Raw genomic sequence first — 56,536 nt, 5'->3', positions numbered from 1 at the left:
CGATGGCGATTAAGAAAATTACCCACAAATTTGTAGATGCGATTCCAGAGCGCACCGAGGAGGGCGTTCTTTACCTCGCCATGGACTACGCAACGGCCGTTCACAAATGCGCCTGTGGCTGCGGCCGCGAAGTGGTCACGCCTTTAAGCCCGACCGACTGGAAGATGGGCTATGACGGCGTGTCGGTCTCGCTCTCGCCGTCCATCGGGAACTGGAGCTTTCCCTGTCGGTCGCACTACTGGATCAAGCAAAGCGATATCCGGTGGACGGGAGATATGAGCGATGAACAGATTGCCGCAGGGCGAGCACACGACCGTCGCGCCAAAAGCCGCTACTACGATGTGCCGGAAGTTTCCGCAGCACAGGCGAATGCGGATGCGCCACAAGGCCTTTGGCAACGTTTCCGGCGGTGGCTAGGCGGCAAGTAACGGTTGGTCCCGACGCCGGTACCGTGCCGCGAGAGCGGTCTCGTCCTTATCCCGCACCCCTTCCGTTCGATGATGTATGGCGGCTGCACCTGCGGCGAAAGGCGGCTTATCCAGCTGTGCATTCAGCATATGCCTCTCTACCCGCCGCCAAAACCCGCGACTTTGCAAAGTCAGCTCCACTGCGCACCCCTGCCGTTCGTCCCGGGGGCAGCGAAGGTCAGCTCCCCGCCCTTCCTCCCTCGTGACTTCAGAGGCGCCGCGGAAATCAAGCACATGCGGCGAACGGCCGGAAGGTCCGCGAAGCTAACGAATGCAAGTTTCGCGCGCCTCCTGCTTTTTCTCGTGGATAAGAGGGAAAAAGTATGTCGCCTCCCGGCAATTTCGAAGGCGCCAAATAGCCGTACAATTGTCGACTGCACGGAGCGTCGCCGAAACTGACCAAAGCGAGCGGCGCAACGATCATCAACCAAAAAAATCGACTGAGGCATTTCTCCTGTGACGGGACCGATCCGATGTTCTTTTCGAGCGACGGCTTCCCGCTCTTGAACCACCTCATCTACGGAGAAAATTATGACCATCAACTCTCAGCAGCGCCTGTCGAATTCCCAAACCGCTCGCCCCAATCTGCTCGAAATCGTCATGCAGGCACTCGAGGCGACGGGCCGGGTCCCAGACAAGCAGCCGGCGACGAATTTCCCGCGCCACTTCACTGCGGACCGGATCGACGATTTTTACGTTGAGCCGCTTGGCAACGGCTGGGTCTCCACGATTACCTTCCGAGACGTGCCCGCCGGAGAGCAGAACTGCCTCGGCTCTCCCGATGCGTTCCCCTACGACAATCCCCGAAACGCGTTTCTTCATGGCGCGACTATTCTGTGTGAGATCGTAACCGGCTCTCGCGAGCTGCCATTTACCATAGTCGGCAACAAACTGATCGTTGCCGCTTACCAGCCCTGATACAACTCACCGAGCTTGATGACGATGGCGGTCCATACCGCCATCTCCGCATGTCTCCGAGGATCTTACGCAGCCGCCAAATCATGCGTCGAGTGCTGACCGATATCTTACCGAGCCATCCAGAGAACATTTGGGCTCCAGCTTCGCGTGGAACCAACCGCCGGCTCGACTTCCGACTTCGGCGCAAAGAGTTGTATCGGCCTCACCAATGCTACGCAAAGCGGAGAGAGGCGACCTGATGTCGGCCTCTCAGGTCATCGGGTGCCGGGCACATTCACAATCGCCGATTAACGCAGCAGACCGCGCAATACGGCCCCTTCTTTCTCGGACAAACCCAAAGCTTGAATGAGCCAGTTTTCCGCATCAATCGGCGCGATGCGCACGTTGGAGTAGACGTTCCGGGTCGGCATGCCCTGTAGGAGCCAGCCTTCGACGGTTCGGACGCTGGTATCGAGGTGGCGGGCGAGACCAGACTTGGAAAGAAGCGGCACCTGGTAGGCCCGCCGATTGAGAGCGGTTGGGGTCGGCCCGCGCTCGACCGCCCAGAGCTGATCCCAAGAGGTTTTCCAATCCCCTTTCAGCCGGACACCGGCCAGGCGACCGTCACGAAGATAGCTGCGCACCGTCGCCTCGGTGAGCGCAAAATGCGAGGCGGCGGCGGCCACGTCGAGAGCAAAGTCATGTGCATGATCCATGCGATAGAGATTGTTCCCGAGCCCGCCGCCTCAAAACGATCTCGACAGAAATTGCGGCGCGTCACTCGCCCCGATGCTTACCCTGATCGTTTGTCGCTCTGAGCATGTATCGCGCGGATCTCCATCCATTCCCTTTGTGCAGCTGTCTGCTGGGTGAGCGCCGCGTATTCAGCCCCGGCTTCTGTGCTGGAATGACCCAGCAACGCGGCAACGACTGCCGGCGCTGCCACAGGATCGTGCAGCCGCATATAGTCAGCGGACAATGTCCGGAGGTCGTGAAGCGGGACACCGATCGCGGCTTTGATCTTCTCGCTCGCCCAGCTTCGGTCAAAGCCTTCCCGCTCATGCGAAAGCCAATTCTTCCCCAGGAGTTCAGTATAGCGCCGATAGGCGTGACGTAGCGGTCGACCTGCCAGAAGATGCTGATCGAGAACCCAACCGATCTCCGGCCAGAGCGTGCCGGCATCCAGCCAGACACCGGTCTTTTCCTGCTGCCACCGTAAGCGCCAAGCCCCCCAAGGCTCGCGCATTAGAGCTTCGCCGAGACGCCACGACGTGATGTCCCCGCTGCGAGGCGGAACGTTCAGCGTCACCGCGAGGATGGCCGCTGTCGCGCGGGCGGTTTCCGCTTCCGACCTCCAGTCAGCAATGGCGTCGGCCTGATCGAGACACCGAAGGATTGCCCGAACGACTTCCGCATAGCCCCCGTTTTGATATAGCGCCTCGATACGCGACTGCTTGAGTTTCGGAATCCGCCTCGCTTCCCGAAGGAGCCCCATCTGAACGGATCGCAATCCGGCGATCGCGTCCGCATCAAGCCCGCCATGGACTGCGAGGCCCACCAAACCGCCGAGATAGTTCGCGATCGTCGCAGGCCGCAGCGACTCCGCGCGAAACTTTCGCGCCATCTCCCATCCAAGCAACCAACCGATCCGCGGAGGGCAGGTCATGCTGGGCAGGAGTTCTGCGCAGCGGTTAATCGAGGCCACATGCCGGCGCAGCGTGCTCTCGGCGATCGGGGCCTCGTGCAAAGCTGGCAGCAGCATAGCCCAGTGCGCGGGCCAGCCACGCGGCTCGGCGGGGCGCCGTGGGTCCAGAGAACTGGTCGAGGCAGCTCCCGGGGATCGGGCACGGTAGTAATCCTTGCGAAGCCCTCGTCCCTCGGCAAGGCTCATGTCGGGGGCGTAGCGCTCGAGCACCCGCAACAGCAAAGCCAAGGCGGATTCATTGCGGCAGGCCGCCTCAAAACTGGCTCGCGACGGGAACTTCGGATCATCCTGAGTGGCGGCCAGTGAATCGAAAAACCGCGCAACCGCAGTGATCGCGCCGCTCGGCAAATCTTCCCGGGCGGCCATCATCCGATCTCGCACTGAGGCGGGAACGCACGCCAACCGCGCACGGGCTATATCATCGCGCATCGCGCAGTCTCCTTGTAAGTGTCTTGAAGATGTCCGGGTGCTCGGCGAGGATCGCCGCGCGCGCCTCGCGTGCTGCGGCTTGCCCGTCGTCGCGTCCGTAATACTTACGTGCCGTACTTTCGAGAATCCCGAGAACAGAAGAGGTGAAGGCGTGATCCCCCGGCCGAATGGCGAGGCTGAGAAGAGCCACGACGTGTCGCATTCGATGGGGTGTCTCGTGCCAGCCCAGCACGTTCGAAGCGTCACGCCATAAATCGAGAAAGGCGCTGGTAGAGTAGCTTCCGCGTGGCAATGCGATTGGATCGCCTTCGTCTTGCGGCGGCAGGGCATTGCCGGGGAAAAGATAGACATTATCCGGATCCAAACCCTGCAGTTCGATCAATCTCGGGCGCCAAGTCTCAAGCCAGGCGCGGACGATTTCCGCGTCACTTCCGACAACATCCACGTTGATCCAAGCGTCATTCTTGGTCTCCCAGGGAGCGAACCGGAACGTGAGCATCGTCTGGTTCGGTGAGGCACGGAGCAGATTTGCGTGGGCTTGGCCCTTGGACGCTATCCGAGTGTGTCGCAGGCAACGTGTTCGGAGCGGCCGCGACATCTGAATCGCATACGCCACGGCACCTGCAAGGAGACGAAGTGCCGTTATTTCCCGGGACTTTTTCTTCATGCGGGTTGTATCGTCGAGCGCGCGCTCCGCAGAGCCCGCGATGCGCGTTGGCGCATTGGCCCAAACCGACGCGAGTTCCGGCCGCTGCTGCAAAGTTCCCGCAATCCGGTCAACCTCCATCATGATCGCGCTACTTTTGGAAGCTTTCCGTTTTGCCCGCGGCGCGTCGTAATGTTTAGTCTTGAGAAGCGTGATCACCGCCGCAGAGCCCGCGTCCTGAAACCCGCGGCGCGCCAGGGTGATGAGCCGCGTCAGCCGCGTTTTTAACGTCGTCGATTCCAGTCCGGCTTTGAGATCAAACCCGCTATCGGATCGTTCGAGCTGCTGCGTGATCGCTGCCCTGATCGTCTGTAGCTCGAAGAGCTCGCGCACGTCTTGAAGATCCGCGGCATCGCGGCCACTGTCTTCCCAAGCGCGGACCAACCAAGCGACCGCTTCACGGTACCCGGTGCGCGCCGCGGTCGGCTTTCCCGAATCCCGACCGCCCTGCTGCGCCAGAAGATCAGCTTCCGCCGCAACCTTCTCAGGGTCTTCCCCAGCCTCAATCCGGGCGAGCATCGCGTCAGCTCTATTTTCGCTATCCGCGAGACAGGCATCTGCAAGTGTCTCGAAGGAAATCTTGAACTCTTCCGGCAACGCATCCCAGTCGATCCGTCGCGCTCGGGCCGATCCGGGTGGCAAACGCAACTCCGTCGCAGGTAGGTACGCCTGAATGGCAGGCAACGTTTCCACGTCCTTCGTGAGAGAATTCAGGAATGCGACTGACTTACACAGGCTTTTACGGACCTTCGCGGAACCCTCTTGCCCGATCCGGTCTATTTCGCTCTGGCTTAGCTCTTCCGGGGCGCATCGTGCCCGCGCCCGAAGGGTCACGAGGCTACGATGGCGCCCCGTATTCCACAGCGCGCCAGAGCCGGGCACTCCTTCTTCGGCTTCAATCAGTGCCATCAACTGCGAATAGCGTTGCCGGTGCGCCGGCGTCGGAGCTGGCAAGACTGCCAATGCCTCCAGGAAGCGCCGCAACGCAGCGCGGATTCGGGAATCCGCCCGGCGCCCGTTTTGTTTCATGTTTTGCGCCCGGCTGATCAGTGCATACCCGTGCCCGGCGACGGTGGTCTCAAAGAAGTGCATGTCGGCAGGCAAGGTGGCGATGTCATGATCGAGCATGCCGAGCCGCGCCGGGATATACTGAATTGCCCGGATCGTGTCCGCCCCCTCTCCTTTCGCAATTGCCCAATCCAAAAGGTCGCGGAAAGTATGTTCAGCCATTTTCACATCTCCTGAGTTTGGGCTCCTGCACGGCCCCTCAAATCGAGGGGGCCAGGCAGGAGCCGAAGCGGAGATAGTGAAAGGCCGCCTTTCATCTGAAATCGGGCGAGACATTTTCTGTAGCTTAGGGACCGACCCTCGGATCACGTTTTCCGACAAGCCTCTCTCGGACGGACCTCACGCCTCGTCCAGCAACACAGCCGTGGTCTTAGAGCGGCCACGGCAAGGCGCGTTCGAATACTCGCATCAGAGGTGAGGGAGGAAACCCCCAAAGGCTGCAGCAGCGCAAATTTATCGAGCTGAAAATCTACATGATAAGATCGCACCCAGATAGCTCGCCGGCGCACAAATCTGGATCGTTTCAAGGGAACGAAAGTCCGGCGTAGCCGCGAGCCTGATTGCGATTGTCTAAACCAGTCTGCCCCACGAAATGTAAGATGCGCCTGGTACTGGGCGGATCATCGGACGTGGCGAAGGCGGTGAAGCAAAATATCGACCCAGAGAAGATCGCCGCCTTGCTCGCCGGCGAGATGCAGACGGACGAGCTTACCTCTCACGAAAAGCGCGCATGGTTAGATCGCTTCACCGATATCATGGGGGGAACCCTGCCCGGAGGAAGTGACCATTTTCGCCGCGCGCGCGGACCGAGATAACCGCAGATGAGAGTGGCGACCTCCTGAAGAAGCTCGCTCAGCTGTAGACGCCAGCGTCAACAGCATCGATGTAGTCGATCACCTCGGCCGCCCGGCCTTGCAAAACAAGCTGCATCGGCGTCGATCCCGAAAAGCCCGGCAGCGGCTCGGCGCGATACCAAGCGTAGGCAGCGCTTGGAGTGCCGACGCGTGGGATGACACGGTCCAAGATCTCAAGCATTTTGCGCAGGCGACGTTGCGCACTTGCGCAGCCAACGCGAGCAGGACGCTCATGCGCATCCCGATCGAGGCCAGTGGCCTCCGCGATATCTTCTTCGGACGTACCCAGCTTGGCCGCAATCAGACCCAAATCTATCCGATCGTCACGCATGCACTCGGTCAGAAAGCTCATCTCTTTTTCCCGCCGTGTTCGCGCTCTCCGAGCCAGACTTTGGGCACCGGGTAGTCTTGTACGCCCTGCGTCATGTTGGGCCTCCGTTGCTGCAACGATGGTAGTGTCGGGACGTCTTCAAAACAACTCGTCTGACCGACAGGCCGCAATTGACGGTGCGTCGGCACCAGTTCCTCCGCGTCGCCCCCATGGCCAGAATTGGCCATCTCAAACCAACATGGCCGTAACTGTCATCGGGTCACGGCCTTCATTCATCACCACTCTGCGTTCCTTCGCGACTGGCTCACGGCTCAGTCGCCTTGAGCAGGGTTCTTTCAATTTCAGCAAATGCGTGAAGGAGTGCGTGGTTTGATTGGTTTTGCACCCGAGCGAAGATCGAGAAAACATCCCGCCCTTCGGGCTCGAGCGCGTAGCCGAGCGCGCGAAACGCCGTCTCTGCATCGCGCCGGATCATACGGCGCATTTCCACATCGGAAACGAGCGGAACAACATGGGCTATCGCATTGTCATCGCAAGAATAGTGCCGCTGCACTTCGAGAGCGGTGAGTGAGCCGGGGTGTTTGATTTCGATCCAGCATGCGATCTGGGTGGTGTCGTGTTCGAGTTGCTTCGCCGCTGCCGTCGTACGCTCCATCGCAGCGCGCAAGGCCGGTGAGCGAGAGAGTCCAGTCATATTTCATTATCCTTTTCTTACACTTGACGGTGCCGCCCGTTTTGTTCGCACAGCAGCGGACACTCAGAGGAGGTCTCCTCGTCTAAGTCCGAGCCTGATCGTTTCCCACACAAACTATAGTTTGTGTGGGAAAGAGCGTGCACCGGCCTGCTTGGTCGAGAAGTTGAGCGCCATCTTCCAGTTGGCGTTCATCCGGTTCAGTCATGCCGACCGCCGTGACTCCGGCGGCCGGCTTCCTTTCATACGCTTTCGATGATTCTGGATCGTATATGCTCCAGCCGTTCCTTGCGGCTTGCGCACGCGAGCGCCGCGAGTTGACGCGCCGATCGTGCATCGCAGGTGCTGAGAACGAGAAGCAACTCCGCGAGCGTCCGGCGGACCACGAGCGTGCCGCCCCGGTCCGTCAGCTGGAGACCATCATCTGCAAGAGTGTAAGACTGACGGGATAGCTCCAGGGTCACGAGATCGACGACGGCATATTCGAGAGCGGCCGCACGAAGCGCATTGTCCGGGGAGAGGGCGCATGCCGTCAGCCAAGTCTTCAGCCGCTCGACCCAGATCGCTTCATGTGCGTGCGCAAGCAGTGGCTGCAGACTGGTCAGATTGCGTTGACCGAACCCTTCGATCGCATCGAGTTTGTCACGATTGTGCATAGAATTACCTTCCTATCTTGAGGCATCGCACCCGGCTTCTGATCCGGGAGGGATCCGCGGGCGCCATGCGCGATGCCCGCGGAACCAACCGGATCTAAAGCCTGCGCCGGGGTCGGCGCGCGCAAACGCTCAGACCTGGTACGGCTCCCCTCCCCGGCGACGGCGATCGCCTTTCCGCGGGTGCAATCCACGGCGCTCCGCTTCGATCCTGCGTTCCGCGGTCGGCCAGCTGGCTTCAATCCGGGCGAAGAGGTCGTCTTGACGACGTCGCAGAGCTTCAGTGAGACGCCCGAGGACCGGGGTTCCGGAGGCATTCGGCACAATACGTTGGTCCGATCGGGCCACCCGCACGCGACGCGACAGCACAAACCGACTCGCTTTATCGAGGCCACATTCAGCGAACTCGGCAGTCACACGCAATTCAAAGCCGACGTTCGCACGCGAGCGAGACGTGGTACCGTATGCGAGCAAGACGTCGTTTTCCGTCGCATCGAGAACGAGGCAGGGTCGCGCATACGGCGCCATCCCTTCCGAGTAGGGGAACCTGAACGACACAATATCGCCCGGGAAAACGGGTTCAGTCGAAAACAAAGACAAGGGGAAACTCCTATAAAGCCGGCACGGAAAGCGTGCCGATGCGGTGGCCCGACAGCACCGCATCGGCGCGCGCCGCGCCGGCGTGTCGTCCCTTCTGGGGACCTGAGGCCCACGGCAGTACCTTCCACTTGGCGAATTACTGACTACGGGGCGGAGGACTTGGGACGACCCCCGGCAAGTGGCTGAAGTCGAATGTTGTTGGGTCGATCTTCCGGCTGCCAGAGGCGTCAATCAGCGTCACTTTCGCGCCCGCAGGATATTTTCGGATCGCCGAAATCCACCACGTCGTCTGAGCGTGACAGACCCTGCATTCGACGTGATGCAAGCCATAGTCTTGTCTGTCCCGGCTCTCGATGACTACGAGCGTCACCCCGGTCATCTTCGCAATCCGCGTCAAAGACGCCATGTGTTTGCCGCGTAGGCGGCTCCAGTTCATCGACGAAGGGCCCTGGAATTTCGGTGCCTTACCTTTGAAGACATGTCGGAGCACGATGAGGTAGTTGAGATCCTCAAGGCTCCCACAGTCTGCGATCTCGGCCAAATCGAGGAGCGTGTAGTAGTCAGATAAACGATCAGCCATGAACCGTTGAACGAGGCCGGAGAACTGCCATGCCAGAATCCTGTTGCGTTCGATAAGGCGGATGTCATCGAACAAGTCCGTTGTCTTCGCTTCTGCAACGAGCCGATGCAGCGACGTCGCGCCGTTTTCGCGGCGCGGTCCTACGATCGCGCGGAGCCGGGTCCCGTCGATCCATGTCCTCGCAAGGCTCGGCGTCTCAATCGCCTCACGGATCCAGAGTTCTTGTACGTCCTGGTGATGAAGCATCGCGAGGATCAGCTTGAGAGACGCGAGACTGAACCTCGCCGCTCTGAGATGCTCGACAAGCACCTGCGCGATCTGAATCTTACCGTTGTCAGCCGGCATATCTGCTCCTCTTTCGTGTTAACGATCGATGAGCAGATGTGCCTTTTCCGAAGCGCGCGGAAATCGCGGGAGCAGTTGACCTCGGGGTGTGACCAACCCGTTTCACGGTTTGGCAAACCCGTTCGCGAGGTGGCGGCCCCCGAAACGTCCGGGCCCTGCCCCGTTTCGGATCAGTGCCACCCCGGATCTGACCCTGCGGATTTTCCTTAGGTGATTGATTTCGCGAGGATTACTTCTACGAGAAATGACAGAACTTAGAAGAAATCTCAGAAATCCCCAGAAATGCCGAACGGTTTTTGGGGGGTAGTCTTTTTGGTCGCACCAGGCATAAGCCGCCCGCGAACATTTCAGGGACTGGGCTTCGGTGGAAACGTGGAAGGCTGTGCATGACGAGGCTCCTTGTCGACTAAGCTCGTGTGCCGCTCCGAACATCCCTGATTAGATGTTCGTCATCCCTCGGCGCGTTGGAATTCATAGCAACGCACGCCCTGTCGTGACCCGGATGCGACTCGCGAACCCGCATTAGCTCAGATGCGCGGTTCGCTCCCACGGTCCCAAGAGAAGCAACCTTTGGCACGCGGCCCGAGTGCTCCCCGCAACCATCTTAGACCTCCAGCACATCGCCTTCGATGGCTTCAGGCACGAATGCTGCACGCATTCGGTCGGGAAAATTCATCGAAAGTATCGCGCTCACTGGCGTTCATGGGGCCCGTTGCATTCGCTCTTTGAGTTCCAGTCTTTGGCTATCGGGCAGGTCTCTTCTTACAGACGACAGACCGTCCGTTTCGTAGCAACCAGCACTTCGAAACCCGCGGCGGACCCAGCAGCGAGCGCGCCCAAAATTCGCCTAACGCAACGTCATGCAGCAATCGGTTTCCGGCATTCTGGGATCGATCTCACCTCCTCTTCAGCGGGAGGAACGCCCCTCCTCAACGTCACCGAGGATCACCCCATGACACAGCCCATGCCCTGCCCCCTGCCCTTCAGGCAAAGTTCGCTTCGGAAAGCAACTTCGCCGCGCGATGAACAGTCTCTGTCAGTATCATGGGGAGACGTAGGATGACCTTGCTGCCCATCACGACTGTCCCACGACTCTATCAAGACCAAACGCTTCAGGTCATCGAAGGCCTCATCGGCGGAGCCCCATATGATCAGGCAAGTGACCCTTTCGCCAGCGTGCTTATCGACCCAGCAGACTGGAGTTCCCTGCACAAGGCGCTCCGTGCCCTGACGCCTCGTATCACGGCTGAGACTGCCTCGGCACTCGCACGGGCTGTAGCATCGGACAGCATCCTTCCAACGGTTATCCTTCCCCGAGCCAAAAGTATGGAACGAGCCTGCCGCGGCCTGGGGCCGATCGAGGTGGTCTACTTTCCTGATGCCATCGGCATCCTGCACCAAGGCGGCGGGACCCTACTCGAGGATGACACGACCCGGCCGGCCAAGGCGAGAATGTGTCTCCTGACGCGTGATATTCATTGCCCGAGGGATCTTGTCCGCCGCAATGACCCTTTCGAGAAGACCGTGCGGCGTTGGCTCGACCACCTTCATGCCGCGTCAGTCTGCTGCGAGGGCCTGAAGCTACCGAGGGTCGAGCAGCTCTGGCGCCAAACCAATCGACGCCGAGGTCGACGGCACGCCCAACCCGAACGCGGTCTGTCCGACCCTGCCCTTCAGTCTGCCCAAGGCGCCGCCCGATCCAACCCTCAGATAACTTTGCGCTCGATCGGGTTTCCGCAGATCGCATGATCAACCCAACTTCTGAACATGGCCATCGCTGGCACCGCATATCCACCAAGGAGTCCCTCATGAACAACGGAAACGTCATCGACACCTGCCTCGCTAGCCCCCCGGCAAGTCGCTACCGGCCGCCAATGCTGTCCTAAGGCCACTAATGATTTCCGCGGCTGGACTTCCAAACCCATCTCCTAGTCGGGCCCGAAGACGCAATTCGGCCCTGAAAGAAAGGCTTAATCATGAAAAATAGACACGACACCGTTCTGATGCGCGACGACTTCTCAGATGAGGACCTGCAAGCCGGGCGCGCGCTCCTTGCGAACATCATGCGGATGACGGAGGTGGTTGGGCCCGAAGTGCCTGTCGACCCTGGCCTCCCGACCGAAGAGCGCAAAATGCGGACTTGGGGGCGGCGGAGTAATCTCGACGCGCTGCTTCTCCACCGCCTCCAAGGCAAATGGCGGGCGCATCTGCTACTGAAATACCCGGCAATGTGCATACCTCTTGACGCATCGGACCAGAGGCCTGTTCCGTTGAGGGACCGCCAGGAAGCAATGAAGCTGGCAGTAGAAAAAATCTTCGCAATTGTATTGGCGACCGCCCGGGAAACGCCCCGTCAGAGAGCTGTTCGCGCTGCGGACGGTACTTTCCATATCCGGCACCGCCATTCGCGCAGCCGCACCGACACACATCTCACCTATGAAAAGGAGAATTCCATGGGTCTGGACTACGGATTTTACAATCAAAATGAGGACGCGTTGCTCGCGTTCCGCAATCACCACAGGTTGCTTGACCTCCTGTCTGCCGAGCCGCACGTGACCGTCGAACCCTATGACGACTTCTATGTCACGAGCCCGATGGTTGCAGCCGTGCTCGGGAAGATCGAGGCCGAGATGAAGGCTAACGGACAACCGCTCAAGCCGATCGACGCCCGGCGTCCGAAGTCGAGACGAAAATTCATCGATGAGATACCGACCCACTTCTGCGACAGGGAGCCCGAAAGCTGGATAGACGCGCTCCCGCATTACCGGGTCCTACTGACTCGCCTTCTTGCCTTGGTGAGGCACGAAGGCGTGCTCATCTGCGGATGGTCTGCATAGGTTCTTTCGCTTCGGGGGCAAAGGTGAGAACGGCGGAGCAATAGTCAGCCACGGTAGTGGCAGTATGATCCGGCTGCGGGCGGCGTAAACGTCGTCCACTTTTGCCCTTTCCGGCCGCGCTCGGCAGCAGGATTTCATCCACGAGATGGAACATCGCGTCGAGCCTGCGCCGCACCGAAGGTTTGCAGGCGAGATTCACGCTCCCGAACTGATGGGGGCATGATGAGCAGTCTTTTCTGGCTGAGCGACGAAAAGATGCGCGGCTGCGGCTGTTCGTCAGGAAAACAGTCCACTGGACTGTTTTCTAATCTTCCTCACTTCCAAAGAGCCATGGCAAACTGCGGGCCAATGATCGGCGGGTCTTGAGCGGGATAATCTTCATCAATCGTAATGGCTTGCGTTGGTCCGATGCGCCGCCAGAGTATGGTCCACCGAAGACTCTCCGCAATCGATGGAAGCGCTGGAGGTGAGTGGCTGAACGCCACCGGTCCGATAGAGGCCACGAACAGGGTGTTTTCGCCCGGATGATGGTGGGGCTTGCTTCCGAGGCCGCCGACCGGAAGACAGTGATGATCGACGCCACTTATCTCAAGGCGCACCGCACGGCTTCGAGCCTGCGGTTGAAAAAGGGGGGCGTGGCAGGCTGATTGGGCGGAGTTCGAAGATCAGAAAACGAGCCGGGGGATCGTTTTCCTGAGAATGGGTGGCATGAACACCAAGTTGCATGCCGTCACGGACGCGAACGGCCGCCCGATCAAGTTCTTCATGACAGTCGGCCAGGTCAGCGACGACACCGATGCGGCGCCCCTGCTGAGCAGCCTGCCCGAGGCCGAATGGCCGCTGGCCGATCGGGGCTACGATGCCGACTGGTATCGTGAAGCCTTGCAGGACAAGGGCATCAAGCCCTGCATCCCGGGTCGGAAGTCCCGAGGCAAGCCCATCAAATACGACGAGCGGCGCAACCGTATCGAGATCATGTTCGGTAAGCTCAAGGACTGGCGCCGCTTTGCGACCGGCTACGACAGGTGCCCGAAGATCTTTCTGTCCGCCGTAGCCCTCGCCGCAACTGCCACTTTCTGGCTTTGAAAATCAAAGATCCTGGAGCCTAAGCTCCACACGTCTTGAGCTTCTTCATGCGCCATCCATCGCGTCGACTGCCGCAGCTGAGATCGCCGCAGAGGATTTAAGGTTTTCGGCGGTCTGTGGTGTGACTTGCTCCATTTCAAGGAGAAGTTCGGCCACGACAATCGCGTCGGCGAGTGTGGAACGAGCCCACGTGACGAATTCAGCTTTCTCGGCTGCGAGCGAGGCGTGCAATTGGTCGCGGGTCGCCAGCAGCGTCTCTGACATGGTGCAGAACTCCGCGTCATCGTCGTCGAAGCGGGCGATAAGTTCGCTGGCAGTCTCGCCCGTTCGCATAGGCAGTTTGATGGCGAGATCCTCATCTTCCTCGCCAAGGAGCGCAGCCATAATCTTCCCATCCGGCGCTTGCTCAGTGATCATGAGGGTGCCAAAATCGAAGAGTTGCAGTGCCCCGGACACGATCTGATCGGCTGGAAGCGTTGCAGGAAGATTGTTTACGGTGGTCATGGTGTCCTCGCTAGATTTGCTTGTGCTTGATATCGCAGGCGGATCGGGCAAGGGCAAGGCGGGCCGCGAGGTGTGATTTCCTTGTGTTCTCAAACGAACCACCATGGCCAAAATTGCATGTATCGATGCCTTCCTTCCGGATAAACTTCATGCGGTTGCGCGCCACCCCGGTCCGTGCCTCGGCCAGCGCCCTGTCCTTTTAGCGACTTCTCGGAATCCGGACGTCGGTTGAGCTCCGGCAGCCCAATGAGCGGCGGCTCCTGATCAGTATCGCACCGGCGCACATGCTGGAACGCCTCGAAACAGCCCCGCGCAGAGAGCACATTCCTGTTCTGCGCGTCCAAGCAGCGCGCGTCCGCAGGCCAGCGTCCGGACCGGGAATCTCCATCGAGATCGAGCTCATCGCGGAGACGGGGGCGCATCATTGCCGCTCGCGGATGCGAGCGTCAGCAGGGGCTCCGGTTAGGCACACCTCCCAGCCTCGACGCAAAGAACCCGCAAGTTACTGTCTTATTGCGACAATCTAAAAAAGTTCGATTTTTTTTTTGCTTCGGCGTTTCCGCGCCAGGAAAAACGACACCAGATTCTCCTCGTCACCAAGGAGTACCCGAATGACGTATTCGCTCACCACCGTCGCCATCCGGCAGTCTCTCGACCGACGTCTTGCCCGCCTTACGACAGGCGCGCGCAGCCCCGGCCGATCGCGCGCAGCGCTTCAGAGGCTGTCAACCGGCGGAACTCAGCAGCGTATGTTGGTCGATTGCATCGGCCCGGGCGTGTCTCCGGCCTGTCTCGCGACAATACCCCGCCCCTCCGATCCAGACAATTTCCGTGGGGATTGGAATGACCCCAGCTCCTTCTGACACCCCTTAACACACTGAAAGGAATATCTATGCGTATTAACATAACCAACACCGCCAAGATCGAAGCCGAATTTGCCTCGGTGAACGGCAAGGCCCGAGCATTTACCCTGACGGAAGCCCAGGCCCTGCGCGCTTTCGCCGAAGATGCAGAGAAGCAGCTCGGGAAGGTTCTTCCGAAATCGGCCTGGAAGGGCGCGCGGGTCACCTGCCGTCCTGCGGGGCCGTCTGCGAGCAGCTACTCATACGGGGCCAAATCGACGGAATGCATCTTGGAGCGCGGCGCGACCGGTTGGTTCCTGGTCGCGTGCACGACAGCGCAGGTCTATCCCAAGGCGTCGGCGAAATGTAGTGTGGCGCTTACTGCGGTTCAGACTCTCGCCACATCGTTCTATGCCGCACGCCGTCTGGAGCGCGAGTTCACTTTGACCCTGCTTCCCGAAACGGCCAGCGAAGAAGAGCGTGAAGTCATGGAGGCCGATGCACGTCGGCTCGCGGGTGTCTCGTGATGCTGCCCTTAGTCCCGGCAGCCCGCCGTGAGGTCCGAGATGGGACCATCAGACCCAAGCGTCGACCCAGGACCACTGACCTGGCTCCGGTTAGCGCGATCATGGAACTCCAGTTTCGCCCGGCACAGCGGGCCGGGTCACGCCACCTCATGACGGACGAAGAGCTGGCCGAGACCATCAGAGTCGTCGACGAAAAGGTGTCGATCGGACTTCCCAACGCGATCGAGAGCCTGGCGCTCCTGCGGGAGGAACAGGCTGCGCGTGCGTCTGACGATCTTGCGACCCGGACCGCCCGTCTCCGGTATCGTATTGTCTGGGAGGTCGCGCAGGAGCGTAGAGAAGAGGTCATTCTACGTAGGCCGAAGGCAAAACGAGAGCTGCCGGTCCGCTACATGGCGCACCCCAAGGTGTGACTACGGGACGCTGCCCCCTCAGAAACCCGGACCGCCCGAAGCGGAAGCTTTCGGGCAGTCCTTTCTGGCTTGGACAGTGAGGCGCGTGAGGAAAGACACTCAGCCACCTTGGTCGAGGGAAGGCCCCGGCATCCAAAAGCGCGGACCTCACCCGCCAGGCCGGCCGGTCGCTGGAACCAAGAAGGAACTCCACCTCCCGCGGTCGATCTTGTGGCCACCCTGAACTGAACCTCTTGCACCTCGTAGAGACCGAACTTGGTGAAATTGTCGCCGTTTTCGGAAGCATCTGCCGCCAGCAGAACGCTGGAAGAGCCCCGGATGTGCAAGTCATGGCTGCTTTCAGGCAGGGCATCTTCGATCCGGTCTGCCAGACCATTCAGAGGATCAACGAGGCAGACGCCGCCGTCTTCGAAGAGGTCACGCCTCCCCTTTTGGCCAGAACCACGACATCACCGCGCAACCAGGGTGACCTTGCACCGGCATTCTGACCGACAACCGTCCGCCTTTGTGGGGCACTCGATACCACTGGAGGGTCCGTTCCAGACCTACAGTTTCGTCTCGTCTTCCCCGGAAAAATGTCCCGGCGGATTTCCGAGCGCTGCCAAAAGAAACCATCTCCTCTCCGGGAGCCATACCGGCTCCGAAGCAACTGACGAGGACGTCCATGACTCAGCTGTCCCGCTGCGAACTGCCCGCAAATCTCCAGGCGCGCACGAGCGATCCATCGCAGAACCTATCCCATGCTTGGAGACCATATCCGATGACACGACTCCCGGTTCAGACCGTCCGCCGCCTTTATGACGACCAGACCCTTTCGGTCATCGAAGGGGTACTCGGCGGGGTGGCGTTTGACCAATCGAGCGACCCGATCGCCAGCCAATCGATTGATCCGATGCTCTGGAGGTCAATGCACAAGGGTGCCCTTCTGATCCCCAAGACGGTCGAACTCGAGCAACGCTGGGCCCTCGCCCGCGCGATCGCCTACGACCGCTACCTTCCGACGGTCGTCCTGACCCGAGCACAGAGCTTGCTTCGAATGATCGGCTCCGGCGGACCAGTGGAGGTCGTCTATTTTCCAGACGCGATAGGTATCCTGTACCGCGACGCACTGCGAAAATTGGGCGCGACCGCTCGGGAGCGGATCGAAGCTCATATGTGCCTGGTGACGCGCGATATCACACGCCCTTCCGACTTCATCCGTCGGCGGGAGACATTCGAGCGTACCGTATCGAATTGGCGCGATCATCTGGTTGCCGCAGGTGCGACCTGCGACAGGCTGGCTCTACCGCCGATCGAGAGCCTGGCACGCGACGCACAACCGTGCCCTCCGCTGGAGTGGTTGCGCGGCAAGCGCTGAAGCCACCAAAAGGCGGGGCCAAGCCAAGGACTGCCAGTCGTCACCACATCAAAAAGGAGAACATCATGGGAAGCGATCTGAGACACAAAGGAATCCTGCTCGACGAGGCCGATTTCGCACTGCCGCGGGACTGCGACATGGAAACGTTGGTCAAGGCCGTCGAAGAGTATTGCGAAGCTGAATTCCAGTATGAGGATGAATATCCCCTCCTTGAAGTCCTCGGTGTCGCCGCCGAAGGCTCCGACGAGACGGTCGACTATTCTTCCTTCGGCTCGCGGGCCGTCTGGCTCAAGCCCAATACCGGTTTCCGCGATGTATTCATCCAGCTGGCAAACAGTTTGGGGCTTCCGGAAGCGCTGGCCGCCAGGACGATCGATACAGGCCGCACTGAAGACCTTGAGACGTACCTCAAGGACAGGATCCGGACGCACCTTGATGAGCGAGACTTCTACAAGGCCCGTCACGTAATGGAGCAATTGCCGCAACTTCGCTCGATCGGCCTGCCCGGCGTTCAGGACGCGGGTGAATTCGACACGCGCGGTCAGGACATGATCGTGGATTTTCGGGTCAACAATTACGGCCTCGGCCGCCGCGTGCTCGTCGAAATCGCCTTCGACTGGGGGCAGTAGTCCAAGCTAAAGGACCGACTGGTACGCGTCTATGAGGGTTACAAGTTGCAGAAGGCCCTCTGCTTCAGATTTGTGAACCAAGGCCGCCACATCGAGCGCTGGGTTCTTGAAGCGTTCGCGCATTCGGCGCAGCGCCAATATGGCCTTCGCGGGCTCCAGCTCGTATCGGCGATGATGTCGGCGGCGGAAACCGCCTGGAGGGCGGGTCGAGAGCTTCCGGCGGAAAGTCGGCACTGTTTTGTCCGTCACGTTCACCGAGGCAAACGTTGCGATTTCAGTAGCCAATACGTGGTTGCCGGTTGGATCGGGCGACGCGAACTTGTCTACGAAGATCTCATATCCTGTCAGCAGAACTTCTGGGAGGGCAGCCTCGATTGCCGTTCTTTGCCGCGAACCGTTGATTTCGCCCTGATAGACATCAGAAGACCTTCAGAAACCGCGTCTGGCAATGAGACTGGTATGTTTAATTTTCGCGGGAAATCGATTGGGGCCGAAATCTGAGATTTCCTTAACTTTGATGAGATGTGACGGGTGCTGATCCCTCCAGGCGGAATCGCAATGTGTCAAGAGCGTGCTGCTGTAAGCAACGAAACGGAGAGAACCGCGCCCTTCCCAAGAAATGCAGTTTTTATGATACATGCGCTTCTGTGGTATCTTTTTGAAAATACCAACCGATACCGCACAGCGGAAAGCGAGGCGTAGGGCCAAGACGCAGGCGTGGCGTGAACGGACGAGGAAGCAGAAGCCAATGAAGGGTGAGGCGTTCCTCAATGGTCGGCGCATTGGTGTCGCCGGTCGCGTGTATCTGTATAAGGAAGAAGGGGCGGCATGAGCTGGATCAGAGCATCGTCGCCTCTATCGCACCATGGCAGGCCCCGATGATCACGCATGCCCGGCTCAGGCCGCGTGACCGCTGATGCCGCCGAACTGGCCGGCGTGATGCAGCAGCGGACGGGCGACAGGCTCGTGTTCGAGATGCCGGACCTCGCCGATCAGCAACACATGGTCCCCGGCCTCGACCGTTTCGGTCACCTCCGTCACCAGCACCGCCGCCGCACCGCGCAGGACCGGAAGGCTGTGCCGGTCCTCGAACAGATCGCTTAGCGACGCATCGGGTCGGCCGGCGAAATGCAGGGCATGTGCGCGCATGTCCTCGGTCAGGATATTGACCGCATAACGCCCCGAGGCCCGCAGCTTCGGCAGCATCCGCGCCCGGCGTCCCACCGAAATGCATACCAGCGGCGGCTCGAGCGAGACCGACATGAAGGCGCTGATCGTCATGCCATGATCGCCCTCGGGCGTGCGGGTGGTGACGACCGTCACGCCGGTGGCGAAACGGCCGCAACAATCGCGCAGCGCCTTGGGGTCGATGTCCAACGTCGCAGAGGTCATGCCGCGGCAGTCGCCCCCAATTCGCGGCGGATGATCTCGGCCCCTGCGCTCAGCGCCTCGAGCTTGCCGCGCGCGACCTGACGCGACAGGGGCGTCATTCCGCAATTGGTGCAGGGATAGAGCTTGTCCGCATCCACGAATTGCAGCGCCTTGCGGAGCGTGGCGGCGACCTCTTCTGGCGTCTCGATCGTGTTGGTCGCCACGTCGATGGCGCCCGCCATGACCTTCTTGCCGCGCAGCATCTCGATCAGGTCCAGCGGAACGTGCGAGTTGTGGCATTCGAGCGAAACCAGATCGACGCTGGACTGCTGGATCGCGGGGAAGATCATCTCATACTGCCGCCATTCCGAGCCGAGCGTCGCCTTCCAGTCGGTGTTTGCCTTGATGCCGTAGCCATAGCAGACGTGAACGGCCGTCTGGCACGTCAGCCCCTCCATGGCGCGTTCCAGCGCAGCCATGCCCCAGTCGTTTACCTCGTCGAAGAAGACGTTGAAGGCGGGTTCGTCGAACTGGATGATGTCGATCCCGGCGGCTTCCAGCTCTTTCGCCTCCTCGTTCAGAAGCTTGGCGAATTCCCAGGCCAGCTTTTCCCGGCTGCGGTAATGCGCGTCATAGAGCGTGTCGATCATGGTCATGGGCCCGGGCAGCGCCCATTTGATCGGGGCATCGGTCTGGGCACGCAGGAATGTCGCATCATCGACGAAAACCGAGCGAGGGCGGGACACGGCGCTGACCACAGTGGGCACGCTTGCGTCATAGCGGTCGCGGATGCGCACGGTCTCACGTTTCTCGAAATCAACGCCCTCAAGCCCTTCGATGAAGCTGGTGACGAAATGCTGGCGGGTCTGTTCGCCGTCGCTGACGATATCAATGCCCGCGCCGCGCTGCTCGGCCAGGGTCACGCGCAGCGCATCCTGCTTGGCCTGTGCCAGAGCCTCGGCGTCCATCTTCCACGGCGACCAGAGCTTTTCAGGCTCGGCGAGCCAAGCGGGTTTCGGCAAGCTGCCGGCGGTGGAGGTGGGGAGAAGTTTGGTCATGGTTATGTCTTTCTTGGTTTATGGATCAGGCAGCGAACTGTGCAGACCATTCGGCCAGCCGGGCACGATGCGGCTTGATGAAAGTTTCCTCGGCGAACTTGCCTTGCGCGGCTGCCAGACGTGCGCGTTCTTCCCGGTCGTAGACCACGCGGGTCGGCGAGAAGTCCTGATGCTTGAGGCTGGGCCGGAAGGTCTGGCCCGCCACGGAATTGGCGTTGTAAATCTCGGGGCGATAGATTTTCTGGAAGGCCTCCATCGTGCTGATGGTGCCGATCAGTTCGAGGTTGGTGTAGTCGTTCAGCAGGTCGCCGCAGTGGTAGAAGGCCAGCGGCGCAACGCTGTTCGGCGGCATGAAGTAGCGCACCTGCAGACCCATCTTGGCGAAGTACTGCTCGGTCAGCGACGCGCCGCTTGGGACATATTCGACACCAAGCACGGGGTGGAGGTTGGCGCTGCGCTCGTAGCTCTTGGTTTCCGATACGCTCAGGCAGATCACCGGCGGTTTGCAGAACCGCGCCCTGTAGGCATCCGAGGCAAGGAAGGCCTTGAAGATGCGGCCATGAAGCTCGCCAAAATCGTCGGGCAGGCTGAAGCTGGCCCGCCCCTTGTTGTGCTCGGGCAGGACCACGCTGAAATCGTAGTCGCGCAGGTAGGACGAGAAATTGTTGCCGACGAGCCCCTGCGTGCGGGCGACGGTTCTGCGGTCGAGGATGGTCGTCTGCAGCACCTCGATCGCCGGGAAGGCTTCTCCGCTGCCGCCGAGGTCCAGATCGACAGAAATGATGTCCAGCTCGACCGCGTAGCGATCCGTCTGCGGGTTGTCCCAGCTGGCCAGATCGTTGAACCGGTTGTCGATCATGTGCAGCGCATTCGCGAGGTTCTGCTGGCGGTGGTCTCCGCGTGCGAGGTTCGCGAAATTCGTGGTCAGCCGCGTGCCGCTCTCGGGCGTGTAGGTTTCGTCGAACCTTTGGCTCTTGATCTGGAATGCGAAGGGCTCGGTCATGGCGGTCCGGGTCTCCTGTCAATGTTCTTGAATCCGGTGGCGAAGGCCGTGCGGCCCTGCCCGTCTGGCAATGACTCCTTCTGCCGCAGACTCCGCATGAATAAAAATGACTTCTTATCGGATTACCATGACAGGCTGTCATGCGATGCGGCGCGGATTTCCGGCCCGACGACCGAGGTCACGTCGTCAGATTTCGACGGAGTCCGCCAGCTGCATGAAACCTTCGAAATAACTCGGCAATGTCCCCGCCCGGTAGCCGAGATGGATGGACTTCGGGATACCGGAGCCGATGCGCACGCCAGTCACGCCCTTGGCGCCTCGCAGCAGCCAATCGGGTGTCGCACTGACCGCGCGCCCCGACGCCACAAGCCGCAACATCAGGTCGGTGGTCTCGACCGTGCGATGCCTGCGCGGCAGGGCATGAGCGGGCACGAGGAACTTGCTATAGATATCAAGTCTTTCGCGCGACACCGGATAGGTGATGAGCGTCTCGCGCACCATGTCGGAGGGCGCGACCTGCCGCTTGCGGGCAAGCGGGTGGTCATCGGCGACGGCCAGAACCAGCTCGTAGTTGAACACCGGTCGATATTCGAGGCCCGGGCGCTCGACCGGATCGGGCGTGACAAGCAGGTCGATCTCGTGTCCCAATAGGGCGGCGAGCCCCCCGAATTGAAAGGCCGAAGTCACGTCGAGATCGACATCCGGCCATGCAGCGAGGAACGGATCGACGATCCGCATCAGCCAATCCTGACAGGGGTGGCACTCCATCCCGACCCGGAGCGCCCCCCGCCGTCCACGGGCATAGTCCTCCAGCACCGAGGCGCCATGTTCAAGCTGCGGCAACACACGCGCGGCCAGACCGAGCAGATACTCCCCCGTCGGCGTCAGCCGCAGCTTGCGCCCCTCGCGTTCCCAGAGCTTTACTCCGTGCCGCTCCTCAAAGCGCCGGATCGCATGGCTGACCGCTGACTGCGTGAGACTCAGACGGTCCGCCGCCTCGGTCAAGCTTCCCGTTCGGTCGATTTCGCGCAGGATCATGAGAGGCTGGATGTCGATCATGTCTCTTGCCCGATCCTCATTTTTCATGCCTTAAACGCCCATCGGAGTTATGGACAAGCCAGCCATATATTTATTCGCTTGGATGTTCTAGTTGGCGCCAACACTGACGACCGCGATCTGCGGCTCCCAAAAAAAACCTCAGATTTCACCGCCCCCCCAAACGGTCAATTTCGAATCTTCGCCTTGTCCCTTGATTGCCTCAACGACAACGGTCGGGGGGTCGAATGCTGCGGCTAGCTAAGGTCAAAACGTCATTGAAAAAACAAATTTGAATATTGAAAGGTGTTTCGCGCGGATCAAATGGGTCAATAACGTGATTTGGAAAACGCGAGCCCAGCATCGGCGGCTTGCTTGCCCGGCGAGAACACCATAGGCAATAGGGATGATGCGCCGTTCAGAGGAAACAGATGAACAAATTCAATCTTGAAGAACTTGATCTGGATGAACTCAAAACTCTCCAGAAAAACGTCGCGAAAGCCATCCAGAACTACGAAGCCAGAAAGCGGCGCGAGGCGCTACAAGCCATTGAGGCCGTAGCGCGCGAAAAAGGCTATTCGCTCTCGGACCTCACCGGTGCGGCGACGGCAAAAAGCGCCAGGACGCCGCATCCACCGAAGTACCAGCATCCAGAAAACGCCGCCCTGACCTGGAGCGGACGCGGACGCCAACCGGCATGGGTCAAGGAGCACCTGAAGGCTGATAAGCCTCTCGATGAGCTGCTTATCAAGAAGTGATATTGAATAGCACACCCGATACCGCAGAGGGTGCCGGTTTGATAAGTTGGAGGGCGCAGGTCAGACGCGGTGCGAGATGGAGATGGTCAATGGACATCACAGCCCGGGAGACCCGGTTCTTGGTCACCGGAGTCTCTGGACCTGACGCCGCTCATCTTTGCCCGTGCTTTTCAGTGAAAGCCGTCTCCGACCGATAAGTAGCGGGTCATGCCTCGGCACGTATTAGGAAACAGGGGCGTTTTGTAGTGCGCGCATGACATGGGAGCTGCCCCTTGGGAACAGCAGAAGCTGTGACCACAAGCGATTGCGCCAGCGACCCTGATACACGCAGCACCGCGGCACATACGGGGGATCGTAGTTGTCCGCCCCGTTGCTGTCGGCTGGTCGACTCAAAGCCGCTTCGTGCTGCACCTGCACATTTCCGCTGCACTCCCTCTCGTCCGCCCGACGATCGAAAGAGATCAAACCATAAATGACTGTTTTGTATTTATTTTTTAAATTCGACTTGCACCCTGCGCATACCGACTTTGCCGCCGCGACGACTACTTTTCTGCAACTGCACAATATATCTCCTTTGCCATGGAAATAGTGCCCTGAAACCGGGCATTTTGGAAAGGGGTCATGTCATGTCGACGATGGAATTGAACCGCAGCGTTGCTGGCCGAGGCGTGGCCGCAGTCTTCGCGAACATCTTCTCAGCTCTGCTCGCTTGGAACGAGGCGCGCGTTACGCGCCAAGAACTGCACGGCCTGTCGGATCGTGAGCTTAAAGATATTGGTTTGCTCCGCGGAGACATCGACCGCGTCGCGCGCGGCCTCTGAAAGATTTTTGGCACTGCCGAGAACGAGCCCCCGCAGCACAGGCAGCGGGGGTTTTTCGTGTCTCACGTCAACATCATGTTCTGGGCGCCGATCGGAAGCCTCCTCGGAGCGCAGGACTAAGCTCCAAAGATGTGGTCCCCACGCCCTTTTTCCACTCGCGCACACTTGAGATGCCAGCATAAATTGCGCAAAAGCTTACGGCGTTTCCCTGCTACGCCTCGGTAGCTCAGCGGTTAGAGCTGTCCGCTCATAACGGATTGGTCGCAGGTTCAAATCCTGCCCGAGGCACCAGGCGAAATGGTGGAATGATAGACACCGGAGATACGAAATCTCCTGCTTTCAACGCATGCGGCCTTGAGCCCCGCTGTCCGTACCCCCTTTCGGGTGGGGCCGTGTCACTCCTCTGAGCACCACTGGACAAAAAAAGGCCGAGACAAGCTCGGCCAAAGTCCAACAGGGAGGTGAAAGCGGTGCCAGATTGTTCAAGCCCCGCCTTCCCTGCTGCTTTTATGGGCGGCGAGAAAACATCTCAAGTAAAACTGCCTCCGCTTGCTGCATACCCGCTATTACCTCACTTTAGGGACGCCCCTTGGCAACTGGCGCACATGCCTAAATCGCAAGATCCGTTTGCGGGAGCACTGTGATGCCGACGGGTGAGTGAATACACTGGGGTATCGATGGCATTGCCAAGTTATCTGCCGTGGACGGGAATAAGCGTGAGATCGCCCAATCAGGTACGATAAATCAGCAGCATAACCTTGCCACAGCTTGAACGGGTCGGCTCTGGCATGGCGGTATGAGAGAGCCGAATGGCAATAGCGGCGGGGACGAAAGATCGTATTGATTTAGTCGTGGGCGACGAGAAATCGTAGGGTCAGGCGGTGACTTGAAACGACCCATCATTTTTCCCGCTTTCGCGTCGGCCGGTGTGACCCGTCGATCCTGTTGTTGAGCCCCTTGTGCGCACGAAGGGCGGCGTCCGGCGTAATGCCTTGATTGGCTCGGTGTAGCTGCACAGCTTGTCCGTGATGACACCACGCGGTTCGCCATGGGCTGCAACCAGTCGACCGAAGAAACGCTTTGCGGCTTTGGCGTTGCGGCGAGGCTGGATCAGAATGTCGAGTACATCTCCATTGCCATTGATTGCAGGCGACAGCCAAAGTTTCCCTCCGTCGATCGGGGAGACCACGTCATCCATATGCCATTTGTCTTGCGGTCGGGGCCGGTCGCGCCGGATACAAGCTGCGAACCGAGCCCCAAAACGGTTCACCCAAAGACGAACCGCTTCACGATTGACCCATGATGCCACGCTCCGCCAGAAGCCCCTCGAGATCCGCCGTGCTGAGAGCAAACCGATGATATGGCCACACCGCGAAGGCAACGATTTCACGAGGAAAACGGAAGGCCGTCAGTCGCGACAATGAGGTCGGTATGGCCATGGTGCCGCGCTATCCGAGAAGCGATCAACTTGGCCATGCCAGCCGGACGGCCGGCGAAGGGACTGATGCGGAGGGTGTCACCGCAGTCAGCCGACAGTACCGCTCGGCGACCCGCGCAGGAAGTCCGGTTCTCCGGCAAGGGTCTGAAAAGAAAAGGAGAAAAATTATCTGCCCGGCAGCTTTTCCGTCGTTCAGAAAAACCCACCTCCTCTCCAGGCGTCCCCAAGGCGCTGCGCCGCCGTCGCCCGATCGCGGTGACATTCTCGGAGACAGGAGCCCCCTATGTCCCTCAACGCCACCGGCCCCTGTGGCCTCACCCTTTCCGCACTCATCGGCCAGGCCGACATGTTCGCCAGGACCATGGCAACCTTCGGTCTCACGAGGCCGGAGCAAATGAAATCTTTCTGCAGTTGTCTCGGACAGACACTGACCAGGGAGTACCTCCGGCTGGGCGTCGCGCAACCACTTCCGCCCTACGATGCCCGTCTCAAGGGCATCGTGGAACCAGCTGTCGACGCGCTCAGCGAAGCCGGACACTGGGGAACCTGTGCGGAGCTCGGCCCCTACGACAGTCCTTCTCTCGAGGCGGAACGCGTACGGTGCGCGATTGAGATGGCCATTCTGGGATGCGAGGCGATACGGCATGACCTCGATGTCGCGGCCTCGGAGATCCTCGACCTTCTGGCTTGGAAACAGGTGGTCCTGGCGGTGCCCCTGCTGGTCGACCAGCGGCCGGAAGAGAAAGGAGAGGCCAAATGGTCCTGATCTATCAGCACGCCCATCAAGCCCGGTCGCAAAGGATCTCGGAGGACGGCACCATCCAGACCTTCGAGATGGAGCACAGAGGCGGCTACACGACGTACAGCGTCGAGACGCTTAATCGGCACGCGTCGCTCGTCAGCCTGAAAATCACCGGTTTCTACGGCTGGACCGCAAAGCTTTCGGTCGGGTCAGGGACACATGAGTGGCTTGCGGCCACAAGCCGCCTCCATTTCTCGACCCCTGAAAAACGGAGATGGCTCTCGATGATCACCGACTTCGTCTCTCAGGTGCTCGCGGCTCTCGAGGGGGCTGCATTGGCTCTGCGGCAGACGGAGTTTCCCGCGCGAGCGCTGGAAGACCTCGCGCCAGAGGAACAGGCAGAGATCCGGGCGGATCTGCCAAAGGCCTTTTCCGCTTCTCCGGAAGTCCGTTCGATGTTCGGGGAATGTCTGCTGGAGTTGGCGCGGCTCTTTCCCAATGCGCGGGAGATTCTCCGCGAAGGCCGCGCTGAAGCCGCCCGCGACAGGCGTCTCAAGAAACAGTATGACAAGCTTCCGGAGGGTATGATCCTTGCCTGTCGGCGCTCGGGGGCAGCGGTGGGCATCGTTTCGCACAATCACCCTTTGACTGGGAAAAGCGTGATCACATGGCGCACGCGGAACGACGAGTGCACTTTTGTGCTCTCTCCGTGGCAGCGCCGTGAGCACTGCCTGATGACGGCAGAACGCGCCCGGGCGCTTGCGCCCGGGGTACTTTCCGGCCACGAGACACTTCAGGCTATCCAGCAGGCAGAGCAGGTCGCCGCGTTCGTTCCCGACCTCGCTTAACATCACCGAAGGAGGCTCCGGGGCAGCTCGCGAGGGCCCGGCCCCCGACGAGCTTCCGCAAGGCCACGGTCGCTCGGACAGCTTGGCGTGTCACAGCAAAAGGAAAGCTGCAGAGCCATCTTCGGGACCAAGCCCGAGATTGACCGAAGACAAGCGGTCAAAACAGAAGATCGGCGAAAAAACCTTTCAGGAGCCATTCCGGCAGGAGGGGGCTGCCTCGGCAAGGTGGACTTTCCGGCACCATTCGGCTCGGCCAGCAGGACGAAGCCCAGCTTTATGCGATATTGCCCTTCAGGCTCAATCGGCCAGACTGCCTTATAATCAACGCAACGTTGACCGCGCGCGTCCACAGGTGCACGCGACATACGCCGAACCGGTGTGCGACAATTCCTTTCTTGGCGAAAGCAAGGTAACGGACATGGCCCATGAAAAACTTGACTTCCGCGAACGGCGCACGAACGGAGACTTATCGAACCTAAAGATGCCAATCAGGCATACCTCTGAGGCGCTCGGTATATGGTCTGTCTCGCAATTATTTGTTCGAAGATCTCCACTCCGATCGATCTGATAAACTCAGTCTGAGCAGCCATTGCGAAACGCCCTCCCATCTTGAGATTGGTATCACCTCGCAGTCCGCGCCGGCGCAGGCAACGTGCCGCTTAGACACCGCTTACTGACATTCAAGACGTCCTCAAGCCACCATCGCTGGCATCGAGGTCGCGCACATGATCCGGAAAGGTCAGATCCCGGCGAATGGCGCCAGCACCCTCCAGACCTTCGCGAGTTTGGCAGCATAATTATGTCCAGCGACCAGCCACTTAAATCCTATCGATAAGTTTGCGACAGAGCCGAGTCGACGAACCTATTTAAGAGTCAGGGCCGCGGAAAATCCCGCTCAGCCCGCCTCCGGTCAACGGGGGCCATCGCCAGACAGAATGAGTTTCCTGCATTTGCGGGAAAAAGGCGCACCCGGACCGGAAGGTCCAGGTGTCCGTGCTTTGGTGCAACCAGCCCCGCCCGCCATCGAAACAAAGGCCGGAAACTCCGCATCCGGCGGTCCAAAAAACATAGGCAGAGCAGGTCAGATCAATCCCGTGAATTGCGCTCTCAAGCTGGGGGCACCGTTATCGAAACTTCGCGACACGAATGTTGTTGGTGCTGCCGACCTTGCCAAAAGGTGACCCCGACAGGACAACCATCGTATCGCCGATCGCCGGGGACAAAAGGCGTGCGCATTCGTCTTTCGCGGTGGAGACCATCGAGTTGTAGTCGCTTATCGAGGGTTCCTGCATAGACCGCATCCCCCAAACTAGCGCCATCCGGCGCGATACGCGCTCATCGCGGGTCATGAGGATCAGCGGCAATTTGGGGCGACGGGCGGCAATACGAACGCCGGTTGCGCCGCTTACGGAATAAGCCAAGATGCATTTTGACTGAAGCGAACAAGCTAGTGTTGCCGCTGTATCGGCGATCATGTCCGCGGGGGTGGGAGCTGGCTCGCGGCTGGCAGCAATAGATTTGGCGTAGAATGAGTGCGCCTCTGTGCTTCGGATGACGCAATCCATCACCTCAACAGCCTCGGCAGGAAACGCGCCGGTGGCACTTTCCGCTGAGAGCATTACCGCATCTGCGCCGTCGTAAACCGCAGTGGCGACGTCGGATGCCTCTGCCCGCGTTGGTGCGGGTGAGGATGTCATCGATTCAAGCATCTGCGTTGCCACGATCACGGGGCGGCATTCACTGCGACACAGCGCAATGATTTCTTTCTGTCGAGCAGGCACCTGTTCCGGCGGTATCTCCACCCCGAGGTCGCCACGGGCGATCATGATTGCGTCCGACTTGCGGACGATGGCTTCGATTTCGTCCAAGGCCGACGGTTTCTCGATCTTCGCCACGATCCCGACACTGTCACCGACGACGGCGCGCAGAGCATCGATGTCGCTGGCTTTCTGCACGAAGGAAAGGGCAACCCAGTCAACACCAAGCGATAAGCCGTATTCCAGGTCGCCGCGGTCTTTCTCGGTTAGCACGGGCAGATCCAGAACACAGTCGGGCAGGTTCACACCCTTGCGGTCGCTGACCTTTCCGCCTTCCAACACCTCGGCCTCGATCCGGCCCGGGGCCTTCGCAACAACCGTCAACTGGACCCGTCCGTCATCGATGAACAGACGGTGTCCGGGCGCGATTGCATCGAATATCTCGGGATGCGGCAAGTGTATCGCTGTCAAATCGTTCGTGGTGTCCTCAGCCACCAGAGCGATCTTTTCACTACGTTCCAGCATCCGCTCGCCTCCAGCTATGCGGCCAAGCCGAATCTTGGGGCCCTGCAAGTCCTGGAGGATACCGATCGGCACCCCAACCTCTCGTTCCAGCGCCCGGATCGCGTCGACCGTCGCGGCGTGGATCGCGTGCTCACCGTGACTGAAGTTCAATCGAAACGTATCAACGCCTTTCGTGAACAAGGTGCGCAGCATGAACGGAGAGCCACTCGCTGGCCCGACTGTGGCAACGATTTTGGCTCGTCTGTCGCGGATCATGATGGAGTCCTTCATCTCAATTTCAGAGAACGAGAACCGCTCTGAAATCATTAACGTTTGTCAGAGTTGGCCCGGTGCGGATCAATGCATCCAGCCGATCGAAAATACTGTAGCTGTCATGAGCGCCAAGATAGGCCTTCGGATCGAGCCCCACCGCTTGGCTTCGGACCAGAAAGTCAGGTCCGATCAGAGCACCAGCGGCGTCTTCGGTGCCATCGATCCCGTCGGTGTCGGCGGCAAGCGCATGGATCTGCTCAGAACCGTTGAGGGCAATAGCGAGCGACAGCAGAAATTCGGTGTTCCGGCCACCGCGCCCAGGTTTTGTGTCGCCAATCGATACGGTGGTTTCCCCTCCCGAAAGCAGAACGGCAGGCGCACGCAATGGCGTGCCATGGGTGCGCACCGCTTTGGCTATTCCCGCCATGATGATGCCGAGTTCGCGCGCTTCGCCTTCCAGAGCGTCGCCAAGCAGAATTGGCGAAACGCCTGCGTCGCGGGCAACCTGGGCCGCGGCTTCCAGCGACGTCTGAGGGGTCGCGATGATGCGGAAGTCGGGGACGAAACCGGTTGCTGGTTCAGGATCCGCGAGCAAGATGTCGCGCGCCGCCTGCGGCAGTGAGGGGCCGAGCCGGGTGACAAGATGCGACAGGTTCTCGGTGGCCGAGGGATCGGGAACCGTCGGGCCAGAGGCGATGGCGGCAGGGTCATCTCCTGGCACGTCCGAGATCGCTAGCGACACCAGCCGTGCGGGGGCTGCGGCCGCGGCCAGCCCACCTCCTTTGATCCGCGAAAGGCGGCGGCGGACACGGTTCATGTCCTCGATCGTCAGGCCGGATTTCAACAGCAGACGGTTGACCTCGATCTTCTCGTCCAGCGTGAGGGGGGGAACGGGCAGCGGCATCAAGGCTGAGCCGCCGCCAGAGATCAGTGCCAGCACAAGGTCATCAGGCCCCGCAGCTTGTGCAGCGGCGAGAATTTCTTTTGCAGCACATTCTCCGGCGGCATCAGGCACGGGATGGGAGGCTTCCCGGACCTGAATGCGATCGGTCGGCACTCTATGCCCGTACCGTGTGACAACAACTCCCGAAAGGTCGACGTCGGGCCATGCCTGCTCCAGCGCCTTTGCCATCGAGGCGGCGGATTTACCGGCCCCGACCACGATGCATCGCCCCGCGGGTTTCGGGGGCAGATGCCGAGCAAGAACAGTCGCAGGGTCGGCGGCGGCAATCGCCGCGTCCAGCATCGCCAGAAGTAGGTGTTCAGCCGATTGCATCGGCTACCGCCTTGCCACAAGTCACGGTGTCCGCGGACCCGCCAAGGTCAGGGGTGCGCAAGGCAGGCTCGGCCAAGACACGCTCGATGGCGGAAACCACATCCGCTGCGGCCTCGGCATGACCGAGGTGATCGAGCATCATCGCCCCCGCCCAGATCTGGCCGATCGGGTTGGCGATGCCTTGCCCGGCGATATCCGGTGCCGAGCCATGCACCGGTTCGAACAGCGAGGGGAAATCCCGCTCGGGGTTGATGTTGGCCGAAGGCGCAATGCCGATCGTGCCGGTGCAGGCCGGGCCGAGATCAGACAGGATGTCGCCGAACAGGTTCGACGCTACCACCACGTCGAACTTGTCGGGGTTGAGAACGAAATGCGCGGTCAGGATGTCGATGTGATACTTGTCGACGCTCACACCAGGATAGGCCTTGGCCATCTCGGCAACCCGTTCGTCCCAGTAGGGCATCGTGATCGAAATTCCGTTAGATTTCGTGGCCGAGGTCAACTTGGCGCGCGGACGTTTTGCTGCCAGGTCGAAAGCGTATTTGAGAACCCGATCCACGCCGATCCGGCTCATCACCGTTTCCTGCATCACAACCTCGCGCGGCGTGTCCGGGAACATCTTGCCGCCGATCGAGGAATATTCGCCCTCGGTATTCTCGCGCACGATCCACATGTCGATGTCGCCGGGCTTGCGCCCCGCCAACGGGCTGGGCACGCCCGGCATCAGCCGCGCGGGGCGCAGGCTGATATATTGGTCGAACTGGCGGCGGAATTGGATCAGCGAGCCCCAGAGCGAGATATGGTCCGGCACTGTATCTGGCCAGCCAACGGCGCCGAAGAACAGCGCATCATGGCCTCCAATCTGATCCTTCCAGTCGTCGGGCATCATCTGGCCGTGCTTGCGATAGTAGTCACAGGACGAGAAATCGAAGTCGTCAAACCGCATGTCGATGCTGTGCCGCTTGGCGACAGCCTCTATCACGCGCAGCCCCTCGGGGATCACTTCCTTGCCAATTCCGTCGCCGGGGATGACCGCGATGTTCAGATGGTTACTTTCCATGTCTCTGCCTCTCAGTCGTTGCGGCCGCGCACGGCCTCAATGACGGCGTCGGTGACCATGCGGGTGGTGGCTTTACCGCCCAAGTCGGGCGTGTGCAGGTCCGGGTTCGCGGTGACGGTCTCGACCGCGGACATCAACCTGTCGGCGGCGGGTTTCTCACCCAGATTTTCCAACATCATCGCGGCGGTCCAGAAGGTCGCCACCGGGTTGGCGGTGCCCTTGCCGGTGATGTCGAAAGCCGAGCCGTGGATCGGTTCGAACATGGAGGGCGTTTCGCGCTCGGGGTTGAGGTTCGCCGTGGGCGCGACGCCGATGGAGCCCGAAAGCGCCGCTGCGAGGTCCGACAGGATGTCGGCGTGCAGGTTGGTGGCGACGATAGTGTCCAGCGACGCTGGGTCCATTGTCATGCGCACGGTCATTGCGTCGACCAGCATCTTATCCCAGGTGACATCGGGGAATTCTTTCGCCACTTCGGCGGCGATCTGGTCCCAGAGCACCATGCCGTGCCGCTGGGCATTCGACTTGGTCACCACGGTCAAGAGCTTGCGGGGCCGCGACTGCGCCAACTTGAAGGCAAAGCGCATGATCCGCTCAATCCCCGCGCGGGTAAAGATCGAGACATCCGTCGCCACCTCCAGTGGCAGGCCGGGGTGCGAGCGCCCGCCCTGCCCCGCATATTCGCCTTCCGAGTTTTCGCGGACGATCACCCAGTCGAGCTCACCATCGTTGACGTGGCGCAGGGGGGACTGGATGCCGGGAAGCACCCGGGTAGGCCGCACGTTGGCGTATTGGTCGAGCGGCTGGCAAATCGCGAGGCGCAAGCCCCAGAGCGTCAAGTGGTCAGGCACATCTGGCGCGCCAACCGCACCGAACAGGATGGCATCGAAGGCGCGCAGTTGGTCGGCGCCATCCGCGGGCATGAATTGCCCGGTGCGCTTGTAGCGGTCGGTCGACCAGTCGAAGTTCTCGACGGCAAAGCTGAAGTCGCCGTCTTTCTCCGCTAGCGCGTGCAGAACCTCGAGACAGGCGTCGACAACTTCCACACCGATCCCGTCGCCGCCGATGGCGGCGATCTTGTGATTACGTTTACTCATAAGTTTCTCCAGTTTAGATCAAAAGCCCGGCGGGCATGCGGAGCAGCAGGACATTTGCCATGAGCCACCAGAAGCCGGTGCAAATCAGCAGGCCGGATAGAATCCAGATTGCCCATGTTTTCGCGGGGGGGCGGTCATAGTCCGCGACGATCATGATCGCGACAAAGGCAATCATGCTCGTGACGAGAAAGCCGATCACTGGCATCAGAAAGACCCACGCCAGAAGGACGACACCGAGCGAAATCCGACGCATCGCCCCGGTATTCCGATTGGCCAGCTTGAACGATCCGCCAGCGGGGCGACGCAAATTCATCACTATCAGCAAGGCTGAAAAGGCGATCAACACGGCCGCGATCGTCTTCGGGAAAACCGACCCGAGCGCCGACATGCCGGACGCGCCAAGATAGATGGTAATTCCGAGAGCAATGAAGAGGATCGCGAACATTACTTCGGGCAAGTCTCGTTGCTTATGCTCGGGAGTGATTTCGGTTCCGTCATCGGCAATCGGCTCGGCAATTTGCCCGAGTTGCCGACGACGCTTTGCCTTCCAGTCCGCCCAGAAAGGGAAGCCGAGCGTCAATAGCGCCGCACAGATGATGCCGATGCTGATCGGCCGCATGAAGAACATTTCCGTCATGCGCCCTGAGGCATTGCCGATCAGATAGGTCTGAACGAAGCCTTGTTCAGCGATCGACCCGAGAACCAGCCCCAGCACGATGGGAGAGGGCTGGAATCCATATCGGTTCAAAATCCAGGAGAGGATTCCAAGACCGACCATCAGTTGGGCATCATCGACGTTCGAGTGGATCGCGAAGGAGCCGATTATGGTCAGCAGCGCTACCGTCGGGGCGAGCACGGCCTTTGGCACCTTGACGATGGTCGAATATGCATAGCGACCGATCAGTAGACCGACTGGCAGCATCAGAAGGGTCGCGATCAGAAGGCCCCAGATGAACGTGTAGACGATATTGCCGTCCGTCGTGAACAGGGTCGGCCCAATCTTGATTCCTTGCACCAGCAGCGCGCCCAGAATGATCGCATCAGGGGGCGTGCCAGGAATGCCCAGAACGAGCGTCGGGATAAAGCCACCCCCGACAGTCGCATTGTTTGCGGATTCCGTGGCGATCACCCCGTCTGGGTTGCCCTTGCCAAAGCTCTCAGGATTCTCCGACGTGCGGCGTGCTTCCGAATAGGACACCAACCCAGCAATCGAACCGCCGGCTCCCGGCAGAACACCAATCACGGTGCCGATGACGGAAGAGCGGATCACGTTGAACTTACGCTTTAGTGCAATGCGCGTGCCTTCGCGAAAGCGAAGCCCGCCCGTTTCAGAGGGCTTCAAATGCGGATCAGCATTGGCCACAAGATCCAAGATCACGGGCACGCAATAGAGCCCGATGATCGCCGAGGTCAGGTCGATACCTGCCAGAAATCGTTGCATTCCCATCGTGTAGCGGACGTCGCCACCCACCACTGCCACCCCGATCATCGATAGAACGAGCCCGAGACACGCGCCGATGAGGCCTTTGACGGTATTGCCGACCGAAAGCGCCGCGATGAGAGTGAGGCCAAACATCGCGAGCCAGAAATATTCGGTTGGTCCAAATGCCAGCGCGACCTTGGCGAGAGGAGGCGCAAGCACGAGTAGCGCCAGCGCGCCGACTATTCCGCCCACAACAGAAGAGATAGTAGCCAGCGAGATCGCCAGACCGCCGTCGCCTCGTTTTGCCATCGGGAAGCCATCGAAAGTTGTCGCAATTGCAGAGGGCGTGCCCGGAGTATTCACGAGGATGGCGGCAAAGGCGCCGCCGTAAATCGCGCCCGTGTAGATCGCGCCGAGGGCAATAAGCCCGGCGGCGGGATCCATTGTGAAAGTGAAGGGGACAAGCACCGCGACCGCCATGGTGGCCGAGAGCCCAGGCAGGGCACCAATTATCGTCCCTAGCACCACGCCCGCAAGCGCGAGGACAAGATTGAGCGGTGTCAATGCGTCCACGAGATAGCCGATGATGTCCATCTTCGCGCGCCGTTACTTGATAATGCCGAGCGCTTTGGCGCCAGCGGTATATTCTTTGATCCGCGCAGCCACGAAGTCATCCATCTTGTCATAACCGATATCGGTCAGCACAAAGCCGGCGCTTTCCATCTTCTCGACGAAATCCGGGCGGTGATTGATCTCGGTTACGATGTCGGAAATCTTTTGGCGGATGGGCTCAGGCGTCGACGCCGGAACGGCAACCCCGCGATAGGCGCCGCCCACAATGTCGTAACCTAGCTCCTTAAAGGTGGGCACATCGGGGAACGCCGGCAGGCGCTCGTCCGAAGCGACCGCAAGCATCCTCATTGCGTCGCCTTGGCTCACGCCCGAGGTTGCATAATTGAAGCCGGCCGTAGTCTGCCCACCAAGAATTGCCGTAATGGACGGACCGGTGCCCGAGAAGGGCACATAAGTCGTATTGATATCGGCAAGCTCGTTGAACTGCACCGCCGCGAGATTGTTGGCCGAGTTCGAACCCGATCCAGCAAAGGTCACCAACCCGGGGTTTGCTTTTGCATAGTCGACCAGGTCGGCCAGAGTCTTGAACTCGCTATCTTTCGTCACGAAGATCGCGTTCGGTGTATAGTGGAAATAGTTGACCGGCGTCAGATCCTCGGTCTTGTAACCCGCAGACCCTGCAAGCGGCTGCAGAACCGTGTGCGGCATGTTGATACCCATGATCGTGTAGCCGTCGCCGGGCAATGAATTCAGCTGCGACCAGGCTTGAGCACCGCCCGCACCGGGCTGATATTGGATCACGACCTGCTGGCCGGTGACAGCTTCCCATTCGGCCTGCTGGAAGCGCGCTGAGATGTCCGACTCGCCACCGGCGTTGAACGGAATGATGTAGGTCATTGGTTTGCTCGGGAAGTCGTCGACGGACTGAGCCGCGAGCGGCGTCGCCGCAAGTAGCCCGGCAAAAATGACTGCGAGTGTCTTTTTCATAATTTCCTCCTCAAGAAGCGCTGCGGGGGAACCGCAACTGATATTTTGGGGAAACTTGCGGCGGGCTTAGGACCCGCAGTCGCTTCCCCTACACCTGATCACGTCCTCCAAGTCGCAAGCAGGATCCGCCAACTCCCCACAGGCGGACAGGGAAACGCTAGACTAATTCTGCAAATTCGTTAATTTCATAATAGGAACATCATTAGTGCATCTGGGTAAGCAATGAGTGAGAGCGACCTCGGGTTCTTCGTCCTCTTGGCGCAGCGCGAAAGCTTCGTCGAAACCGCACGTGAAATAGGCATCACAGCCTCGGCCGTAAGCCGCCGTCTGGCACGTTTGGAAGATCGGCTTGGAGTCAGGCTGATGAACCGCACCACTCGTAGGGTCAGCCTCACCGGCGAAGGAGAAGCATATCTAAACAAGGCAATACGTCTTCTGGGAGAAATCGAAGAGCTCGAAAATAGTTTGCGCTCCGGGAGCGAGCAGCCGAGCGGCCTGCTTCGGATCAACGCAACGTTTGGTTTCAGCAGGGAGTATATTGCCCCAACAGTATCCGCGTTCTGTGACACCTACCCGGATGTTGAAGTGCAGTTGGTGGTCACCGACGCGCCAATGAATCTGATCGAGCAGGGCTTTGATCTGAGCATTCGTTTCGGAACGCCACCGACCAGCAATCTGGTCCAACGTTTGTTACAAAGAAACCGTCGGTTCATGTGCGCTTCCCCCGCATACATTGAAAAGCACGGGATGCCCGAAAACTTGGAAGAACTGCGCCGACATAGCTGCATCGTGCTACGCCAGGAACACGACATCTACGACATCTGGCGTTTCGACGAACGGGGCGGCAAGAACCCCTCAGCACGTGTGAGCGGCGGGCTGAGCACCAATGATGGAGACATAGCACGCGAATGGATGCTGAACGGTCACGGGATCATGCTGCGTTCGGAATGGGACATCGCCGAACTCGTGCGCAAAGGTCGCCTTCGGGTCGTTCTGCCTGAGTACTTCCAAACCGCGAACATCGCTGCCATCTATCCCGAGCGCCACCACCTAACCGCCAAAGTGCGCGCTTTCGTCGACTTGTTGGCAGAGCGCATCCGCATCGCCGACTCGCAAGCCCCCTTCCAGGTCGAAGCGTCGGAGCTGAGTAAAATTGCGTAACTTTCTCATGCCGAATATGCATGTATTAAGCATGGAGGCGCGAGAATGGATACGACGCTGTTCGATGACTTTCTGGAACTGGTGCGCGAATTGAATTTTTCCCGCGCCGCCGAGAACCGCAACTTGACCCAGCCCGCGTTCAGTCGCCGCATCAAACAACTTGAGGCCGCGATTCAGACGCCACTCATCCAGCGCACGACGCGGCAGGTCACACTGACTGCGGCCGGAAGAGCGTTCCAGCCGCGCGCGGAGGCTATCGTCAGGATGCTCTCGGAGGCCCGGCTCGAGGCGCTAGAGGCCGCGGGGCTCGCGCAACGGACCCTGAACCTCGCTGCTACCCACGCCCTGTCCTACACCTTCGTTCCGAAATGGCTGATGCAGATCGGCGGGCCCTCCCAGATCGGCGCCCTCAACATGGTCTCCGATACGCATCGCCAAGGCGTGCGACTTTTACAGAATGGCGAGGTGAGCTTCTTCATCTGCCATAAGAAACCCAACAGTGCTGAAGATCTACCGGAAAAACAGTTCCGGTGTCATCCAATCGGCAGCGATCGACTTGTGCCGCTTTGCGCCCCCGACGAAAGCGGTCGCCCCCTGTGGCGGCTCGGGAGCGCAGCTTCGCAAATTCCGTTCATAGCTTATTCCGGCGCATCTGGCCTAAATGCCATCCTCGAGGTGCATGGCATCGGGGACGGGCGTCGCGGCTTAGAAACCAAAATGAATTCTGTGCTTGCGTCGACCAATCTCGAGATGGCGAAAGAAGGCCAAGGCGTCGCCTTCCTCCCCCTCTCCCTCGCCGATCAGGAGATAACACGCGGCACTCTGGTCCGTGCTGGTGACCCCTCGCTCGATGTTCCCGTGCAATTGGTCATCTACCGCCCGCGCTCCCGGCTGTCGGCCCATTGCGAGGCATTCTGGCTGAAGGTGGTCAGTCAGGATACTTTATAATCCATGCAAAACGCGCATGAATTCAGCGCCAATCGGCATTGGAACTGCCTCCTGCGGCTCCCCTATTCATGTCTGGGTAAAGTCTTCGGACCACTCACCCGCACGGGAAAGGAGCACGGAAATGCGCATCGTGGACATTTGTGAGGTCACCAAGCCGATTTCCTCGCCTATCAGAAATGCATATATCGATTTCAGCAAGATGACCGCCAGCTTGGTGGCTGTGGTGACCGATGTGGTGAAGGACGGTCGCCGAGTGGTCGGCTACGGCTTCAACTCGAACGGGCGCTACGGTCAGGGAGGATTGATCCGAGAACGATTCCGCGACCGCATCCTCGAAGCTGATCCCGCGTCGCTATTGAATGACGCGGGCGACAACTTCGATGCTCACAAAATCTGGGCTGCGATGATGCAGAACGAAAAACCCGGCGGTCACGGAGAGCGCTCGGTTGCCGTTGGGACCATCGATATGGCCGTATGGGACGCGATCTCGAAGATCGAAGAAAAGCCGCTCTTCCGTATGCTGGCCGAACGCAAGGGCGTCGAGGCTAATCCGCGTGTTTTTGTCTATGCCGCGGGTGGCTACTACTATCCCGGCAAAGACAATTCCGCTCTGCGCAACGAAATGCGCGGCTACCTGGAGCGCGGTTACACCGTCGTGAAGATGAAGATTGGTGGCGCTTCGATCGACGAGGACCAGCGCCGGATTGAAGCCGTGTTAGCGGAAATCGGGGAGGAGGCGCAGCTTGCCGTCGATGCCAATGGCCGTTTCGATCTGGAAACCGCGATCGCCTATGCCAAGATGCTGCGGCAGTATCCTCTCATTTGGTATGAGGAAATCGGAGACCCGCTGGACTACCAGCTGCAAGCTGCGATGGCCGAGTTTTACCCCGGCGCCATGGCGACAGGAGAGAACCTGTTCTCGCATCAAGACGCGCGCAACCTGATCCGCTATGGCGGGATGCGCCCCGACCGTGACTGGCTGCAATTCGACTGCGCCTTGTCTTACGGTCTGGTGGAATATCTGCGCACGCTCGATATGCTGGACCAGCTCGGCTGGTCGCCATCGCGCTGCATTCCCCATGGCGGGCACCAGATGTCGCTAAACATCGCGGCCGGGCTCAGCCTTGGCGGCAATGAGAGCTACCCAGACTTATTCCAGCCCTATGGCGGGTTCCCCGACGGCGTGAAGGTCGAAGACGGCCACATCATCATGCCAGAGCTTCCGGGCATCGGGTTCGAAGGCAAATCCGACTTGATCGCAGTGATGCGCGACCTCGTGGAGTAAATCGTTCTCGATCCCGCCGGACGTCCACGATGATCAATTCGCTTGAAAGACGGGTGGCAGGCTGGGCATGCAGCCGCCAACCCACTCTTTTATGGAGAAGGCATCTCCCATATCCTTCGCGGGGAGGACGATAGTCGAGACGAAAACATTCGGCATGAATAGCCCTCAGCCTCTCAAACGCGAACCTTAACGGGCACATTATTGATCAGCCCATCTTCGGTATAGATCAATAGGCGACAGCTTCTCTTGGTAACGGATCGGTCAATCATCGCCTTGCTGATGCTGACGCAGTATGGGTTTGGACTTCCGTCCAATGCCACAATGTCAAAGTGGCCGGGGATACAGATAGATCGCTCGATCAGTGCGCGTTTGACAGAGCGGAACTCCGAAACTGCCTCGGCGTTAATGCCCGGCAACAGCAGGCGCCAGCTCCCGGCGTTGCCGCTCAGATAACACATGCCTTGCTCAGCGAACGGCAGTTGCCAATAATTCGTCGTCGCAATGCGAGCGCCATCGTTCGAAATCGATAATGGATTTCGGACCTCGTTCGGGGCCATGAAGAATTGTCTGGTGTCGAGTGTCATTTTTTTCTCCGCTTTCAGATATACTGGAGATGGAGCTCGGCTTGCGTGGCGGAAACGCTTCTGACGCCACGTCACCTCCGGACACCCCCAGGATACCATAACCTCGCTGAGACGTTCAGAGATGAAGCCGACGTAGTGGAGTTGTCGCAACCGGCCTTGAACTCCCACTTCAGGCCCTGCACCGTGCTCGAGCGACTGGTTTCACTGGACGCGCCTAATCGATCAAGGCTGCCGCTGTCGGAAATCGCGGTATTCACTCCCGGGCGTCGGCCCGAAACATGCGACTGCCCTCGTAGCAGCTATCGACAGGGAACCGTCGCAAAGTTTCCAGCCGCCCGCCCGCCACCGCAGTTATCCCCAAAATCTGGGGACGAGACTGTGGAGAGGCTCCGTGACGCCCAATGTTGCTTCGCAAGGCTCTACTGTGCTCAAATATTAGGCACTCTTCGACGCGCCAGAGAACCAGCCATCCGACCGCTGAGGCAGCAACGCGCCAGGATGAACCTCCAAGATCGGCAATCAATATCGGCAAACCCTTGGACTTTCTCGCCAATATGCCAAATGTTATATATGTCTTAGCAGAAAGAGAAGATCGGCAAAAATGTTGGAAACTCCTAGCAGAATCGAACCTTGCTTCTTCGAGGAACACATCCCCGCAGAACTTGCCGATCTTTCGGTCGACATTCAGAGGGAAGCGGCCCACCTCGGACAAGGGTTACATCCGGATAGCGCGGCTGAGCTCGCGGACCTCGTTCGCGTGATGAACTGCTACTACTCGAACCTGATTGAAGGCCACAACACACGCGCAAGAGATATCGAGCGCGCGCTCGCTGGCGCGGAACTCGAGGAGGAGACCCGACCGCTTGCGCTGGAAGCGCGCGCGCATGTCATCGTTCAAAGGGCAATCGACGAGATGCATCAAAAGGGCACCCTGCCCCGCCCCACGTCCATTGAGTTTCTCACTTGGGTGCACAAGGCTTTCTACGGCGAAATGCCTGATGAGTTTCGAGTCATAGAGCACCCAGACGGAACACTCGAACCGATCATTCCCGGGCGCATGCGTCAGGACGGCGACAAGGAAGTAGCAGTCGGGCGTCACCTGCCTCCTTCTTCGCCGCGCGTTGCCGCTTTCATGGAACACTTTGACAAGCGCTTCCAGATCGCTGCGCAGTCCTCAAGCGGGCGGATCATCGCGATTGCGTCGGCGCATCATCGACTGAATTACATCCATCCATTCCCAGACGGAAACGGGCGCGTCAGCCGATTGATGTCCCATGCCATGGCTCTGACAGCCGGCATTGGCGGCCAAGGCCTTTGGTCAGTTTCCCGCGGACTTGCTCGCGGACTGACTGATCGCGGTGAATACAAGCGCATGATGGACCTTGCAGACAGTCCAAGACGCGGAGACCGCGACGGACGCGGCAACCTGTCTGAAGCAGCATTGAAGGCGTTCAGCGAATGGTTTCTGAAAGTTACGCTTGATCAGATCACGTTTTGCGCAAAGCTGTTCGACCTTGGCGGCCTGGAAAATCGCTACCGACGCCTTGTCGAAGACACCATTGACGACAAGCGCGCCCCAGATCTGATCTCGGCCGTCCTCCGCTATGGCAAGCTTGAGCGTGGCGAGGCGCAGATTGTTCTCAAGACTTCCGAACGCACGGCGCGCAATACGCTCAGTAAACTGACCGATGCCGGGTATCTGACGTCCGCGTCGCCAAAGACGCCGGTAAGACTGGCGTTTCCGCTGGACTATCGGGAACGACTTTTCCCGAACCTTTTTGCTGATTTCGGTTTGCCAAGCTGAGGATGGGGGCGACGTCGGAGCACTGGAGACCTTTACGTTCTAACACCCTATGAGAGAACACTTTACCCTCGCAGCACCGCGATACTCACAGAGGAAGACCGATGTCCGCCGCGACGTGCCCCGATACTGCTGTGATGGACTGAGAAGACGTTCTCTGGCTCCTGCGCATATTCCCAGACAACTATCACTCTCGACGCCATGCGTCGCCACAAGCGATCCCGTCGCGCCTGCGAAATCCGGTGTCTGCGCGATGGCTCCCCGGTCGGCACCCGGCCCAAAACTTCGAGCCAGAATAAGTCTCCGAACGTGCGTCCGTGGGTGTCGGTCCGCGCCTTTGTTTCGCCGTCCATGTAGCTTCCGGCGCGGCGGGAGCTTGTCCGGGCAAATAACTTCGTAGTCGCGGGAACATCTCTGGATATTTACGCTTCTTTCTGCTCTGCAATCTGCTCGCGCGCCGGCGCGGAAGGCGGACTTTCTATTGGGAGATCGAGGCTGTACCGGACGCCCGTCGAGATAAATCTCAGCTCCGACTGGGCGTCGGCCTCCATCGCAACGAGGTCCTGCAACAGACGTGAACCGAAACCTTTTCTCGACGGGGCCTCCACGATCGGGCCGCCCGTCTCCGACCAGACTATCCGGATACGGTCAGAGCCGTTCTCGTTCGCATGGGTCCAGCTAAGGTCGACGTGGCCTTCCGCAGACGAGAGCGCTCCGTACTTTACCGCGTTCGTGGCCAACTCGTGCAACGCCAAGCCGACGATCCGTGCATAACGCTCTGGCAAGCGGGCCGCGGGGCCTGAAATCCGGATACTATCCGGTCTGTCGAGGGAATAAGGACCCAACACCGCCTCGACGAGCTCTTCCAAGTCGGCACTACTCGACGGGCCGTAAGCGGAGATCCCAACTGTCGCCGCCAGTGCTCGTAGCCGTCCTTGGAGGGTGGCCTTGTAGTCGGCCGCGTCCCCGGTAGCGTTGGTTTGCGATACCAGCGAATTAACGAGGGCAAGCAAGTTCTTGATCCGGTGGTTGAGTTCTCGGATGGCAAGTTTCTGGAACTCTTCTTCCCTCGCCTGCTCGGTCACATCGCGAACCAGGCCGGTGCCTCTCAAGCCCTCTGGTGTCTTATGCAAGATGCCAGTGCCGTGCACGCGGATCACCTTCCCGTCCGGGTGAAGAACACGATAGACGACGTCAAAGGTGCGGTCGCTCTCGACACAGGTTTCAAGTTCGCTGCGCACCGCATCTCCGTCCTCCGGGTGGATGCGCTGCCGCCACGACTCGACAGTTGTCTCGTGAGGTGACAGCCCCAAGATCTCGCGGCCCCGCGCGTCCCACTCGGCGATGTCGGCACCCGTGTCCCACGTCCCCCATCCCAGCTGGGAAGCATTCGTGGCGAGGGAGAGCGACTCCATCGCCCGCCTCAGTTGTTCCTCGCTCTCCCTCTGGTCGGTAACATCGGTATTCACACCAACCATGCCGAGGAACTCGCCGCCGTCGGAGAAGCGGGGCTGCGCGACGGTTCTGAGTATCCGGTACACGCCATCGGACCGGCGGTATCGGGCCTCAACCTGCATCTCGGTTTGGTTCTCCATGGCCGCACGAAACGGCTCAGCCAATTGGGCGGCCTCATCGGGATGCAGTGAACTCGTCCAGTCGAAATCGGGAATGTCCTCCAGGGCGACGCCCCAGAACTCGCGCTGCATCTTGTTCAGGAAAACGCATTTGCCCTCTGCATCGCCAAGCCAAAGCATTGCCGGAGCACCCTCGATCACCGTGCGATAAATCTGCTGTGAATTGGCCTCGGCGTGCTTTTCGAATTCCTTCCACGGCATGCAAACCTCTAGGACTAAAGCTTGGCGAGTTTTGTATGTATAAGGGAGCTACGGGACGACACAAGAAGAAGGCGGCCCTTGCCGCGTTGCGTTGGGATAGTCTGGCCACATTTTGGCGGACATAACGAATATTTCCAGTGAACCATTTGCGCCTGCAGCCCCGGGAAACAAAGGGCGTAAGGACTAAGCCGCTCCGCGGCGATGGCGCTCGTGGCTGGTGTTGCCCGTCATTTCCGCGTTTTTCTATGTGGCCGAGCTTTCCGGGCTGATGATGGGGGTCTTCCCCCCTTCAGACAGGAGATTTCCACGGAGGAGAAGAACACCACCCCGCTGCGCCAGCGGATGATCGAGGACAAGAACACCCGCGGGTTGTGCGAGACGACGCAGAAGGCGCACATCCGGAATGTGAAGCATTTAGCGTCCTTCCTCGGGAGGCCGCCGGACACCGCCAGCGACAGGTCCGGGCGTTCAGGACAAAAACTGGATCGGGGCGAGACGCCATCGCGCCCTTCGATCGTTGGGATTTCCGGAGCCTTGCCCGGTCAACTTTTTCCTGCGTCGGGGGGGCACCTCCGGGCTGGGTTATCCTAAGGGGTGGCATAAGTCAAAGTAGCGGAAGGAATCGGAGACGTTCGCACGCAAGGCTCCGAAGTTCATAACGAGTACGCCGACACCGACAAAACCGACGTGAGCTTTTGGAAGCGCGATCTTCATCGATTTTAATCTCGTGGTTCCGGGCGAGACGATCGTCTTCGACGCCCCGCGAGAACAGAAATCAGATCGAGGGTAGCTTACGGAACGTGCTGTCTGGCGCAATGGTCAATAATTGATACAGACGAAAAGATGCAGCATGTAGCTTCCTTCGGTGGGGCGGTTCTCGGCATGCCTAACGTTAGAGCGCAGCTCAATCGGCTGGGTCTCTACGGATCGGCCTCTCGCATCGCGCTACTGACAACTTCGAGATGATGGGCCATGGCACGATGCGCCGCACGGGGATCCCTGTCCGCGATCGCCGCAACCACCTCTTCGTGGTGACCACAATGAACAAGGGTGAACTCTTCGACTCCGACGCGTCGGTAGGTTCGATCCCATTCCCTTTGCCAGACTGCGCGGCAACGTGTGCCTGAAAAATGTCGTAGGAGCGCAATCAGAACCGGGTTGCACGCCACCCGGGCAACAGTCTGGTGGAAGGCATCATCTGCCCGTTCGCATTCGGCGCGGTTGCGCGCCGCTTTCCCTTCAGCAACACACCGGCGAAGATGAGTAGTGTCCTCTGTCTCCCGTCGCATCGCCGCTGCCGCCGCGACCTGCGGTTCGAGCAGTCTGCGCGCGTCCATCAGATCCGCAGGCGTAGTCGCTTCCAGCAGAAGGGTATCCTTTACCGGTCGCCACAACGGCGCCCGGCCCCGAAATGTCCCCTGTCCGACATGCCGCCAGACCTCACCTTCCGCCTCGAACGCGCGGAGTGCAGCGCGCAACGTTTCGCGGCTGCATCCGACAAGGTCCTTTAACAGCCGCTCAGGCGGAAGCCGGTCTCCTGGTGCGGGCGCGGTTTCCTCTATTATGCGCCATAGCCGTCCCCGTGCCGCTTCTTTATCAGTTCGCATACCGCCCTTCCCTTGATCGCATTGATGTTCGGACCGAACACCACGGAAAGCAAGTCCGGGCGGCCAGCGTTTTCCGGATCTCGGGCGGACGCCGAATTGCCGGTGAAACGACGGTCCGCGCCCGCCCTGACGGGCGTGCCGGTCAGATGACGAAAAAGACCAGCGTCAACACCGCACCGATCGCTACAATCAGCCCACGAAGATACTCGGTATGCCGGATTCTGCGCGCCTGATGCGCCCCAATATAGCCGCCCAATGTGGTCGAGACGGCCAACACGGCAGCGGAGTCCCAAGCGATCAGGCCAGCGCTCGCGTAAGCTGTGACGGAAACCAGCGAGAGAACGGCGGACAGAAGATTCTTTAGACCGTTCATGCCGTGGAGATTGCGAAAGCCGATGAGACTGAACATCGCGAGAAGCATAATTCCTACCCCGCCGTTGAAGTAGCCGCCATAGCCGGAAACGAGAAAGATCGCGACAGCCGAAAGCACCGGTCCTACCTTCACGCCGCGGGCCTGCACCATCGCCACGAGACGAGGCCCTGCAGCGAAGAGCAATGTCGCGGCGAAGATGAGCCACGGCACGATGCCGACAAAAGCTTCTCCGGAGGTAATCAGCAACAGACCGGCCCCTGTAAGTCCGCCAAGAGCCGCAGTTCCTACCACGCCTGCGAGGCCAAGACTTTCCTCGGCACGAATGTCGTTCCGGTACGCCCAGGTACTTCCAATGTATCCCGGCAGCGCTGTCAGCGTCGCAGTGGCATTTGCCATCACGGGCGGGACGCCTAGCCAGACCAAAGCTGGAAAGCTGAGAAGCGTGCCGCCACCCGCGATCGCATTAACCATTCCGGCCATGAGGCCTGCTAAGACAAGTAAAACGATGGAGAGCATGAAACGATCCTTGAAGTGATGGACCTACTACATACACCTCGTGGGAATTGGTCTGCTTCGCTAACCCGTCTCGCAGCTCGGCGTCTGTTCAGAGCGTCGTGAACCTCGCTCACGAACACGCCTTCTTGCCTACGATACTCCCGCTGCGCTGTGCGCGAGAAAGGTTAAGACCTCATTCTTGCTTGATAAAATCAATAGACGTAGATGTGCCGGTCGAAATGCTTTCGAACTCGGTCTCGGGCGACGACACCATCTCAACTGTGCCCGAGCCGTATTTCCGCGAGAACGCTCCGGGAACGCCGAAGGACGCCTTGACCATACAGAAGAATTTCGAGGGTCACGAACCCCGGCTGTAATCAGGATCCCATCTACGATTACAAGGGCGACCTGCACACCGGAGTCTATGAATTAGTGCCGGACGTTCTTCACGGGAGCCGGCACTGTCCACGTCAGCCGGTCGATACCATTCGCGAAAGCCACTGGGCGAATTCGTAGTTCGGCCGTTCGAGATGCGAGAGGGGCCCGGGCTTGGCAAAGCGGCTTTGCATACCTTTCCAGACTTTTTCGGTGCAGCCCTTGTCTTCCGCGTTCACCTCGTCGAGCAGTGTCTTGAGAGCGGCGAGATGGGCCTCCGCGTCCGGATCTGCGAGGAAATCGGGCGAGAGGCCACCGCCATATAGAATCTTCACGTGATCGGGCCCGTCAGAACGCAGAGAAAGATACCAGAAATAGCCCGGGGTGAGCGTGATCATCAGCGACGGGTAAATCGCCAGCAGCCACGTGCGGCGGCGGTCGTCACCTTCCAGGACGGTGTTGGACGGATGCGCCAGTGCCAGCGGCACGGAATCGGCTTTGAGGATGTGGTGAAAGTTGAAATTCTCGAAACCTTCAGGGCAGACCATGTCCTTGAGCCTGCTCGCGCCACCGATCGTACCCGCGTGGCAGACCGGCAGGTGGTAGCTCTCCATGAAGTTCTCGGCGAGAATCTTCCAGTTGGTGTTCCAGCGATGCTCCTCGCGGAACGTCTCGCGATAGCTCGCCATGTCAAGGTAGCCGACAAGATCGTCCACCTCGGAATAGATCTCCGAGGGCTCCGCCAGATCAGGATCGAGGGTCAGCATGATCCAGCCCTTCCAATCGACGCAGCGGACCGAGGGCAAGCCCGAACTGTCCTTGCAGAAAGAGCCGTTCATCTCCATTGCCGGAGCGCCGCGGAGCGATCCGTCGAGCGAATAAGTCCAGGCGTGGTAAGGACAGGTGATGACTCGCACAGAGCCACGCCCATCCAGCAGCGTCGACATTCGGTGGCGGCAGACGTTCGACATCGCTCGCAGTGCGCCCTTGGCGTCGCGCAGCACGATGATCGGCTCGCCGGCAACCTCGGTCGTCAAGTAGGCGCCCGGTCCGTCGAGCGAGTCAGCGCGACCGACGCAGACCCAGCTCTTCGCGAAGATCCGCTCCTCTTCGACGGCGAGAAACTCCTTTGAGGTGTAGACGGAGCTCGGCATAGCAAAGGCGTGCTCGAACGGGACCGCCACATTGGCGGCGAGTTCGGCGACAGGATCGATCCGAGGGATGGTGACGGGAGTGTTCTCGTTCATCGCAGGCTCCATATCTGGCCCGGAGATGTTCATTCCGGACCTCTCCTGAATGCCGCCGCCCCTGCTTCGTTGAAAGAAATTTTTCTATTAGTCTGGCTTAGGCTAGGACTAAACGAGCAACCGGAGGTCAAACTGCGCGACGAGCGGATTCCACGCGCGCCGCACCGCCTCCCCGTCCCGCAAGAGGCCTGCAGAACCACCTTCAACAGGAAAGATAAGCGCGCAAAATTCGTATGCAGCTCTCGAGTTCGGAGATCGCAATCGATTCGTCGGGTTGGTGACCGTCGCCCATGTCGCCTGGCCCCCAGACGATCGTGGCAAGGCCGAGTTTTGCGAAAAATCCCGCTTCCGTGCCGAATGCGACGGTGCCGGCGTCCGGCTGCGCAAGGCTAGACGCAAAAGCGCGGATTGCCGGGTGCTCTGCGTTGCTGCAAAGGCCCGGGTAGCTCCCTGTCTGCGTGATCGTCACATTGCGGGGCACATCGAGACCCGCCATGATCGCCTCGGGCGTCTCGGCAGTGAGGTGGCGGATCTCAAACAGAAGCTCAGCGCGGTCCGGAACGATGTTCAACGCGGTGCCGCCACGCAAGACCCCGGCATGGATTGTCGAGAAGGGAGGGTCATAACGCTCGTCCCGCGCGCCCTCCTTCACGAGTGTGGACTGCCGCTCCCGGATCGCCTGCACGAGGTCGGCAGCCGGGTGCAGCGCGTTCCGAAACTGCGGCGCCATCGCCGAGTGCCCAGCCTCGCCAGTCGCGACAGCCCGGTAGCTTGCCTTGCCCTTGTGTCCGGCCACGATCTTCAGCGAAGTCGGCTCTCCAACAAGACAGAGGTCTGGCCGTCCCAGCGTAGGGATTACCGTATCGATCATCTCGGCTATGCCGCGGCAACCGATCTCCTCATCCCAGCTGAGCGCGAGGCTCAGAGGCATGCTCTGGGCTTCGACCTTAAGTGATTGTACGACGGCTAGAACGCAGGCAAGAAAGCCTTTCATATCGGTCGTGCCGCGCCCAAAATATCGGCCATCGCGCTCGAAGAGGCCAAAGGCATCTCGCGACCACGCTTGCCCAGCGACCGGCACGACATCGGAGTGTGCAGAGCAGAGCAGGCCGCCGTCTCCTTCCCCGCGCTTTGCAAGTAGACCCGCCTTCAGGCTATCGGCGGACACGAGCCGCCATGTCGCGAAACCGTGCAACTGCAGGAAGTCTTCGACCCAATCGACTAATGCGCCGTTGGGCCCGTCCGTGACCGTTGGAAAACCGACGAGCGCTGCGAGGATGTCTTTGGTGGAGAGTTCCATGGTTTACCTCATTGCAGCCGCGAAACTGAATTCGCTCGCATCGCTCAAATTTTCACGGACATGCTCGACGAAAGCGGCGACCGTGCGGGAGGTTTCCGCTCCCCGGCTCGTCAGAATGCCCATCTTGAGCAACCGAGGTCCGCCCGAGATCGGCACGAAACGCAGCGTGCCACCGTCAGGAGCTTGGTCCGTGATCGGCCGGATATTGGCGATGGAATAACCGAAGTTATTCGCCACCAGTGAGCGCATCACCGCGATATCACGCGTCCGCTCCACTACGCGCGGGCGCTGTCCCGTGGCACCGAAGAGCGACAGGAAATAGTCGGTGCTCACCGGTAGATCGAGTAGGATCATCGGCAGGTCGACAAGCTCCGAGGGTGCCACCTCGCGCAACCCGGCCAGAGGATGATCCTGCGCGAAATGGGCAACGGGCGGCAGGTCGATCAATGGCTGGAAATCGAGATCGGGGGGAATGTCGAGATCGTAGGTTATCGCCACATCCAACCTGGCATCCCGCAGCTGCTCAAAAATCTCAGATTGATCGCGTTCGAACTGGTGGAAGACGACCTCGGGATAGGTGTCGATGAAACTGCGGCGCAGTTTCGGTAGCACGATCTGCGCGAAGGTGATCAGACAGCCTACATGCAGGTCGCCTCGCACTGTGCCGGCCAAGTCGCTCGCCAGATCGCCGAGCGCCTCCGCCCGTGCGACGGCCTCCCGCGCCCCCTCTAGGAACCGACGCCCCACTTGCGATACGGTCAGGCCATGGGCATGACGCCGATTGAAGAGCGTCAAGCCGACCTCTGCCTCGAGCTGGCCAATGGCAGCGGAAATCGTGGGCGAAGAGACGTTCAGCTTCTGGGCCGCGAGCGTAATGGAACCACAATCGCAGACAGCGATAAAGTATTCGAGCTGGCGGAGCGTGATCCGCAACGGCATCAGTCGTCGCCCGGAACGCCATAGGACGGTGCTGCGCCTGGGTTCAACGCGCGGGTCACGTAATCGTCGGCCTGCGGACGGTAGCGCGCCCAAAGATCGGACAACGCGGTGATCGGACAGCCCTCGTCGAGCCAGTCGACCCGCAGATCGGCATAGGGCCAGCTTTGCCGGTCCACGATCAACAGCCCCGCGGAATGCACTGGCCCGGCTTCGCCGCCGGCTTTGAGACCCGCCTTCATCGCCGCGATCAGGCGATCCCCGAAAGGACCGTCCGCCGCTTCGAAGGCCGCCACCATCTTCGCCGGGATACCATTCTCCGCCAGCATGTTGCCGCCTGCGGCGCAGTCGCGGCCCTCGGCGGAGGCCCATATCCCGAGGGCCTTCGGACCCGAATGAACCGATGTCGCGCCGCGCGCGTCAATTGCGAGAAGCTGGCGATAATCGGGATGATCGTCGCCGTCGCGTGCCGCGGCCACGGCATCCGCTGCGCCCTCGCCCGCTGCCATCCGGTCCAGCATGATTTTCCCCAGCTCGGGATTGGTCACGTTTTGCGACGAGACCGCGCCGACGTCGGCCCGCGCCCGCGCGCAGCGCGCTGCGACCGCCGGTGAAGACGAGGATATTGCAACGCCGAGCTGGCCGCTTTGCGCACATCTGGCTACTATAGAAAAGGTCATGCGTGCTCCGTTTCGCTGCAGAAATCGGGTCAGTCGGGGATTACGGCTGTTGCGTCAATCTCCACCAGCCATTCGGGTCGCGCAAGAGCGACCACTACGAGACCAGTGCAAACAGGATGCACACCGCGGATGTATTCGCCCATTGTCCGGTAGACGGCCTCGCGGTGGCGCACGTCGGTAAGGTAGACGACAAGTTTGGTCAGATGCGCCATCTCGCCTCCTGCCTCTTCGATGAGCTGGCGGATGTTCTGCATGACCTTGTGGGTCTGCTCGACCGGGTCGTGGCTATCGATATTCTTCGCGGTGTCGAGGTCTTGCGGACACTGCCCTCGTAGGAAGATCATCTGCCCACGCGCCACGACGGCCTGCGCGAGATCATTGTCGAGGTTCTGTTCGGGGTAAGTGTCCTTCGTGTTGAAGGCGCGAATTCGGGTATGAGCCATGATGTTTCCCTGTTCGGATCAAGCGGGGCGGGAAGCGGCGCGGGCCGCTGCGGGATCGGGACGATAAGCACGGTAGCTGGCCTGGATCTCGATGTGATCTGCGAGGTATTTCGCATCCTGCCAGACGCCCCAGATGAAGCTGGATCCGCGCCCCGAAAGCCATGGCAGGCCGAGAAAATACACCCCCGGTGCGCGCGACACGCCGCGCTGATGCGCGGGCCGGCCAGCCTCGTCAAAGGCATCGACCGCCATCCAGCCGTAATCGTTAGCGAAACCGGTCGCCCAAATGATAGTGGAAATGCCAGCCGCGCGAATGTCGAGCGTCTGCAGCGGATCGGTCACGCAGTCCGGCATCGCGGCAAGCGCCCGGGCCGATGGCTCGGGAGGCAGGTCGAGTCCGTTGCGCGTCACATAGGCGTCTGCCTCGTCGAGAAGCGCGAGGTAGTTCTCGTCTCCACGGCGGATGTTGCGTTCGAGGTCCGCGGCGAAGGAAAGCACGCCATTGGCACAAGTCTCGGTGCGTCCGAGAAGGGTAATACCTTTTTGGGCAAGCCTGCGGAAATCGACCGTTTGCCCCCCGTTTGCTCCGCTGACCGCGATGGTGACATGCTCGGCGCCCGGAGCGCTCGCCTGCCGGTCCCACTTCCCGAGCACGCCCAGCCACCAGACGAAGTCGCGGCCACGATAGCTGCGCGGCGGCCGGTCATGCGGTCCCACCGAAAGGAAGACGCGTCGCCCTGCCCGCATCAACTCATCCGCGATCTGCGCTCCGGAAGATCCTGCTCCAACAACGAGCACCGCCCCCTTCGGCAGCGCATCCGGATTTCGGTAATCGCTGGAATGTATCTGGTTAAGCCAATCGGCTTCTGGGACAATCGGAGGGATCACTGGTGTCTGGAAGGCACCGGTCGCAACGACGACGGTTTGCGCCTCGATCGCTCCTTCCGACGTGTCCGCGCGATACCCCGGGCGCCCGTCCAGCGGCGCGAGCGCCGTCACCTCGACGCCGCTCCGTATCTGACCCGCAAAGCGTTCAGCATAGGCCTCGAAATAAGCGGCCACATCCTCTTTTCCGACGAATGCGTCAGGAGAGTGGCCCTCGAATTCCATATTCGGAAAGCGATCATGCCAGGCCGGTCCGTTCGCGACGAGCGAGTCCCAACGGCGCGTGCGCCAGGACTCGGCGATGCGCGCTCGCTCGAGGACGATATGTGCGATCCGCCGGCGCGTCAGGTGCTCACTCATGGCGATCCCGGCCTGCCCCGCACCAATGACGAGCGTATTGGTGTCTTCAATCTTCATCAGCGCAGTCCCCAACGGTTTGTTTCGTTGCCCGAAAGTGGCACGAGGGCCCTCGTCCCGTGCCTTCTCGGTATAACCGGGGCAGGTTAACTAAAATAACGATTTTCGATAGCATTGATTAGGGAGATCCTAAGTTAGCCTACCATTCACCGCGAAGGGAGCATCGCTCTGTGCGAGCCTTATCCTTTCAGCACAAAACGAGTATCCTGTGGTCAGCCCGGAAAATCTGAGCGCCGGCCCAGTTCCTTCAAGCCGAGTTGCCTCGGTGCTTTAGGTCTCCCCGTCCGGCCTGTTGCGGAAAGGCGGGTGGCGTCCGGGACGTTACTGACTTGACACGAAGATCATTGTGCGATCGCGCCTGAACCTATAACAAGCATTTTTAATACTTGTTTCTTTGGAGGCACCATATGCGCCTGACCAGTTTCACAGATTTTGGCCTCCGAGCGCTGATGCGGATGGCCAGCGCGCCGGAGCGCGCCTTCTCGACGGCCGAGATCGCCGATGAGTTCGGTATCTCTCGCCACCACCTGAATAAAGTCATTCAGCGCCTGGCCCGGCACGGCTTCGTGACCACGCGGCGCGGGAGCGGTGGCGGCGCAATGCTCGGCCAGCCCGCTCACGAGATCGTTCTTGGAGACCTCGTGCGACTTCTCGAGCAGGACCAGGCCATTGTCGAATGTTTCTCTCCTGACGGCGCGTGCTGCATTACCCCTGTCTGTGGCCTGAAGGGTAGACTCCACGCCGCAGAGGCCGCGTTTTTGGCGGAACTCGATCGTTCGACGCTGGCAGACATCGCCTTGCCGGCCACTCTTCCGGCTACGGTCTGAAAGGAAATAGTGATGCGTAACGTGTCTTTCACCACCGAGGGTTTCACGGTCGATGCAGAACTCGTTGGACGCGCTTTCGGCCTTTCACCATCCGATGTTCTCGCGAAACTCCGCGACGGCGAAGTCACAAGCAGATGCGAGGCCGGTGTCGACGACGATGCCGGGCGGTGGCGGCTGACCTTCTACTTTGGCGGTCGCGCGCTACGCCTCGTTGTCGATGAGAACGGCACGATCCTGTCACGCGGCACCTTTCCCTCACACGCACCCGTTGCGGCTCCGCGCGACCTTGCGACGACCCGTTCGAAAACCTGACCATCAATCCCCACCGGAAAGGGACGATGATGCTACCCTCTCTCCCCCGCAAGCTGAGCCATGGCGCTTCCCTTGCGATCTTTAGCGCGCTTACACCAGTTGCGGCCTCAGCCCACGTAAAGTGGTTCGCACCCTATATCGTCGGCGCAGCTCCGGCCCCTATCACGCGGACGCTGACGGATACTTGGTTCTGGTCCGGGATCGTGTTGGTGCTGGTCTTTTTCATCGCGACGCGACTGGTGGAGCGCACGACCGTCGGAGTGGCTGCGCTCGATGCAATGGATAGCCTTTCTAATCCCCTCTGGCTGGAGCTAGACAATTTCGTTCGAATTGTCGTCGCAGGTTTTTTTGTTGCTATCTTCGCGGTGGGAGGCGTTTACCTCACGCCTGATCTCCAGACTCCTGCGGAATGGGTAAGCTGGGTCCAGCTCCTGATCGCCCTTGGCATCGTTTCGCGTCGCACGCAGCCCCTTTCGGCGGCGGGTATCATCTTCCTCTGGGTGCTCGCTCTACGCGACTACGATCCCTTCCACCTGCTCGACTACCTCGCGCTCGGCGTCGCCGTGGCGACTTACCTGGTCCTCGAGGCGGCGGATCGTCCTGAATGGCGCAAGCATCGCTTCGAAGTCCTCCGCTGGGGTGTTGCCATCGCGCTGATGTGGTCGAGCCTCGAGAAGTTTGCATATCCTGAATGGTTCTATCCGCTCGTGCAGGAAAAGCCTTTTCTCACCTTTGGCATTCCGCGCGACATGTTCATTCCGATGGCTGGGGTCGCCGAGTTCACAATGGGCTTCGGTCTGCTTGCGACCCCACTCGTGCGGCGACTTTCAGCGATAGCGCTCTTCGTGATCTTCAACTCTGCAGTCTATCCCTTCGGACGGATCGACCTCATCGGGCATGCACTGATCATGGCCATCATCGTCGTGATTGCGGTCGATCATACGCGTGAGCTGCACTTCTGGTCTTGGATCAGGCGCGCCCTCCTCGGGGTCCCGATCGGTCTTGCATCTGCACTGGTGATCTTTGCGACCGCCTACTGGGGTCTGCATGCGGCTTTCTACGGCACCGACGTCCAGACGATGGCGCAAATCCGAGCCGGAGAGGGACAGATGGCAACACATTCGTATTCGGCCGAGCATCCTCACGGACCACAGGCTGAAGTCACGCTACGCGATCGCGGAAAAGATCCAAAGATCGATATTTCGAAGCCGATCAAAGCAGCTTCAGTAACCGCCGCCTACGAGGTCTCGATGAAGAGTATGCGCCAGGACATGATGGCGGGCATTCAGCATGACGACCCAGACGCGGCCTTCGTGTTGGGTATGCTCCCCCACCACCAAGGCGCGCTTGATATGGCTAAGATCGAACTGGCAAGCGGAACCGATCCAGAAATCCGCGAGCTCGCCCGTCACATCATTGCCGACCAGCAGCAAGAAATCTCCGCGATGCGGGCTTGGTTGCGCAAGCAACAAAACGAGACGCCCGACGAGTGATCCAACGCAGCCGGAGTGGTCGCCAGATGTCGCCCCGGCTGCTTTTTCCTGAAAACGAGCCGGCTAGCGTTGCGCCTTGTAGGCACGTTTCTCCACCAGCCGCACCATGTAGATGTGCCACTGAAGCAGAGCGGACATTTTCCGATGGCGCGCCAAACTTTCAGGACGCGCGCGAATAGCGCACACCCTCGGGCACGTGCTGATCGAGAACCGAAGCGATCATCCGTGTTAACGGGCGACCTTCCGGTGCAATGGCGATGCGCTTTCCCGTAAGCCTTGCGAATGGCGCGAAGCGCGTGGCCATTTCCGTCAGGCACGGTAGCAGCTTCTGGGCATCGGTGCCGAACTCCTGGCTCAAATCGTCAAGATCCACTGCGAACCTACACATCAACTCCTCGATCGCCCGAGCGCGCAACTGGTCTTCGGGGCTTAACTGGTAGCCACGAGCGCCCGGAAAAACACCGGTTGCAATCCGCTGCTGATAAGCCGCGGTCGCGGGCGCATTCTGGACATAACCTTCCGAAAAGCGCGAAATCGACGATGCCCCGAGCCCTATGAGAGTGCTGCATGTGTCGGTCGTGTATCCTTGGAAATTGCGACGCAGCCGTCCGGCTTCGAGCGCCGCCGTCAGAGTGTCGCCGGGGCGCGCGAAATGGTCGATGCCGATAGCAGTGAGGCCAGCCGCGACAAACAGTTCTCCGGCGCGCGTGGCGAGGTGGTAGCGCGCCAGATCGTCCGGCAGCGCGTCTTCGTCGATCAGCTTTTGCCGTTTTGAAACCCAAGGCACATGCGCGTAACCAAAGAGCGCAACGCGGTCCGGCGTAAAGGTGAGAACCTTTTCGATCGTATCTTCGATGCGTGCGAGGCTCTGGTGCGGGAGGCCATAGACCAGATCGGTGTTGAGAGAGGAGATGCCGGCTGCACGCAAGTCTTCGACGCACGCGCGTGTAGTTTCGAACGGTTGCAGGCGACCGATGGCTTTTTGGACTTCGGGATCGAAATCCTGAATGCCGATCGACGCGCGGTTCATGCCTTCGGAGGCGAGAGCTTCGATCTTCGCGCGATCGACCATGGTCGGGTCAATCTCCACCGAGAACTCAAATTCCTGAGCTGGTGGAAACACACGGCGTATCGATTCCGAGAGACGATGTATCAATTCCGGCGGCAGGATGGTAGGCGTTCCGCCACCCCAGTGAAGGCGGCCCATTTTCAGGCCGTCCGGTATGATGGCTCGCACCATTTCGAGCTCTGCCTCGAGCGCCTCGATATAGCTTTCCACGGGGCCAAGGGTTTTCGTGCCTTGTGTGTGACAGGCGCAGAACCAGCATAGCCGCTCGCAAAACGGGATGTGCATGTAGACCGACACAGGCTCGCCCGGGTCCAACCGTTCAAGCGCATGGCGTTGAAAGAACGCGCCTGTGTCGGGCGTAAAGGCCGCCGCAGTCGGGTAGGACGTGTAACGCGGCACGCGCGCATCGAAGAGGCCAAGGGCCCGAAGTGTTTCTGTGTGTTCCATGCCCTCTTATCAGACAGACAGAAGCGGGCTTCTTTGCTGTGGCTCAAACTAAATTTGCGAAGACGCAGCCGGTGGCCGCACAGGTCCCCTCGTTCCACCGTGAAAGTGACAGAAGGGCATTGAGTCATCTTGTGTGCGGTAATTGGTATTTACAATGCGCATTCAAATGGTGCAGGGAGAGATCATGGCGACGAAGGTTGAAGCCAATTGAGTCGTGACGGGCCGAAGGCTCTTGCAAAGGTCTTGCTGTATGACGGATCAAACCCAAACTGCATTGGACGAGTTGCCCGGTGATCTTTTGATGTGGGTTCTCATTATCAGCGAATTGCTGGTTTTCGGGGCGGGGTTGATCGTTTTCTTGTCCGTTCGGATCACTGATCCGACGGGCTTTGCCGAGGCGCAGAATGCGCTGAACCGGACTGCCGCTGCGACCAACACGATTATCTTGCTGACGAGCGGCTTTTTCGCCGCCCT

Annotated in this window: 50 protein-coding genes, 1 tRNA gene and 4 pseudogenes (1 of these 55 cut by a window edge); 25 read left to right on the top strand and 30 right to left on the bottom strand. The window is 60.0% G+C overall.

Features of this window, described 5'->3' with window-relative positions; translation table 11 throughout:
• The 3 genes from DEM26_RS18690 to DEM26_RS18680 form a co-directional block, all read left to right on the top strand.
• Positions 1-13, top strand: the end of a protein-coding gene (locus DEM26_RS18690) for a ThiF family adenylyltransferase (RefSeq protein ID WP_088736193.1). It extends 1,172 nt beyond the left edge of the window; only the last 13 of its 1,185 coding nucleotides appear in the window; the start codon falls outside the window, past its left edge; the stop codon is at positions 11-13.
• Positions 3-428, top strand: coding sequence for a DUF6527 family protein (locus DEM26_RS18685; protein ID WP_088736194.1), 426 nt, complete (start codon positions 3-5; stop codon positions 426-428). Before DEM26_RS18690 ends, DEM26_RS18685 begins: the two co-directional genes overlap by 11 nt.
• Positions 429-998: 570 nt before the next feature.
• A complete protein-coding gene (locus DEM26_RS18680; RefSeq protein WP_088736195.1) occupies positions 999-1,385 on the top strand; it encodes a hypothetical protein in 387 nt (128 codons plus the stop codon).
• Between the two features lie 287 nt (positions 1,386-1,672).
• Here the strand turns inward: DEM26_RS18680 and DEM26_RS18675 are convergent, their stop codons facing one another.
• The 3 genes from DEM26_RS18675 to DEM26_RS18665 form a co-directional block, all read right to left on the bottom strand.
• On the bottom strand, positions 1,673-2,080 hold the full coding sequence (locus DEM26_RS18675; protein ID WP_088736196.1) for a DNA-binding protein: 408 nt from the start codon (positions 2,078-2,080) through the stop codon (positions 1,673-1,675).
• Between the two features lie 77 nt (positions 2,081-2,157).
• Positions 2,158-3,438 carry a hypothetical protein gene (locus DEM26_RS18670; RefSeq protein ID WP_146194493.1) on the bottom strand — a complete coding sequence of 427 codons (1,281 nt, stop codon included), beginning with the start codon at positions 3,436-3,438 and terminating at the stop codon, positions 2,158-2,160.
• Positions 3,439-3,487: 49 nt separating this feature from the next.
• On the bottom strand, positions 3,488-5,434 hold the full coding sequence (locus tag DEM26_RS18665; protein WP_109173102.1) for a hypothetical protein: 1,947 nt from the start codon (positions 5,432-5,434) through the stop codon (positions 3,488-3,490).
• A gap of 437 nt (positions 5,435-5,871) precedes the next feature.
• Here DEM26_RS18665 and DEM26_RS18660 point away from each other — a divergent pair, with 437 nt between their 5' ends.
• Positions 5,872-6,087 carry a hypothetical protein gene (locus DEM26_RS18660; RefSeq protein ID WP_109173101.1) on the top strand — a complete coding sequence of 72 codons (216 nt, stop codon included), beginning with the start codon at positions 5,872-5,874 and terminating at the stop codon, positions 6,085-6,087.
• A 37-nt stretch (positions 6,088-6,124) separates the two neighbouring features.
• Here the strand turns inward: DEM26_RS18660 and DEM26_RS18655 are convergent, their stop codons facing one another.
• The 4 genes from DEM26_RS18655 to DEM26_RS18640 all read right to left on the bottom strand — a co-directional run bounded on the left by DEM26_RS18655 (position 6,125) and on the right by DEM26_RS18640 (position 9,326).
• Complete coding sequence (locus DEM26_RS18655) at positions 6,125-6,478, bottom strand: antitoxin Xre/MbcA/ParS toxin-binding domain-containing protein (RefSeq protein WP_233243205.1); 354 nt, start codon at positions 6,476-6,478, stop codon at positions 6,125-6,127.
• A gap of 283 nt (positions 6,479-6,761) precedes the next feature.
• Positions 6,762-7,151 (bottom strand): hypothetical protein, encoded by a 390-nt coding sequence (locus tag DEM26_RS18650; RefSeq protein ID WP_146194492.1) that lies wholly within the window; start codon positions 7,149-7,151, stop codon positions 6,762-6,764.
• Positions 7,152-7,390: 239 nt separating this feature from the next.
• Positions 7,391-7,804, bottom strand: coding sequence for a hypothetical protein (locus tag DEM26_RS18645; RefSeq protein ID WP_088736200.1), 414 nt, complete (start codon positions 7,802-7,804; stop codon positions 7,391-7,393).
• A gap of 733 nt (positions 7,805-8,537) precedes the next feature.
• Entirely contained in the window at positions 8,538-9,326 is a 789-nt protein-coding gene (locus DEM26_RS18640; protein WP_088736201.1) for a hypothetical protein, read from the bottom strand.
• 1,976 nt (positions 9,327-11,302) lie between these two features.
• Between DEM26_RS18640 and DEM26_RS18630 the strand changes: the two genes are divergently transcribed.
• Positions 11,303-12,163, top strand: coding sequence for a hypothetical protein (locus DEM26_RS18630; protein ID WP_088736203.1), 861 nt, complete (start codon positions 11,303-11,305; stop codon positions 12,161-12,163).
• A gap of 222 nt (positions 12,164-12,385) precedes the next feature.
• Positions 12,386-13,249 (top strand): annotated as a pseudogene (locus DEM26_RS18625) (IS5 family transposase).
• Between the two features lie 45 nt (positions 13,250-13,294).
• Here DEM26_RS18625 and DEM26_RS18620 read toward each other — a convergent pair.
• Positions 13,295-13,753: a hypothetical protein gene (locus tag DEM26_RS18620; protein ID WP_109173099.1), complete on the bottom strand. Its 459-nt coding sequence runs from the start codon at positions 13,751-13,753 to the stop codon at positions 13,295-13,297.
• Between the two features lie 892 nt (positions 13,754-14,645).
• Here DEM26_RS18620 and DEM26_RS18615 point away from each other — a divergent pair.
• The 5 genes from DEM26_RS18615 to DEM26_RS20260 all read left to right on the top strand — a co-directional run bounded on the left by DEM26_RS18615 (position 14,646) and on the right by DEM26_RS20260 (position 18,022).
• The gene (locus tag DEM26_RS18615) at positions 14,646-15,122 is read left to right on the top strand and encodes a hypothetical protein (protein ID WP_088736205.1); all 477 of its coding nucleotides are present in this window, start codon (positions 14,646-14,648) and stop codon (positions 15,120-15,122) included.
• A 101-nt stretch (positions 15,123-15,223) separates the two neighbouring features.
• The gene (locus tag DEM26_RS18610; RefSeq protein ID WP_146194491.1) at positions 15,224-15,535 is read left to right on the top strand and encodes a hypothetical protein; all 312 of its coding nucleotides are present in this window, start codon (positions 15,224-15,226) and stop codon (positions 15,533-15,535) included.
• Between the two features lie 760 nt (positions 15,536-16,295).
• Positions 16,296-16,892 (top strand): hypothetical protein, encoded by a 597-nt coding sequence (locus DEM26_RS18600; RefSeq protein ID WP_088736207.1) that lies wholly within the window; start codon positions 16,296-16,298, stop codon positions 16,890-16,892.
• A gap of 65 nt (positions 16,893-16,957) precedes the next feature.
• Positions 16,958-17,521 carry a hypothetical protein gene (locus DEM26_RS18595; protein ID WP_088736208.1) on the top strand — a complete coding sequence of 188 codons (564 nt, stop codon included), beginning with the start codon at positions 16,958-16,960 and terminating at the stop codon, positions 17,519-17,521.
• Between the two features lie 45 nt (positions 17,522-17,566).
• Positions 17,567-18,022: a hypothetical protein gene (locus tag DEM26_RS20260; RefSeq protein ID WP_088736209.1), complete on the top strand. Its 456-nt coding sequence runs from the start codon at positions 17,567-17,569 to the stop codon at positions 18,020-18,022.
• A 396-nt stretch (positions 18,023-18,418) separates the two neighbouring features.
• Here the strand turns inward: DEM26_RS20260 and DEM26_RS18590 are convergent, their stop codons facing one another.
• The 4 genes from DEM26_RS18590 to DEM26_RS18575 form a co-directional block, all read right to left on the bottom strand.
• Positions 18,419-18,913, bottom strand: a complete 495-nt coding sequence (locus tag DEM26_RS18590; RefSeq protein ID WP_088736210.1) for a flavin reductase family protein — start codon at positions 18,911-18,913, stop codon at positions 18,419-18,421.
• The gene (locus DEM26_RS18585) at positions 18,910-19,950 is read right to left on the bottom strand and encodes a methionine synthase (RefSeq protein WP_088736211.1); all 1,041 of its coding nucleotides are present in this window, start codon (positions 19,948-19,950) and stop codon (positions 18,910-18,912) included. The genes DEM26_RS18590 and DEM26_RS18585 overlap by 4 nt, the downstream gene beginning before the upstream one ends.
• Positions 19,951-19,975: 25 nt before the next feature.
• Positions 19,976-20,953, bottom strand: coding sequence for a DUF1852 domain-containing protein (locus DEM26_RS18580; RefSeq protein ID WP_088736212.1), 978 nt, complete (start codon positions 20,951-20,953; stop codon positions 19,976-19,978).
• A gap of 186 nt (positions 20,954-21,139) precedes the next feature.
• Positions 21,140-22,012 (bottom strand): LysR family transcriptional regulator, encoded by an 873-nt coding sequence (locus tag DEM26_RS18575; RefSeq protein WP_088736213.1) that lies wholly within the window; start codon positions 22,010-22,012, stop codon positions 21,140-21,142.
• Positions 22,013-22,419: 407 nt separating this feature from the next.
• Here DEM26_RS18575 and DEM26_RS18570 point away from each other — a divergent pair, with 407 nt between their 5' ends.
• The 3 genes from DEM26_RS18570 (at position 22,420) to DEM26_RS18560 (ending at position 23,858) form a co-directional block, all read left to right on the top strand.
• Positions 22,420-22,746 carry an H-NS histone family protein gene (locus DEM26_RS18570; RefSeq protein ID WP_088736214.1) on the top strand — a complete coding sequence of 109 codons (327 nt, stop codon included), beginning with the start codon at positions 22,420-22,422 and terminating at the stop codon, positions 22,744-22,746.
• 626 nt (positions 22,747-23,372) lie between these two features.
• The gene (locus tag DEM26_RS18565) at positions 23,373-23,567 is read left to right on the top strand and encodes a DUF1127 domain-containing protein (protein ID WP_088736215.1); all 195 of its coding nucleotides are present in this window, start codon (positions 23,373-23,375) and stop codon (positions 23,565-23,567) included.
• Positions 23,568-23,782: 215 nt separating this feature from the next.
• Positions 23,783-23,858, top strand: a tRNA-Ile gene (locus tag DEM26_RS18560).
• A 446-nt stretch (positions 23,859-24,304) separates the two neighbouring features.
• Here the strand turns inward: DEM26_RS18560 and DEM26_RS18555 are convergent.
• Positions 24,305-25,006: pseudogene (locus DEM26_RS18555) on the bottom strand (IS6 family transposase); the annotation flags it as partial.
• Between the two features lie 282 nt (positions 25,007-25,288).
• Between DEM26_RS18555 and DEM26_RS18550 the strand changes: the two are divergent.
• The 3 genes and pseudogenes from DEM26_RS18550 to DEM26_RS18540 form a co-directional block, all read left to right on the top strand.
• Positions 25,289-25,771 carry a hypothetical protein gene (locus DEM26_RS18550; RefSeq protein ID WP_109173097.1) on the top strand — a complete coding sequence of 161 codons (483 nt, stop codon included), beginning with the start codon at positions 25,289-25,291 and terminating at the stop codon, positions 25,769-25,771.
• Complete coding sequence (locus DEM26_RS18545) at positions 25,762-26,595, top strand: hypothetical protein (RefSeq protein WP_088736217.1); 834 nt, start codon at positions 25,762-25,764, stop codon at positions 26,593-26,595. The genes DEM26_RS18550 and DEM26_RS18545 overlap by 10 nt, the downstream gene beginning before the upstream one ends.
• A 695-nt stretch (positions 26,596-27,290) precedes the next feature.
• Positions 27,291-27,392: pseudogene (locus DEM26_RS18540) on the top strand (IS6 family transposase); the annotation flags it as partial.
• 327 nt (positions 27,393-27,719) lie between these two features.
• On the opposite strand, the gene pyk reads toward DEM26_RS18540, so the two are convergent.
• The 6 genes from pyk to DEM26_RS18510 are packed head-to-tail and all read right to left on the bottom strand — an operon-like array spanning position 27,720 to position 35,545.
• On the bottom strand, positions 27,720-29,147 hold the full coding sequence (pyk, locus tag DEM26_RS18535; protein ID WP_199224702.1) for a pyruvate kinase: 1,428 nt from the start codon (positions 29,145-29,147) through the stop codon (positions 27,720-27,722).
• Positions 29,148-29,154: 7 nt separating this feature from the next.
• Complete coding sequence (locus tag DEM26_RS18530; RefSeq protein WP_109173096.1) at positions 29,155-30,405, bottom strand: glycerate kinase type-2 family protein; 1,251 nt, start codon at positions 30,403-30,405, stop codon at positions 29,155-29,157.
• Positions 30,392-31,465 carry a tartrate dehydrogenase gene (locus DEM26_RS18525; RefSeq protein WP_109173095.1) on the bottom strand — a complete coding sequence of 358 codons (1,074 nt, stop codon included), beginning with the start codon at positions 31,463-31,465 and terminating at the stop codon, positions 30,392-30,394. Before DEM26_RS18525 ends, DEM26_RS18530 begins: the two co-directional genes overlap by 14 nt.
• 11 nt (positions 31,466-31,476) lie before the next feature.
• Complete coding sequence (locus DEM26_RS18520; RefSeq protein WP_088736220.1) at positions 31,477-32,559, bottom strand: tartrate dehydrogenase; 1,083 nt, start codon at positions 32,557-32,559, stop codon at positions 31,477-31,479.
• 13 nt (positions 32,560-32,572) lie between these two features.
• Entirely contained in the window at positions 32,573-34,576 is a 2,004-nt protein-coding gene (locus DEM26_RS18515; protein WP_109173094.1) for a tripartite tricarboxylate transporter permease, read from the bottom strand.
• Positions 34,577-34,588: 12 nt separating this feature from the next.
• On the bottom strand, positions 34,589-35,545 hold the full coding sequence (locus DEM26_RS18510) for a tripartite tricarboxylate transporter substrate binding protein (protein WP_369907872.1): 957 nt from the start codon (positions 35,543-35,545) through the stop codon (positions 34,589-34,591).
• Between the two features lie 219 nt (positions 35,546-35,764).
• On the opposite strand from DEM26_RS18510, the gene DEM26_RS18505 reads away from it, so the two are divergent.
• The 3 genes from DEM26_RS18505 (at position 35,765) to DEM26_RS18495 (ending at position 38,936) form a co-directional block, all read left to right on the top strand.
• A complete protein-coding gene (locus DEM26_RS18505) occupies positions 35,765-36,703 on the top strand; it encodes a LysR family transcriptional regulator (RefSeq protein WP_109173092.1) in 939 nt (312 codons plus the stop codon).
• A 45-nt stretch (positions 36,704-36,748) separates the two neighbouring features.
• Entirely contained in the window at positions 36,749-37,651 is a 903-nt protein-coding gene (locus DEM26_RS18500) for a LysR family transcriptional regulator (protein ID WP_109173091.1), read from the top strand.
• Between the two features lie 121 nt (positions 37,652-37,772).
• Entirely contained in the window at positions 37,773-38,936 is a 1,164-nt protein-coding gene (locus DEM26_RS18495; protein ID WP_109173090.1) for a mandelate racemase/muconate lactonizing enzyme family protein, read from the top strand.
• A gap of 173 nt (positions 38,937-39,109) precedes the next feature.
• On the opposite strand, the gene DEM26_RS18490 is transcribed toward DEM26_RS18495, so the two are convergent.
• Complete coding sequence (locus DEM26_RS18490) at positions 39,110-39,520, bottom strand: hypothetical protein (protein ID WP_109173089.1); 411 nt, start codon at positions 39,518-39,520, stop codon at positions 39,110-39,112.
• 601 nt (positions 39,521-40,121) lie between these two features.
• Here DEM26_RS18490 and DEM26_RS18485 point away from each other — a divergent pair.
• Positions 40,122-41,324, top strand: a complete 1,203-nt coding sequence (locus tag DEM26_RS18485; RefSeq protein ID WP_109173088.1) for a Fic family protein — start codon at positions 40,122-40,124, stop codon at positions 41,322-41,324.
• Between the two features lie 419 nt (positions 41,325-41,743).
• On the opposite strand, the gene DEM26_RS18480 is transcribed toward DEM26_RS18485, so the two are convergent.
• The 9 genes from DEM26_RS18480 to DEM26_RS18435 all read right to left on the bottom strand — a co-directional run bounded on the left by DEM26_RS18480 (position 41,744) and on the right by DEM26_RS18435 (position 51,914).
• Complete coding sequence (locus DEM26_RS18480; RefSeq protein ID WP_088736229.1) at positions 41,744-43,156, bottom strand: sensor histidine kinase; 1,413 nt, start codon at positions 43,154-43,156, stop codon at positions 41,744-41,746.
• Positions 43,157-44,076: 920 nt separating this feature from the next.
• A complete protein-coding gene (locus DEM26_RS18470) occupies positions 44,077-44,763 on the bottom strand; it encodes a FadR/GntR family transcriptional regulator (RefSeq protein WP_109173087.1) in 687 nt (228 codons plus the stop codon).
• Between the two features lie 142 nt (positions 44,764-44,905).
• On the bottom strand, positions 44,906-45,652 hold the full coding sequence (locus tag DEM26_RS18465; RefSeq protein ID WP_109173086.1) for a sulfite exporter TauE/SafE family protein: 747 nt from the start codon (positions 45,650-45,652) through the stop codon (positions 44,906-44,908).
• A gap of 449 nt (positions 45,653-46,101) precedes the next feature.
• Positions 46,102-47,253 carry an aromatic ring-hydroxylating oxygenase subunit alpha gene (locus DEM26_RS18460; RefSeq protein ID WP_369907871.1) on the bottom strand — a complete coding sequence of 384 codons (1,152 nt, stop codon included), beginning with the start codon at positions 47,251-47,253 and terminating at the stop codon, positions 46,102-46,104.
• Positions 47,254-47,455: 202 nt separating this feature from the next.
• A complete protein-coding gene (argE, locus tag DEM26_RS18455) occupies positions 47,456-48,553 on the bottom strand; it encodes an acetylornithine deacetylase (RefSeq protein ID WP_109173085.1) in 1,098 nt (365 codons plus the stop codon).
• A gap of 3 nt (positions 48,554-48,556) precedes the next feature.
• Positions 48,557-49,492, bottom strand: a complete 936-nt coding sequence (locus DEM26_RS18450) for a LysR family transcriptional regulator (protein WP_109173084.1) — start codon at positions 49,490-49,492, stop codon at positions 48,557-48,559.
• Entirely contained in the window at positions 49,492-50,169 is a 678-nt protein-coding gene (locus tag DEM26_RS18445) for a DUF1028 domain-containing protein (protein ID WP_038145400.1), read from the bottom strand. Before DEM26_RS18445 ends, DEM26_RS18450 begins: the two co-directional genes overlap by 1 nt.
• Before the next feature lie 29 nt (positions 50,170-50,198).
• Positions 50,199-50,612, bottom strand: a complete 414-nt coding sequence (locus DEM26_RS18440) for a RidA family protein (RefSeq protein WP_088726056.1) — start codon at positions 50,610-50,612, stop codon at positions 50,199-50,201.
• Between the two features lie 18 nt (positions 50,613-50,630).
• A complete protein-coding gene (locus DEM26_RS18435) occupies positions 50,631-51,914 on the bottom strand; it encodes a flavin-containing monooxygenase (protein ID WP_109173126.1) in 1,284 nt (427 codons plus the stop codon).
• A 407-nt stretch (positions 51,915-52,321) separates the two neighbouring features.
• Between DEM26_RS18435 and DEM26_RS18430 the strand changes: the two genes are divergently transcribed.
• From DEM26_RS18430 to copM, 3 genes are read left to right on the top strand one after another with little or no spacing between them, the layout of a single operon-like run.
• On the top strand, positions 52,322-52,741 hold the full coding sequence (locus tag DEM26_RS18430) for an Rrf2 family transcriptional regulator (protein ID WP_088727448.1): 420 nt from the start codon (positions 52,322-52,324) through the stop codon (positions 52,739-52,741).
• Between the two features lie 12 nt (positions 52,742-52,753).
• Positions 52,754-53,053, top strand: coding sequence for a DUF6522 family protein (locus DEM26_RS18425; RefSeq protein WP_088727447.1), 300 nt, complete (start codon positions 52,754-52,756; stop codon positions 53,051-53,053).
• 26 nt (positions 53,054-53,079) lie between these two features.
• Positions 53,080-54,546 carry a CopM family metallochaperone gene (copM, locus tag DEM26_RS18420; RefSeq protein WP_233243203.1) on the top strand — a complete coding sequence of 489 codons (1,467 nt, stop codon included), beginning with the start codon at positions 53,080-53,082 and terminating at the stop codon, positions 54,544-54,546.
• 160 nt (positions 54,547-54,706) lie between these two features.
• Here copM and hemN read toward each other — a convergent pair whose 3' ends face one another.
• Positions 54,707-56,062, bottom strand: a complete 1,356-nt coding sequence (gene hemN, locus DEM26_RS18415) for an oxygen-independent coproporphyrinogen III oxidase (RefSeq protein WP_109173083.1) — start codon at positions 56,060-56,062, stop codon at positions 54,707-54,709.
• A gap of 250 nt (positions 56,063-56,312) precedes the next feature.
• On the opposite strand from hemN, the pseudogene DEM26_RS20745 reads away from it, so the two are divergent.
• A pseudogene (locus DEM26_RS20745) lies at positions 56,313-56,536 on the top strand (cytochrome c oxidase subunit 3 family protein); the annotation flags it as partial.

The sequence above is a fragment of the Thioclava sp. NG1 genome, from assembly GCF_003122275.1.
Lineage (GTDB): Bacteria > Pseudomonadota > Alphaproteobacteria > Rhodobacterales > Rhodobacteraceae > Thioclava > Thioclava nitratireducens.
The sequence above is the reverse complement of the archived record's forward strand: the minus strand, read 5'-3'. Positions and strand labels throughout refer to the sequence as shown.

What these genes read in the sequence shown, in the direction of transcription:
- DEM26_RS18445 (WP_038145400.1), bottom strand. Translation starts at nt 50,169, where the DNA reads ATGACCTTTTCTATAGTAGCCAGATGTGCGCAAAGCGGCCAGCTCGGC.
- DEM26_RS18460 (WP_369907871.1), bottom strand. Translation starts at nt 47,253, where the DNA reads ATGAACGAGAACACTCCCGTCACCATCCCTCGGATCGATCCTGTCGCC.
- DEM26_RS18620 (WP_109173099.1), bottom strand. Translation starts at nt 13,753, where the DNA reads ATGACCACCGTAAACAATCTTCCTGCAACGCTTCCAGCCGATCAGATC.
- DEM26_RS18480 (WP_088736229.1), bottom strand. Translation starts at nt 43,156, where the DNA reads ATGCCGTGGAAGGAATTCGAAAAGCACGCCGAGGCCAATTCACAGCAG.
- DEM26_RS18650 (WP_146194492.1), bottom strand. Translation starts at nt 7,151, where the DNA reads ATGACTGGACTCTCTCGCTCACCGGCCTTGCGCGCTGCGATGGAGCGT.
- DEM26_RS18525 (WP_109173095.1), bottom strand. Translation starts at nt 31,465, where the DNA reads ATGGAAAGTAACCATCTGAACATCGCGGTCATCCCCGGCGACGGAATT.
- DEM26_RS18660 (WP_109173101.1), top strand. Translation starts at nt 5,872, where the DNA reads ATGCGCCTGGTACTGGGCGGATCATCGGACGTGGCGAAGGCGGTGAAG.
- argE (WP_109173085.1), bottom strand. Translation starts at nt 48,553, where the DNA reads ATGGAACTCTCCACCAAAGACATCCTCGCAGCGCTCGTCGGTTTTCCA.
- DEM26_RS18665 (WP_109173102.1), bottom strand. Translation starts at nt 5,434, where the DNA reads ATGGCTGAACATACTTTCCGCGACCTTTTGGATTGGGCAATTGCGAAA.
- DEM26_RS18680 (WP_088736195.1), top strand. Translation starts at nt 999, where the DNA reads ATGACCATCAACTCTCAGCAGCGCCTGTCGAATTCCCAAACCGCTCGC.
- DEM26_RS18530 (WP_109173096.1), bottom strand. Translation starts at nt 30,405, where the DNA reads ATGCAATCGGCTGAACACCTACTTCTGGCGATGCTGGACGCGGCGATT.
- DEM26_RS18505 (WP_109173092.1), top strand. Translation starts at nt 35,765, where the DNA reads ATGAGTGAGAGCGACCTCGGGTTCTTCGTCCTCTTGGCGCAGCGCGAA.
- DEM26_RS18630 (WP_088736203.1), top strand. Translation starts at nt 11,303, where the DNA reads ATGAAAAATAGACACGACACCGTTCTGATGCGCGACGACTTCTCAGAT.
- DEM26_RS18500 (WP_109173091.1), top strand. Translation starts at nt 36,749, where the DNA reads ATGGATACGACGCTGTTCGATGACTTTCTGGAACTGGTGCGCGAATTG.
- DEM26_RS18615 (WP_088736205.1), top strand. Translation starts at nt 14,646, where the DNA reads ATGCGTATTAACATAACCAACACCGCCAAGATCGAAGCCGAATTTGCC.
- DEM26_RS18600 (WP_088736207.1), top strand. Translation starts at nt 16,296, where the DNA reads ATGACACGACTCCCGGTTCAGACCGTCCGCCGCCTTTATGACGACCAG.
- DEM26_RS18430 (WP_088727448.1), top strand. Translation starts at nt 52,322, where the DNA reads ATGCGCCTGACCAGTTTCACAGATTTTGGCCTCCGAGCGCTGATGCGG.
- DEM26_RS18585 (WP_088736211.1), bottom strand. Translation starts at nt 19,950, where the DNA reads ATGACCAAACTTCTCCCCACCTCCACCGCCGGCAGCTTGCCGAAACCC.
- copM (WP_233243203.1), top strand. Translation starts at nt 53,080, where the DNA reads ATGATGCTACCCTCTCTCCCCCGCAAGCTGAGCCATGGCGCTTCCCTT.
- DEM26_RS18490 (WP_109173089.1), bottom strand. Translation starts at nt 39,520, where the DNA reads ATGACACTCGACACCAGACAATTCTTCATGGCCCCGAACGAGGTCCGA.
- DEM26_RS18520 (WP_088736220.1), bottom strand. Translation starts at nt 32,559, where the DNA reads ATGAGTAAACGTAATCACAAGATCGCCGCCATCGGCGGCGACGGGATC.
- DEM26_RS18570 (WP_088736214.1), top strand. Translation starts at nt 22,420, where the DNA reads ATGAACAAATTCAATCTTGAAGAACTTGATCTGGATGAACTCAAAACT.
- DEM26_RS18470 (WP_109173087.1), bottom strand. Translation starts at nt 44,763, where the DNA reads ATGCGAACTGATAAAGAAGCGGCACGGGGACGGCTATGGCGCATAATA.
- DEM26_RS18640 (WP_088736201.1), bottom strand. Translation starts at nt 9,326, where the DNA reads ATGCCGGCTGACAACGGTAAGATTCAGATCGCGCAGGTGCTTGTCGAG.
- DEM26_RS18485 (WP_109173088.1), top strand. Translation starts at nt 40,122, where the DNA reads ATGTTGGAAACTCCTAGCAGAATCGAACCTTGCTTCTTCGAGGAACAC.
- DEM26_RS18670 (WP_146194493.1), bottom strand. Translation starts at nt 3,438, where the DNA reads ATGATGGCCGCCCGGGAAGATTTGCCGAGCGGCGCGATCACTGCGGTT.
- DEM26_RS18425 (WP_088727447.1), top strand. Translation starts at nt 52,754, where the DNA reads ATGCGTAACGTGTCTTTCACCACCGAGGGTTTCACGGTCGATGCAGAA.
- DEM26_RS18515 (WP_109173094.1), bottom strand. Translation starts at nt 34,576, where the DNA reads ATGGACATCATCGGCTATCTCGTGGACGCATTGACACCGCTCAATCTT.
- DEM26_RS18610 (WP_146194491.1), top strand. Translation starts at nt 15,224, where the DNA reads ATGGAACTCCAGTTTCGCCCGGCACAGCGGGCCGGGTCACGCCACCTC.
- DEM26_RS18685 (WP_088736194.1), top strand. Translation starts at nt 3, where the DNA reads ATGGCGATTAAGAAAATTACCCACAAATTTGTAGATGCGATTCCAGAG.
- DEM26_RS18465 (WP_109173086.1), bottom strand. Translation starts at nt 45,652, where the DNA reads ATGCTCTCCATCGTTTTACTTGTCTTAGCAGGCCTCATGGCCGGAATG.
- DEM26_RS18495 (WP_109173090.1), top strand. Translation starts at nt 37,773, where the DNA reads ATGCGCATCGTGGACATTTGTGAGGTCACCAAGCCGATTTCCTCGCCT.
- DEM26_RS18550 (WP_109173097.1), top strand. Translation starts at nt 25,289, where the DNA reads ATGTCCCTCAACGCCACCGGCCCCTGTGGCCTCACCCTTTCCGCACTC.
- DEM26_RS18655 (WP_233243205.1), bottom strand. Translation starts at nt 6,478, where the DNA reads ATGAGCTTTCTGACCGAGTGCATGCGTGACGATCGGATAGATTTGGGT.
- DEM26_RS18590 (WP_088736210.1), bottom strand. Translation starts at nt 18,913, where the DNA reads ATGACCTCTGCGACGTTGGACATCGACCCCAAGGCGCTGCGCGATTGT.
- hemN (WP_109173083.1), bottom strand. Translation starts at nt 56,062, where the DNA reads ATGGAACACACAGAAACACTTCGGGCCCTTGGCCTCTTCGATGCGCGC.
- DEM26_RS18645 (WP_088736200.1), bottom strand. Translation starts at nt 7,804, where the DNA reads ATGCACAATCGTGACAAACTCGATGCGATCGAAGGGTTCGGTCAACGC.
- DEM26_RS18595 (WP_088736208.1), top strand. Translation starts at nt 16,958, where the DNA reads ATGGGAAGCGATCTGAGACACAAAGGAATCCTGCTCGACGAGGCCGAT.
- DEM26_RS18565 (WP_088736215.1), top strand. Translation starts at nt 23,373, where the DNA reads ATGTCGACGATGGAATTGAACCGCAGCGTTGCTGGCCGAGGCGTGGCC.
- DEM26_RS18575 (WP_088736213.1), bottom strand. Translation starts at nt 22,012, where the DNA reads ATGATCGACATCCAGCCTCTCATGATCCTGCGCGAAATCGACCGAACG.
- DEM26_RS18450 (WP_109173084.1), bottom strand. Translation starts at nt 49,492, where the DNA reads ATGCCGTTGCGGATCACGCTCCGCCAGCTCGAATACTTTATCGCTGTC.
- DEM26_RS18675 (WP_088736196.1), bottom strand. Translation starts at nt 2,080, where the DNA reads ATGGATCATGCACATGACTTTGCTCTCGACGTGGCCGCCGCCGCCTCG.
- pyk (WP_199224702.1), bottom strand. Translation starts at nt 29,147, where the DNA reads ATGAAGGACTCCATCATGATCCGCGACAGACGAGCCAAAATCGTTGCC.
- DEM26_RS18440 (WP_088726056.1), bottom strand. Translation starts at nt 50,612, where the DNA reads ATGGCTCATACCCGAATTCGCGCCTTCAACACGAAGGACACTTACCCC.
- DEM26_RS18580 (WP_088736212.1), bottom strand. Translation starts at nt 20,953, where the DNA reads ATGACCGAGCCCTTCGCATTCCAGATCAAGAGCCAAAGGTTCGACGAA.
- DEM26_RS18545 (WP_088736217.1), top strand. Translation starts at nt 25,762, where the DNA reads ATGGTCCTGATCTATCAGCACGCCCATCAAGCCCGGTCGCAAAGGATC.
- DEM26_RS18435 (WP_109173126.1), bottom strand. Translation starts at nt 51,914, where the DNA reads ATGAAGATTGAAGACACCAATACGCTCGTCATTGGTGCGGGGCAGGCC.